The sequence below is a fragment of the Caballeronia sp. LZ024 genome, assembly GCF_031451455.1.
GTDB lineage: Bacteria > Pseudomonadota > Gammaproteobacteria > Burkholderiales > Burkholderiaceae > Caballeronia > Caballeronia telluris.
In genome coordinates, this window is record NZ_JARUXL010000004.1 from 1243132 (window position 1) to 1300126 (window position 56995).

A 56995-nucleotide genomic window follows, 5' to 3' on the forward strand; every position below is an offset into this window, starting at 1 on the left:
TGAACCGCGTCGGCATTCTGGTCGATCTCTCGCACGTCGGCGCCAAGACGTCTTCCGATGCGATCGCCTGCTCGAAGAAGACGGTCACGTATTCGCACTGCTGCCCGTCGGGCCTGAAGGAACATCCGCGCAACAAGAGCGATGAACAACTCAAGGAGATCGCCGACGCCAACGGCTTCGTCGGCGTGACGATGTTCGCGCCGTTCCTGAAGCGCGGCGCCGAAGCCAACGTCGACGATTATCTCGAAGCGATCGAATACGTGGTCGATCTGATCGGCGAAGACAAAGTGGGCATCGGCACGGATTTCACGCAAGGCTACTCCACCGAGTTCTTCGACTGGATCACGCACGACAAGGGCCGCTATCGCCGCCTGACGAACTTCGGCAAGGTCGTGAATCCCGAAGGCATTCGCACGATCGGCGAATTCCCAAACCTGACCGCCGCGATGGAACGCGCGGGCTGGAGCGAGTCGCGCATCAAGAAAGTCATGGGCGAGAACTGGATGCGTGTGTTCGGCGAAGTCTGGAACGTCTGATCGACGCTTATAAAAAGGAACCTCACGATGCAACCTCAACTGCCCATCGACGTCGATCCCAATACCGGCGTCTGGACCACCGACGCGCTGCCGATGCTCTACGTGCCGCGCCACTTCTTCACGAACAACCACACGGCGGTGGAAGAAGCGCTCGGCCGCGATGCCTACGCCGAGATCCTCTACAAGGCGGGGTACAAGTCCGCGTATCACTGGTGCGCCAAGGAAGCCGAGAAGCACGGCATCAGCGGCATGGCTGTATTCGAACACTATCTGAAGCGCCTGTCGCAACGCGGCTGGGGCCTCTTTACGATCACCGAATCCGATCCTTCGACATCGCGTGCGCGCATCGAGCTGCACAACTCGTCGTTCGTGCTCGCGCAGCCGGGCAAGGAAGGCAAGCTTTGCTACATGTTCGCAGGCTGGTTTGCGGGCGCGATGGACTGGGTGAACGACACGGCCGCGCCCGAAGCGAAGCAAGGTCCGCGCTCGCATTCCATCGAAACGCAATGCGCCGCCGAAGGACACGATCACTGCGTGTTCGAAGTGTCGCCGCTGGCCGCCTGAGCATCTACGCACAATCATTCCGAGGTCGATCGCGATGCGTTACCCGAACCTTTTCAAGCCTCTCACGCTGAACAAGCTGACCCTGCGCAATCGCATCGTCAGCACGGCTCACGCGGAGGTCTATGCGGAGCCGGGCGGTCTGCCGGGCGACCGCTATATCCGCTACTACGAAGAGAAGGCGAAGGGCGGCGTGGGTCTGGCCGTATGCGGCGGGTCGAGCCCGGTTTCGATCGACAGTCCGCAAGGCTGGTGGAAGTCGGTCAATCTCTCGACCGACAAGATCATCGATCCGCTTGCGCGTCTTGCCGAAGCGATGCATCGCCACGGCGCGAAGATCATGATCCAGGCGACGCACATGGGCCGCCGCTCGGCGTGGCATGGCGAGAGCTGGCCGCATCTGATGTCGCCCTCGGGCGTGCGTGAGCCGGTACATCGCGGCAACGCGAAGATCATCGAAGTGGAAGAGATTCGCCGCATCATCGCGGACTTCGCGGCTGCCGCGAAGCGCGTGAAGGATGCGGGCATGGATGGCATCGAGATTTCGGCGGCGCACCAGCATCTGATCGACCAGTTCTGGAGCCCGCGCACGAACTTTCGCACCGACGAATGGGGCGGCTCGCTCGAAAACCGCCTGCGCTTCGGCACGGAAGTATTGAAGGCGGTGCGCGAAGCGGTGGGCGCGGACTTCTGCGTCGGCCTGCGCATGTGCGGCGACGAATTCCACGAAGACGGCCTCGATCACGAACAGTTGAAGGAGATTGCGCAGGCGATGTCGGAGTCGGGCTTGATCGACTACGTCGGCGTGATTGGATCGGGCGCGGACACTCACAATACGCTCGCGAATTGCATGCCGCCGATGGCGCTGCCACCCGAGCCGTTCGTGCATCTCGCGGCCGGCATCAAGTCGGTCGTGAAGCTGCCGGTGATGCATGCGCAGAGCATCCGCGATGCGGGTCAGGCGGAGCGTCTGCTCGCGAGCGGCATGATCGATCTGGTCGGCATGACGCGCGCGCAGATCGCCGATCCGCACATGGTCATCAAGATTCGCGATGGCCGCGAAGATGAAATCAAGCAGTGTGTCGGCGCGAACTATTGCATCGACCGCCAGTACAACGGGCTCGACGTGCTGTGCGTGCAGAACGCCGCGACCTCGCGCGAAGCGACGATGCCGCATGTGATCGAAAAGACGCGCGGACCCAAGCGCAAGGTGGTCGTGGTCGGCGCGGGTCCGGCCGGACTGGAAGCGGCGCGCGTGGCGAAGTCGCGCGGACACGACGTCGTGCTGTTCGAGAAGAACGATTACGTCGGCGGCCAGATCATGATCGCCGCGAAGGCGCCGCAGCGCGAGCAGATGGCGGGCATCGTGCGCTGGTTCGACATGGAGACGAGGCGCCTCGGCGTCGATCGACGTCTGGGCGTCGCCGCCGACGACAAGACGATCATGGCCGAGAAGCCGGACATCGTCGTGCTGGCGACGGGCGGCTCGGCGTTCACGCAGCACGTTCCCGCGTGGGGCGTGGAGGAAGGGCTCGCCGTGAGTGCGTGGGACGTGCTCTCGGGCAAGGTCGAGCCGGGCAAGAACGTGCTCGTCTACGACGGCGTCAGCACGCATGCCGGCGCGGGCGTCGCGGACTACATGTCGAGCCGGGGATCGAATGTCGAGATCGTGACGCCGGACGTGAAGGTCGCGGACGACGTCGGCGGCACGACGTTCCCGATTTTCTATCGACGCCTCTATGCGCAAGGCGTGGTCCACACGCCGAACTACTGGCTCGACAAGGTGTACGAGGAAGACGGCAAGAAGATCGCCGTGCTTCGCAACGAGTACACGGAAGAGCAGGAGGAGCGCGCGGTCGATCAGGTGGTGATCGAGAACGGCAGCACGCCCAACGACGAACTCTACTGGAAGCTCAAGCCCGAGTCGGTCAATCGCGGACAAACCGACGTGCACAAGCTCTTCGCGTCCGAGCCGCAGCCCTCGCTGTCGGAAGAACTCGGCAATGGCCGCTTCCTGCTGTTTCGTGTCGGCGACTGCATCTCCATGCACAACATCCACGGCGCGATCTACGACGCGCTGCGTCTTTGCAAGGACTTTTGACGATGAGCCCCGTGTTTGTCATCACCGTCTTGCTGTGGGTTTCGGTGGCCGGTCTCGCGTTCGCCGTGATGAAGCGCGCGGCGTACTGGCGCGAAGGGCGCGCGACCGCTGCGGGCGCCTACGGCTGGGCCAACCTGCTGTCGATCCCGAAGCGCTATTTCGTCGACCTGCATCATGTGGTCGCGCGCGATCCGTATATCGCGAAGACGCATGTCGCGACTGCGGGCGGCGCGATCCTCGCGATGGCGCTCGTGTTCCTGAACTACGGACTCGCGATCTATTCGCCGTGGCTCGACAAGGCGATCTTCCTCGCTGCGTTGATCATGCTGGTGGGCGCCGTGTTCGTGTGGCGCAGGCGGCATGGCGCGAAAGCCGTGCCTGCGCGGCTGTCGCGCGGTCCGTGGGACAGCCTGCCGCTCTTACTCGGGTCGTTCGCGCTCGGTCTCGCGCTGTTCGTCGCGCTGCCGGCGGGCGCGATGTCGGGTGCGCTCGCGGTCATCGTCGCGTTGCTGATCGCGGCCGGCGCCTTCGCGATGACCTTCGGCGCGGCGCGCGGCGGTCCGATGAAGCACGCGATGGCGGGTCTCCTGCATCTCGCGTTCCATCCGCGTCAGGAGCGCTTCACGAACAAGGACCACGCAAACGACGTCGTGCCGCCGACCGCGCTCAAGATGCCCGTCCTCGATGCAAAGGAGTATGGCGTCGGCAAGCCAGTGGAGTTTCGCTGGAACCAGTTGCTGAGTTTCGACGCCTGCGTGCAATGCGGCAAGTGCGAAGCCGCGTGCCCCGCATTCGCATCGGGCCAGCCGCTGAATCCGAAGAAGCTGATTCAGGATCTCGTGACGGGCATGGTCGGCGGAACGGACGCCGCCTACGCAGGCAGCCCGACGCCCGGCATTCCGGTCGGCCGTCATGCGGGCGCGCCGGGCAAGCCGCTGATGTCGAGCCTGATCGAAGCGGACACGATCTGGTCCTGCACCACTTGCCGCGCGTGCGTGCAGGAGTGCCCGATGCTGATCGAGCACATCGATGCGATCGTCGACATGCGTCGCAACCAGACGCTCGTCGAAGGCATCGTGCCGGGCAAGGGACCGATCACGCTGGCGAACCTGAGAGAGACGGGCAGCGCGAACGGCTACGACATCGGCGCGCGCTATGACTGGGCCGTGGACTTGCAGGTGCAGGTCGCGCAGCCGGGACGTCACGTCGATGTGCTGCTGTTCGCGGGCGAAGGCGCGTTCGACATGCGCTATCAGCGCACGCTGCGCGCGCTCGTCAAGATATTGAACCAGGCGGGTATCGACTATGCGGTGCTCGGTGGCGTGGAGACCGACACGGGCGATACGGCCCGTCGTCTCGGCGACGAAGCGACCTTCCAGCAGCTCGCGAAGCAGTTGATCGGCACGCTCGCGCAGTACTCGTTCGGCAAGATCGTGACCGCCGATCCGCACGTGATGCACAGCCTGCGCAACGAGTATCGCGCGCTCGGCGGCTTTTACGACGTGCAGCATCACACGTCGCTGATCGCGGAGATCGTCGCGAGCGGCAAGCTCTCGCCGCGTGCCGCCGCCGCGCTCGCCGAAAAGAAGGTCACGTATCACGATCCGTGCTATCTCGGCCGCTACAACGGCGAGACGGAAGCGCCGCGCAAGTTGCTGAAGACCATCGGCATCAAGGTGGTCGAGATGGAGCGGCATGGCATGCGCGGTCGCTGCTGCGGCGGTGGCGGCGGCGCGCCGCTCACCGACATCCCCGGCAAGCAGCGCATTCCCGACATCCGTATCGCCGACGCGCGCGCCATCGACGCGGAGATCGTCGCGGTCGGCTGCCCGAACTGCACGGCGATGCTCGAAGGCGTCGTGGGTCCGCGTCCGGAAGTGCTCGACGTGGCGGAACTCGTTGCGGCCGCGCTGGAGTAAGCGATGAACGACACCATCAAACGAATCGACCCGCGCCGGCCGTTCACGATCACGGCCGATGGACTCAGGCGCATCACGCTCGGCGCGACCGGCGGCGGCATGATCGACATGGCGGCCATGCTTCACGGCGGTCATCGCGAGCAGGCGAAGCAGCGTCGCACGACGGCCGTTGCAGAGCGCGCGCTGCTGGTCGCGGCGCACACGGACCGCGGTGCGCTCGACGATCACGCCCGCCAGACGCTCGCCGCCGCCGCGTTGATCGCGGATGCGCACACAGAAGTCGTGCTGCTCGCATTCGGCGAGTTCAACGACGACGCGGCCGCGCTCGGCGCTGACAAACTCATCGCGTTGCCCGCGTTCGACCGGCGCGGCTTCGCGCCCGAAGACGAACTGAACGCGCTGGCCGCTTACGTCGCCGCGTTTTCTCCGGCGCACGTGTTCCTGCCGGACAACGCAACCGGCGACGGCGACCTCGGCCGCCGGTACGCGGCGCGCGCGAACGCGAGCGTCGCGACGCACGTCGTCGAAATCGATGCGAAGCATGTCGCGACGTATGCGCAAGGCGGCAAGGCGTTCGCGACGCGCGCGCTGCCCGAAGTGATCCTGCTTGGCGCCAACGCCGTCGATCCGAAGCTGCCGTTCGTCGGCGCGGGCGAGCGGGTCGAAAGCATCGGTGTGGCGGCGTCGAAGGGCGCGTATCGCGATCTCGGCATCGAAGAGATCGACGCCGCGCAGGTCGCGCTGGAAGAGGCGGATTTCATCGTGTCGGCGGGTAACGGCGTGTCGGACGTGCCCGCGTTCGAGCGCCTCGCCCGCACGCTGGGCGCCGCGATCGGCGCGAGCCGCGTTGCAGTCGACGACGGCAAGTTCACACGCGACAAGCAGATCGGTGCGACCGGCAAGACCGTCGATGCGAGCGTGTACATCGCGTTCGGCATTTCGGGCGCGGTTCAGCACTTGCAGGGCATCAAGGATTGCCGGCATGTGATCGCCGTGAACCTCGACGCCAGTTCGCCGATTGCCAAGCGCGCCAACCTGACGATCATCGCGGACACGCAGGAAACCATCGCGGCGCTGACCGAAGCGGCGTCGGCCGCGCGCCAATCGAAGGGTACGAGCGCGGCGTTGCTGAACACGAAGCCCGTCGCGGAAGGAGCACTGGCATGAAGATCGCCGTACTGGTTTCCATCGGACGACACCCGGTGAGCGGCACCGCGCGCTACAGCCGCAACGATGCCGCCGCGCTGACCATGGCGCTTTCCATCGCGAAGGCGCGCCGCGCGACGCTCGATGTGCTGCATGCAGGCGATCCGTCGAGTCCCGCGCTACGCGAATATCTGGCGCTGGGCGCGGCGCGCGTCGAAGTGCTCGACGTCGAAGGCGACGCCATCGCGGCGCTCGCCACACGCCTGAAAGGCTACGACCTCGTGATGACCGGCACGCGAGCCGAAGGCGCATTCGACAGCGGCATGCTGCCTTACCGTCTCGCCGATGCGCTTGGCGTGGCGCTCGTCGGCTCGGCGGTCGATGTGACGGTCAAGGACGCGGCGGTCGAAGCGCGGCAGTTCATGCCGAAGGGCTTGCGCCGCCGCGTCGAGGCCTCGCTGCCCGCGCTCGTCGCCGTGCATCCGATGGCGAACGCCGCGCCGCGCTACGCCTATGCGCGCCTGCGGGAAGGCACGGTCGCGCCCGTACTGATGCGCGCGCCGGCGGACGCCGAATCGGCGCACTGGACGCTGCGTCCCGCGACCGCGAAACCGGTCAGGCTCGCCGCCGCCGAGAAGCGCTCCGGCCACGCGCGCATGCTTTCCGCGACGACGACCGAGAGCCGCGGCGGCAGCGTCGTAATTGAAGGGAGTTCCGTCGAAAAAGCACAAGTGATCCTGGCGTATTTGCGCGAGCATCAACTCGTGGATTACTGATTTTTCGTTTCGCAGACAACCTGCCGGCACGAACGCTCGAGCGGGTCACCCAGGCACAACGGAGCACACGATGAAAGTTTCGGCAGACGTTCGCGCAATGATCGAACGCCGCAAAAAAGGCTACACGCTCGAAGCGCCGTTCTACACGAGCGAGGACATTCATGCGCTCGATCTCGACGCGATTTTCCGCAAGCACTGGATTCAGGTCGCGGTGGAACCGGACGTCCCCGAGCCGGGAGACTACATGACGGTCGAGATCGGCAACGATTCGGCGCTGATCGTGCGCGACGACGACATGCAGATCCGCGCATATCACAACGTCTGCCGGCATCGCGGCGCACGCCTGTGCAATTCGGAGAAAGGCTCGCTCGGCAACATCGTCTGCCCTTATCACAGCTGGACCTACAACCTCAATGGCGACCTGATGTTCGCCGAGCACATGGGCGACCAGTTCGACCGTTGCAAGCATAGTCTGAAGCGCGTTCACGTGGAGAATCTGGCGGGCCTCATCTTCATCTGCCTGGCCGACGAGCCTCCCGCCGACTTCAGCGTGATGCGCGCCGCGATGGAGCCGTACATGCTCCCGCACGGTCTCAAGGACACGAAGATCGCCGCATCGATCGATATCGTCGAAGAAGGCAACTGGAAGCTCACGATGGAGAACAACCGCGAGTGCTATCACTGCGTCGCGAACCATCCCGAGCTGACGGTTTCTCTCTACGAATACGGCTTCGGCTATCAGCGCACGCCAGCCAACGAAGAAGGCATGGCCGCGTTCGAAGAGACCGTCGCGCGACGCACCGCGCAGTGGGAAGCGATGAACCTGCCGTCGGCGGAAATCGAACGTCTTGCCGATCTCGTCACTGGCTTTCGCACGCAACGCCTGCCGCTCGACCGCGACGGCGAATCGCAGACGCTCGACGCGAAGGTCGCATCGAAGAAGCTGCTCGGCGGCTTCGAACAGGCGGACCTCGGCGGCCTGTCGTTCTGGACGCAGCCGAACTCGTGGCATCACTTCATGAGCGATCACATCGTGACGTTCTGCGTGATTCCGCTGTCGGCAGGAAGGACGCTCGTGCGCACGAAGTGGCTCGTGCACAAGGATGCGCGCGAGGGCATTGACTACGATGTGAACAACCTCACGGCCGTGTGGCGCGCGACGAACGACCAGGACCGCACGCTGGTCGAGTACTCGCAACGTGGCGCGACGAGCAGCGCTTATGAACCGGGCCCCTACTCGCCGTTCACGGAAGGTCTCGTCGAGAAGTTCTGCGAGTGGTACATCGCGCGTCTCGCCGACTACGCCGATGCGCCCGGCGCCGTGCCGGCATCGTATGTTGAAAAAGTCGTGTCCTTCATGCGCTAAAGGCGCCGCCTGAAACGAGAAGCAGGAGAAACACATGATGCGCGATCAGGCGATCTTCGAGGCGACGAGCCGCGTGACCCAGCCGCAATTCTGGGGCACGCTGCCCGCGCGGTGGGACAGCGACACCGACGACACGCTCGTCTGCTGTCACGTCCGGCAGGAAACGCACGACGTGAAGAGCTTTTTCTTCCGCGCGCCGGGCGAACGCGCGTTCGTCTTCGAGCCGGGGCAGTTCATCACGCTCGAACTCGACATCGACGGCGAGACGATTAACCGCTGCTACACGATTTCGTCACCGCCCACGCGTCCCCATACGATTTCGATCACGGTCAAGCGCGTGCCGGGCGGCAAGGTCTCGAACTGGCTGCACGACAATCTTCAGCCCGGAGCAAGCGTGCGCGTGCTCGGGCCATCCGGCGAATTCACTTGCGCGCGGCATCCGGCGCGCAAGTTCCTGTTCCTCTCGGCGGGGTCTGGCGTCACGCCGCTGATGTCGATGAGCCGCGCGCACCATGAACTCGGCGAGGACAGCGACATCGTGTTCGTGCACAGCGCGCGCACGCCCGACGACATCATCTTCGCGCGCGAACTGGACCTGATCGCGTCCAACCAGGCGAATTTCCGCACGGCGTTTGTCTGCGAGCGGATCGGCGCGCGCACGAACTGGCCGGGCATCACGGGCTTCCTGACGCTGCCGCTCCTCAAGCTGATCGCGCCGGATTTTCTCGAACGCGAGATCTTCACGTGCGGTCCCGCGCCGTACATGAAAGCGGTGCGCCATCTGCTCGACGAAGGCGGTTTCGACCGCAAGCACTATCACGAAGAGAGCTTCTCGTTCGAGACAGTTTCCGAAGTCGCCGCGCAACTCGCCACCGCTCATGTCGCCGATGCGTTGCAGGGCAACGGGCATTCGGCAGAGGAATCGGTCGGCTTCGCGCCTGCGCCCGCTGAAGTCGAAACGAAGTTCAAGGTCAGCTTCGCGAAGAGCAATCGCGAGATCGAATGCGGCAGCGGACAGCACGTGCTCGACGCCGCGAAGAAGGCGGGCGTGAGGCTCGCCGCTTCGTGCACGCAGGGCATTTGCGGCACGTGCAAGGTCAAGCTCGTGTCGGGCGCCGTCGACATGAAACACGCAGGTGGCATCCGTCAGCGCGAAATCGATCAGGGGATGGTGCTGCTGTGTTGCAGCAAGCCGTTATCCGATCTCGTCGTCGACAAATAGGACGCAGGGAAAACAGCCGACGTCGCATCAGGACAACTCGATGTCGGAAAACAGCGTTACAGCGCAATTCTGGCTGGCGATTCTGAATGCTCAACGGCTTGAACCGCGAACGGGAGAACGACGATGAGACTGATCAAAAAGCTGCTGGTACTAAGTACTTTAAGCGCGGCGCTGGCTGCAACGAGCGTAGGGGTTTCCGCCGATACGAAACCGACCATCAAGATCGGCTACGTGGAAGGCTGGGACGACAGCGTCGCGACGTCCAACGTGGCCGCGCGCATCATCGAGAAGCGCCTCGGCTATCAGGTGCAACTGGTTCCCGTCGCGGCCGGCGTGATGTGGCAGGGCGTGGCGCGCGGCGACCTCGACGCGACGCTCTCCGCCTGGCTGCCGGTCACGCACGGCGCGTACTGGAACAACTTCAAGGATAAGGTCGTCGATCTCGGCCCCAACTTCAACGATGCGAAGATCGGTCTGATCGTGCCTGAGAACCTCGATGTAAAGAGCCTCGACGACCTGCAGGCGAAGAAGGCGGAGTTCGGGTCGCGCATCGTCGGCATCGACGCGGGCGCGGGCGTGATGCAGAAGGCGAGCGAGGCGATCAAGGCCTACAAGCTCGACTATCAGTTGATGCCGAGTTCGGGCAGCGCGATGACGGCCGAACTGGCGCGCTCGGAAGCGGCCAGCAAGCCGATCATCGTGACCGGCTGGAAGCCGCACTGGATGTTCGCGAAGTACAAGCTCAAGTTCCTCGACGATCCGAAGAAGGTGTTCGGTGAAGCCGAGCACGTAGATAGCGTCGTGAATCCGGAGCTGGAAAAGAAGGCGCCGCCGGTCGTCGCATTCCTGAAGAAATTCCAGTGGAAGCCGGGCGAGATCGACAGCGTGATGCTCGCGACGCAGAACGGCGAAAAGCCGACCGCCGCCGCCGATGCATGGATCGGCGCGCATGGCGATCGGGTGGATAGCTGGGTGAAGTGATCGGTTGGTTGAATAGCTGCAAAACGCCGCTTGATACCCAAGCGGCGTTTTGCGTTATTGCAGCACGACCGTTCGGTCGCCGTTGATGAACACGCGCCGCTCGATGAACGCCTTCACCGCGCGCGCAAGCGTAATGCATTCCACGTCGCGTCCGGTCGCGAGCAGTCGCTCCGGGCTGTAAGAATGATCGACGCGCTCCACTTCCTGCTCGATGATCGGACCTTCGTCCAGATCGTCGGTGACGAAGTGCGCCGTCGCGCCGATCAGCTTCACGCCGCGCGCATGCGCCTGGTGATAAGGCTTCGCGCCCTTGAAGCCGGGCAGGAACGAATGGTGGATGTTGATCGCGCGGCCCGCGAGCTTGCGGCTCGTGTCGCCGGACAGAATCTGCATGTAGCGCGCGAGGATCATCAGTTCCGCGCCGCAGGTGTCGAACAAGTCGAGAATGCGCGCTTCCTGTTGCGGCTTGGTGTCCGCCGTGATCGGGAGATGATGGAACGGCAGGCCGTGCTGCACGGCGAGCGGCTCCAGGTCCCGGTGGTTCGACGCGATACCGACGATGTCCATTTTTAGCTCGCCCATGCGCCAGCGGAACAGGAGGTCGGCGAGGCAATGTTCCAGCTTCGACACCATGATCAGCACCTTCGGCCGCGCGGCGACGTCGTGCATCGCCCAGGTCATGTGAAAGCGCGCCGCGATCGCTTCGAATTCGCGCTTGAGCGCCTCGATCTGAAGCGTCTCGTCGCGCTCGACGCCATGAAACACGCAGCGCACGAAGAAGCGTTCGCTCAGGTCGTCGTCGAAGACGGTCAGTTCGTCGATATAGCATTGATGCCGGTCGAGAAAGCCGACGACGGCGGCAACCTGGCCCGCCGCGCTCGGGCAGGCGACGGTCAATACCAGTTGATGCGGACGGGAAACCGAATCGGCGGGCATGCGTTCTCCACTTCAATGTTTGGGCCAGGCCGCGGACGCGGCACTGCATGATCGAAGTAGAGCAAACCGGGGCCGCGTCCGGATAGAAGCTAAACGCCGTCGCACTGGAACGGAAGCGTCAGGCGCTCATTCGACGCCGCATTCGTCCAGCAGCCACTGGCGGAAAGCGTTGATGGTCGGCGTCGGCGTGCGCCCGCATGAGCCACGAACGCGTAGCTGTTAAACGTGATGCCGCGATGCCCGGACGGCGAATCCGGCATGAGACACTTCATGCAGCAGTTCGGCCCCGCGCACGTCGCGGCAAACGGGCGGCCGCAGCATCGGAATCGAAGACTGACGACGGAGGCGAGATGGCCGCTGCATTCACGATCTACCGCGATACGGTCCGGCCCGAATGGGTCGACTACAACGGCCATCTGCGCGATGCGTTCTACATGCTGATCTACAGTCTCGCGACGGATGCGTTCATGGACCGCATCGGGCTCGACGACGCCACGCGCCGCGCCCGCCATCGCACCATGTACACGCTGGAAGCGCACGTGAACTTCATGCGCGAGATGAAGGAGGGCGCGCCGCTTCGCATCGACGCGCAGGTGCTCGCGCGCGATGCGAAACGCGTTCATCTGTACATGGAGATGTTCGAAGGCGAGCAAAGCGAACCGGTGTCGGCAAGCGAGCAGATGCTGCTGCACATCGATTCGAGCAGCGAACCGAAGTCGGCCGCGTTCGATGAAGACATCGCCGGACGCATCGCCGCGCTGTGCAGCGACGCGCCCGCCGCACGTTACGCGGGACGCGTGATCGGGCTGCCCGCGCGGTCGTCGGCGGCGGCCGATCCCGCCTGAGCGTGCCACGTCCTCAACAGCAGCGCGTTGGTCACGACGCTCACGCTGGAGAACGCCATCGCGGCGCCCGCGAACATCGGATCGAGCAGCCCGAACGCCGCGAGCGGAATGCCGATCAGGTTATAGACGAACGCCCAGAAAAGGTTCTGCTGGATCTTCCGGTACGTGCGCCGCGAGATGTCGATGGCATCCGCGACGAGCGCCGGATCGCCGCGCATCAGCGTGATGCCGGCCGCTTCGATCGCGACGTCCGTGCCGCTCGCCATCGCGATGCCGATGTCGGCGGCGGCGAGCGCCGGGGCGTCGTTGATGCCGTCGCCCGCCATCGCGACGACGCCGTCCGTCGTCGTCTTGAGTTGCGCGATCACGCGCGCCTTGTCGTTCGGCAGCACCTGCGCGTGAACGTCCCCGGGCGCGATGCCAAGCGCCGCCGCGACGCTCGCCGCGCTGCCCGCGTTGTCGCCGGTGACGAGCACGCTTCTCACGCCCATCGATGCCAGCCGCTCGACCGCGGCGCGCGCGGTCGGCTTGATCGTATCGCCGAAAGCGATCAGGGCGAGCGCGCGCGGGCCGTCCATCGCGATCAGCCACGACACGGTGTTGCCCTGCGCTTCCAGTTCGCGCGCCCGCGCGGCGAGCGCCTGCGGCACGTCCGCGTTCAACTCGTCGAGCCAGCGTGAGCTGCCGATCGCCAGCGTGTTCGCGCCATCGGAGGCGACGCGCGCCTCGACGCCGCGTCCCGCGACCGCGCGCGCTTCGCTCGCTTCGAGACGCGGCGCGCGCGCTTCATCGGCCGCGGCGACGACCGCCCGCGCGAGCGGATGATCGCTCGTGCGCTGCACGGCGGCCGCGAACCCGAGCGCCTGTGTGCGATCGACGCCCGGCGCGGTTTCGAACGCCGTCACCGTGGGACGGCCGACCGTCAGCGTGCCCGTTTTGTCGAAGGCGACGACCTTGATCCGGTGCGCGAGTTCGAGCGCCTCGGCGTCCTTGATGAGCACGCCGTGACGCGCCGCGACGCCCGTGCCCGCCATGATCGCGGTCGGCGTCGCGAGGCCGAGCGCGCACGGGCACGCGATCACCAGCACGGCGACCGCGTTCAGGAGCGCAGTCTCGGCGTGCGCGCCGTGCACGAGCCAGCCAATCAACGTGACGAGCGCGATCGCGAGAATCGCCGGGACGAACACTGCCGACACGCGATCGACGAGCCGCTGGATCGGCGCCTTCTCCGCCTGCGCGGATTCGACGAGCCGGATGATGCGCGCGAGCGTCGTTTCCGCGCCGATCGCCGTCGTCTCGATCGCGATCACGCCTTCGCCGTTGATCGAACCGGCAGTCGCGCGCGCGCCCGGTTCCTTCGCGACGGGCAGGCTTTCGCCCGTAATCAGCGATTCGTCGATGTGCGTGCGGCCCTCGCGCACGATGCCGTCCACCGGCACGCGCTCGCCCGGCCGCACGATCGCGACGTCGCCGATGCGCACGTGGGCGAGCGCAATCTCGCGCTCGCCCGACGTGTCGCGCACGCGCGCGCGCTCGGGACGCAGCGCGTTGAGCGCGCGGATCGCGTCGGTGGTCTGGCGCTTGGCGCGCGCCTCCAGCCACTTGCCGAAGCGCACCAGCGTGATGACGACCGCCGACGCCTCGAAGTAGAGGTGCATCGCGTCGCCGGGATGCGCGAACATCTGATAGACGCTCAGTCCCCACGCCGCCGACGTGCCGAGCGCGACGAGCAAATCCATGTTGCCCGCCTTCGCGCGCACCGCGTGCCACGCGCCGACGTAAAAGCGCGCGCCGAGCACGAACTGCACGACGCTCGCGAGCGCGAGCTGAACCCACATAGTGAGTTCGAACGCGCTGCCGAACATCGGCAGGACGAGCGGCAGCGTGATGAGCGCCGAGACGATCACGGCGGCGAGTTCGCCGTTGCGCATCGGCGACGGCGCGGCGGGCGGCGCTTCGGGCTGGATCGGCGTGGCTTCGTAGCCGGCCTTGGTGATCGCGGCGACGAGCTGCTCGTCGCTCACGGACGCGCTCGCGTGGACGGTTGCCTTCTCGGTGGCGAGATTGACGGACACGCGCTCGACGCCCGGCACGCGCGTCAAAACCTTCTCGACGCGCGCCACGCACGACGCGCACGTCATTCCTCCGACGGCGAATTCCGCCGTTTTCGACGATGCTTCTGCACTGGACATGACAACTCACTCCGGTCTGACTGGGGCGATTCCTGTAACGACGAACCCCGACAGAAGCAGTATCGACCTTCCCATGCTTGGAAGGTCAAACGAGGTCATTTGATAGGCGGCGGGGCGGCGAGCATCGCGCCCGCGAGCGCGTCGGTTTGCGAGTCGTCGCGCGTGCGCAGGCCGTCGGCCGCGCCGCGCCGGTCGGCGTCGCTCTTGTTCTGCGAAAGCTTCGCCTTTCCGACGAACCGCGTCACCTCGATCTCGATCCCGACGATCGCTCCCAACATCTGGTCGATGAAATCGGCGGGCGCGTCGCCCATTTTCCAGGGCACGGGCTGGCCGGCTTCCATTTTGCGCGTGAGGCGCGCGACGAGGCCGCGCACGAACGCTTCGTCGTCGCGCACGGTGATCCGGCCGTGCGCGTGCACGACGAGATAGTTGTAAGTCGGCACCTGCCGGTGCGCCTCGTGCTTGCTCGGATACCAGTTCGGCGAAATATAGCCAGTCGGCCCCTGGAAAATCACCAGCACGTCCGACTGCGGCCCGACTTCGCGCCACACCGGATTCGCCCGCGCGACGTGGGCGCGCAGCGTGCCGGGCGCGCCCGGGTCCTTGCTCGCATCGAATTCGAACGGGACGTGATTCGCGTCGAGGCCATTCGGCCCGGACGTGACGAGCGCCCCGAGCGGATGCGCCGCGATCAGCGCGTGCAGCGCCTCCGGGCGCGTTTCTTCAAAGTGGGCGGGCAGGTACATCGTCGGCTCGAAAAGTGGGATGGACAGGCGTCGATGGTACGCGAGGCGGGCCGGCGCCGAAAGGCGGGCGCCGCCATTGTCGAGCCTTCGCACGCCGCCGGCGCGCGCGATGTTACGTGCTCCTTGCCTATCCTGAAAAGATAAGATAAAACCCGGATTCCGAGATGCGAAGATGCGTGGAAGAACCGCGCGGCGTCGAGGCGGGGCAAGGGCCACGGCGGACCGCGTCGCATGGACATACAGTAAAAAAACCGGATCGAACTCGAATGAAAACCAATCGACGCTGGGCATTCCCGTTGCATTCGGTTGCCTGCGCGGCTGCCGTTCTCGGCGCCGCGGCCCTCATGGCGGGGTGCGCCACGAAAACGCAGCAGGCCAAGGCGAGCGGCGGCTGGCTGAAGGATCAGGTCGCGGACGCCTACACGTTCGGCTTCCCGCTCGTCGCCACCGATCTCGCGCGCGAGCGCGCGGCGGGCGGCGACGCCAGCCGGCCCGGCCAGGCACCGCTCAACACGCTGCGTCACGCGACCGCGCTGCCGCCGGTCGGCGCGCGTGGTTTCCCGAGCGTCGACACGATCGATTCGAGCGCCTGGCTCGATGTCGCGAGCGGACCGGTGCTGGTGTCGCTGCCGGCTGCGCGCAGCCGCTACTACGACGCCCGCGCATTCGACGCCTGGACCAACACGCTCTATTCGAGCGCCGAGCGCATGCCGTTCCCGAAAGCGCAAACGATAGCGTTCGTCCCGGCCGGGTGGAAAGGCGTGTTGCCGGCGGGCGCGGCGCGCGTCGATTCGCCGACACGTTACGTCTGGCTGTCGATTCGCGTGCGGGTGAACGGTCCGCGCGACGTGCGCGAAGCGCGCAAGCTGCAGACGGCGATGCAGATCGAGACCGCGCCGGACACGGGCGGCGGCGTGAAGAGCGCGAAGAGCACGGCGAACGACGCGGCAGCGAACGCCGCGCTCGCCACGCCCGCGACGGCCGGCGCCTGGCCGACGGGCGCCGCGGAGCGCACGATGGCGTCTCCCGCGCAGATGTCGCCGGCCGAGCAGGCAGCGTCGCTCGACGCCAACGCGTTCTTCGCGCGGCTCGCGCGCGCGCTCGACGACAACCCGCCCGCCCCCGACGACGCTCACGAAATGAGCCAGCTCGGCGAGCTCGGTGTGGTGCCCGGCGAGCCGGTGCAGTTCCGCAAGAGCGACGCCGAGTTGCTCGCCACCGGCCTTGCCGACGCCCGCGAGCGCTTGGCGACGGTGCCGTCGAATGCGCTTTCGAAGAACGGCTGGACCTGGTTCGGCGACGGCGCCGGCAATTACGGCTCCGACTACACGCTGCGTGCGTTCCTCGCGCGCAACCAGCCGTGGACGCCGACGAAGGACAGCGAAGTGCGGCCGGTCGCGCGCGTCGACAGCGACGATCATCCGCTGAACGGCGCGAATACCTACGTGCTGCATATCGCGCCGAACCAGGTGCCGCCCGTGCGCGGTTTCTGGACGCTCACCGCGTACACGAAGGACGGCGCGCTCGCCGATTCGAAACTGCCGCGCCTGTCGATTTCGGATCGCGACAAGCTGAAGAAGAACCGCGACGGCTCGGTCGACGTGATCGTGTCGGAGCGTTCGCCGGGCAAGGCGCGCGCGTCGAACTGGCTGCCGGCGCCCGGCGCCGACTTCCAGCTCGTGATGCGCCTTTATGCGCCGAAGCCGCAGGCCAGTGACGGAAGCTGGGCGCCGCCCGTCATCGAGCGGCAGTGAGACGAGGCTGCGTCGCGAACGCGGCGCGCCGATCGACCTTTTAGTACAACGTTTGCGCTCTGCATCGTCGTATACTCGGGCATCACAATTCCCTGACCGCGCGGCGCGTGCTTCGCTGCACCGAGCCGCGCGCAACGCATCGCATGGCAAGCGTCACCAAGTCACCGCTGGCCTCGGCCGGACAAACCCTGCGCGGCGTCGCCGGCGCGCGCCGCACCCGGCGCATCTGCATCGGCCTGCTGATAGCGCTCGCCGTCATCGGGCTCCTCGGATTCTTCGCGGCGCCGCCGCTCATCCGGCACGTCGCCGAGCAGCAACTGAGCACGCAACTCGACCGTCCGGTGACAATCGGACGCATCGCGCTCAATCCCTACACGCTCGAATTCGAGGCGGACCGCGTGCACATCGGCGAGTCGGCGGCGAACCTGAAAGGCGCACCGGCCAACGCCGCGAACTTCATCGACGTGGAGCGGCTCATCGTGCGCACGTCGTGGTCGTCGGTGTTCCGGCTCGCGCCGATCGTCGACGAAGTGAAGATCGACTCGCCGCGCTTCGCCCTCGTGCGCTACGACGCCGAGCGTTTCAATTTCTCCGACCTGATCGCGAAATTCTCGAAGCCGTCGCCCGAACCGTCGAAAGGTCCGGCGCGCTTCTCGGTGTCGAACATCCGGCTGGAGAACGGCCGCATCGATTTCGACGACCGGCTGCTGAACGCGCGCCACGTAATCGACCGCTGGGCGCTCGGCATTCCGTTTATCGCCACGCTGCCGTCCGCCACCGACATTTTCGTGACGCCTTCGCTACAGGCGCATATTGACGGCTCGCCGCTTTCCATCAAGGGCCGCACCAAGCCGTTCGCGCAGTCGCGGGAGTCGGAAATCGCGGTGACGCTCGACGGGCTCGACGTGCCGAAGGTGGCCTCCTACGCGCCGGCCTCGCTGCCGGTGGCGGTGAAAAGCGGCCAGCTTTCGACCGATCTGAACGTGCGCTTTTCGATAGCCGACGGCGCGCCCGCGATCCACATCGACGGCACCGCCGACCTCGCCGATCTCGCCGTGACCGACAGGCAGAACGCGCCGCTCGTGGCGGCGCGCGCGCTGCACGTGAAGATCGCCAATGCCGAACCGCTGCGCAACCTGTACCGGATCGACGACCTGCGCATTTCGCAGCCGGACGTCGCGATCGAGCGCGACAAGTCGGGCGCGTTCAACTTCGCGAAGCTCGCGCCGCCCGCCAAGCCGGAAGCGCCGGCGCCGAAGGACGCGAAGACGCCGGAGCAGGCCGCGCCGCCGCTCGATCTCGCGGTGAAGCATCTTGGCATCGACGGCGGGCGGATCGCGCTGGACGACCGTCTGCTGGCAGAGCGCACGCAGGACACGCTGTCGAACCTGCAAGTCACCGTCGACGATTTCTCGACGCTCGCGAAGACGCCCGCGCGTTACACGCTCAAGACGGCGCTCGGCAAGGGCGGCACGCTCGATGCGTCGGGCAGCTTCACGCTCGCCGCGAAGACCGCCGACCTGAAACTCGCCGTCGATGCCATCGCGTTGCCGCCGTTCCAGCCGTACATCGACAACGCGCTGGCCGCGCGCGTCACCGACGGGTCGCTCGGCGCGACCCTGCCGCTTTCCGTCGACTGGTCGAAGCCGGAACCCGCCATCCAGATCGGCGCGGGCGACGTGACGCTCAAGTCGCTCAAACTCGTGCCGAAGTCGAATGCGGCGCCGGTCGCGCTGGCGTCGGCGGTCGCGAAGATCCAGAAAGTCGATGTCGGCGCGCGCACGGCCGCCATCGACAGCGTGCAGTTGAGCGGCCTTTCCGTCGACGCCACGCGCAGGAAGGACGGCACGATCGACCTCGCGGCGCTCGCCGGCCCGCACGAAGCGGCGCCCGAGCCGAGCGCCACGCGCAAGATCCAGAAAGCGCAGGCGGCGGGGCCGGCGTGGCGCTATCAGATCGGCCAGATCGCGCTCGCCGATTCGAGCGCGAACTTCACCGACGAAACCACGACGCAGCCCGTCAAGCTGCATGTCGCGCCGCTGAACGTGAACGTTAAGCAAATGAGCGAGGACCTCTCGAAGCCGCTCGCCGTCGACGGCAAGCTCACGTTGAACGGCAAGGGCGCGCTCGGCGTGGGCGGCACGGTGACGGTGAATCCGCTGAAAGTGGCGCTGCACGTCGACGGCAATCAGGTCGATGCCGCCGCGTTCGTGCCGTATTTCGGCGACAAGCTCAACGTCGCGATTGCGAGCGCGCTCGTGAACGCGAACGGCGACGTCGCGATGGCGGGCAGCGGGCGCGACCTGAAGGCGTCGTACAAGGGCGACGTGTCGCTCGCGAACGTGCGCATGATCGACAAGGCGAGCTCCGACCCGTTCGCCGGCTGGAAACTGCTCGGCCTCACGAACGTCAAGGCCGACTACAGCGAGCGCGGCACGGACGTCGAGGCGGCGCGCGTCGTGTTCGCGAACTTCTACGGGCGCGTGATTCTCAACGCGCAGGGCAAGCTGAACCTGCGCGACGTGGTCGCGAGCCAGAGCGGGCCCGCGCAATCCGTCACGCGCGAGAAGGACGCGCCCGCCGAAGCCTCGGCGCCGGTGCCAACCAGCGCGCCGCAGACCGTGACCGCCGCGAGCGGCCCCGAGAGTCCCGTGAACCTGCGCTTCGGACAGCTCGTGTTGCAGAACGGGCGCGTCACTTACACCGACAACTTCATCAAGCCGAATTACACCGCGAACCTGGTGGGCATCACCGGGACGATCGGCGCATTCGGCACGCACTCGACCACGCCCGCGCCGGTCGATGTCGCCGCGAAACTGGCCGCGAACGGTCCGGTGTCGATCAAGGGGCAGGTGAATCCGCTCATCAAGAAGCCGTCGCTCGACCTGACGGCGAGCGCGCACGACGTCGAGTTGACCAATCTCACGCCGTATTCGTCGAAATATGCGGGTTATCCGATCACGAAAGGCAAGCTGAACGTCGATCTGCACTACATGCTCGCGAACGATCAGCTCACCGCGAACAATCACCTGTTCATCGATCAACTCACGTTCGGCGATCACGTCGACAACCCGAGCGCCACCAAACTGCCGGTGCGCCTCGCGGTGTCGCTGCTGAAGAACTCGCGCGGCGAAATCGACGTGAACATTCCGATTTCCGGGTCGCTGTCGAACCCCGAGTTTTCGATCGGCGGGCTCGTCTGGCAGGCCATCGTCAATCTCGTGCAGAAGGCCGTGACCGCGCCGTTCACGCTGCTCGCGCACGCGTTCGGCGGCAATGGCGAGGAACTGGGTTACGTCGAATTCGACCCCGGCTCGGACGACCTGACCGACGCCGCGAAGAAAAAGCTCGACACGATCGCGAAGGCGCTCGCCGACAAGCCGTCGATCAGGCTCGATCTGTCGGCGCGGGTGGACCCGGCGGTCGATGGTCCGGCGCTGCGGGCCGCGTATGTCGAGCGGCAGGTGCGGATCGCGAAGCTGCGCGATCAGGCGGGCGGCGGCGCGAGCGTCGATCCGTCGACGATGAAAGTGTCCGGCGACGAATACAGCAAGTATCTGGCGAAGGCTTACAAGTCGGCGGACTTCAAGAAGCCGCGCAACATGATCGGGCTGACCAAGACGCTGCCGGACGAAGAAATGAAGAAGGCGCTCGCCGAAAATGCGCCGGTCGACGACGCCGCGCTCAGGGCGCTCGCGCAGAGCCGCGCGGCGGCGGTGCAGGAATACTTCGACGGCAAGATCGACAGCAAGCGGATCTTCGTCGTCGCGCCGAAGATGGACACCGACGGCATCAAGGACAAGGGCGCAGCCACGCGAGTGGACTTCGGGCTGAAATCGTAGGGTTGCGCCGTCGCCCGTATGCGCCTGTACGGGCGACGGCCGCTTTCAGTGCGCGCCGGCCGCCGCGCCGCCGCCGCCTTTGGCCCGCTTGGTGATCCAGATCAGCGGAATGATCGCGAGGAAGATCACCGCCGACATAAAGAAAATGTCGTTGAGCCCCATCATCGCCGCTTGCGTGCTGACGTTGAAGTTGAACACGCCGCGCGCTTGCGCGTCGTTCACGTTGAGCACCGTCTGCGATGTCCCGAGCGATTGCAGGAACGTCGGGTTATAGACATTCGCCTGCTCGGTGAGCCGTTCGTGGTGCAACGCGATCCGGTTGTCCCAGGCATTGCCGAACAGCGACGTGCCCACCGCGCCGCAAAACACGCGCGCGAAATTCGACAAACCGGCGGCTGCCGGAATCTTCGAGGGCGGCAAGCCCGACAGCACGATCGACGTGAGCGGCACGAAGAAGAGCGCCATCGGAATGCCTTGCAAGAGCGTCGGCAAGACGAGATGCCACGTGTCGATCTCGATCACGTACTTCGAACGCATATAGAACACGATCGCAAAGCCGACGAACGCCATCGTCGCGATCACGCGCGCGTCGCTGCGCGGCAGCACCTTGCCCATCACCGGCGCGAGGATCACGGCGAAGATGCCGAGCGGCGCGGTGACGAGGCCCGCATCCACCGAGCGGTAATTCAGATACTGCTGCATCCATTGCGGCAACAGCACGAGATTGCCGAAAAAGACGCCATACGCGACCGAAATCGCCACTGTTCCGCCAAAGAAGTTGCGGCCCGCAAAGAGCCGCAAATCGACGACCGGGTTTTCATCCGTCAATTCCCACACGACGAAAAACGCAAACGCGATCACCGCGACGATCGCGAGCACGACAATCACCGGCGATGAAAACCAGTCGAGGTCGCGGCCCTTGTCGAGCATGACCTGCAGCGACGCCACCCACGCGACGAGCAGCGCGAGCCCGACCGTGTCGATGGGCGCTTTCTTCGTCGGCGATTCTCGCTTGCGGTAGATGATCCACGTCACGGCCGCCGCGAAGAGGCCGACCGGGATGTTGATGTAGAAGATCCACGACCACGAATAGCTGTCGGTGATCCAGCCGCCGAGCGCCGGACCCGCGATCGGGCCGACCGTCGCGGTCATCGCCCAGAGCGAGAGCGCCATCGACGACTTCTCCTTCGGATACGAACCGAGCAGGATCGCCTGCGAGAGCGGAATCAGCGGCCCGGCGACCGCGCCTTGCAGCACGCGCGCGACGAGCAGCACCGGCAGGTTCGGCGCGAGCCCGCACAGCCACGACGAAATCACGAACAGGAGAATGGCGCCGACAAAGAGCTTGATCTGCCCGATGCGCTGCGTGAGCCAGCCGGTGAGCGGAATGGAGACGGCGTTGGACGCCGCGAACACGGTGATGACCCAGGTGCCTTCGTTGACCGAGACGCCGAGATTGCCGGAGATCGTCGGAATCGCGACGTTCGCAATCGACGAATCCAGCACGTTCATGAAGGTGGCAAGCGCCACGGCGAAGGTCGCGAGGACGAGCTGGCCGCCCGCGAGCGGGGGCGGCGCGGGCGTGCCGGAAGGCGCTCCGGGGGTGGTCGAGGGCGGCGTACTCATGGTCAGTCCGTTGAAATCGATCCGCCAGTGTGCCAGCGCCGATAAAACGCTGCACGAACGCCGCCTGCGCGAGCTTACTTCGCCGAAATATCGATGTCGCCGAGATACTTCTTCGCGTACTTGTCGATGGTGCCGTCCGCCTTGACCTTCTCGATGGCGGCGTTGAGCTTCGCCTTCAGCGCGTCGTCGCCCTTGCGCACGCCATACGCGATGCCGCTGCCGAGGATCTTGTCGTCGCGCACGGGCGCGCCGGCGAAGCTGTAGCCCTTGCCGTCCGGCTTCGAGAGGAAGCCGGTTTGTCCGGCGGGCGCGAGCACGAGCGTACCGTCCAGCCGGCCGGCGACGAGATCGGTATAGACCTGGTTCTGGTCCTGATACGCGACGACGTTCACGCCCGCGTTCGCCCAGTGCGCCTTGGCATACGTTTCCTGGATCGAACCCTGCAACACGCCGACGCTTTTGCCCTTCAGCGATTCGACGCTCGGTTGCAAGCCGCTGCCGGTCTTTGCGATGAGCTGCGTCGGCACGCGATACACGACGGTCGTGAAATCGATGGCCTGGCGGCGCGCGTCGGTGGCGTTCATCGCGGAGTTGATCGCGTCGAACTTGCGGCCTTGCAGCGCGGGAATCAGGCCGTCGAACGACGTCTCGACCCACTGGCAGGTCATCTTCGCCGCGACGCAGACGGCCTTTCCGACGTCGATGTCAAGCCCCTGCAACTCGCCCGTCGACGACTTCGATTCGAACGGCGGATATTGCGCTTCGAGGCCGAAGCGCAGCGTGTCGGCGGCGAGCGCCGCGGTGCAGCCGAACGAGCAGGCGAGCACGACGGCCGCCGCCAGCTTGTGATTCAGTCTGAGCATTCCTGAGTCTCCCGGTTTGGTATTAGATCGAATGAAGGCGGCGCGCGCCTTCGAGCAGCGTCTCGTCGTCCTTCGCGAACGAAAGGCGGATCACGCGATTGTCCGTGCCGTCGGCGTAGAACGCGGACAGCGGAATGGTCGCGACCCGCGCCTCGCGAATCAACCGCAGCACGAAGTCGCTGTCGCTTTCGTCGGAGAATGCGCCAAAGCGTGCAAGCATGAAGAAACTGCCCGCGCTCGGCAAGAGTTCAAAACGCGAGCCCGCGAGCGCGTTCGCGAGCAGGTCGCGCTTACGCTGATAGAACGGTCCGAGGCCGAGATAGCTCGATTCCTCCGCGAGCGCTTCGGCGAACGCGATCTGCATCGGCGTGTCGGCGGAGAACGTCATGAACTGGTGGACCTTGCGGATCTCGGCGGTGAGTTCGGCCGGCGCCAGACAGAACCCGACGCGCCAGCCCGTCACGTGATACGACTTGCCGAACGACGACACGATCACGCTGCGCTCGGCCAGCGCCGGATGACGCGCCATGCTCTGATGCAGCGCGCCGTCGAACACGACGTGCTCGTAGACTTCGTCGGAGAGCACGATGATCTGCGTGTCGCGCGTGAGCGCCGTCAGGCGTTCGATGTCGTGCGCGGTGAAGGCGCTGCCGCTCGGATTGTGCGGCGTATTGACGAGGATCATGCGCGTCTTCGGCGTGATCTTCGCGGCGACTTCGTCCCAGTCGATCTGAAACGTTGCCGCCGACAGCTTGATCGCAACCGGCGTCGCGCCTTGCAACTGGACGATCGGGCCGTAGCTGTCGAACGACGGCTCGAAGTAGATCACTTCGTCGCCGGGATGCACGAGCGCGCTGATCGACGCGTACAGACCCTCGCTCGCGCTCGCGACCACGGTGATTTCGCTGCCCGGATCGTATTTCGCGCCGTAGAGCTTTTCCGTCTTCGCGGCGAGCGCCTCGCGCAGCGCGACGACGCCCGACATCGGCGAATACTGGTTATGTCCTGCCCGCATGGCTCGCGTGACGGCTTCGACGAGTTTCGGATCGCAGGCGAAGTTCGGCGCGCCTTGCGAGAGGTTCAACGCCTGGTGCTCCTCGGCGAGCTGGCCGATCACGGTGAAAATGGTGGTGCCGACATTCGGCAGTTTCGATTGAGGCAGGCAGGCACTTTTCACGACGACGGCTCCAGAAGCGTTGGCGATGAGTCTTTTGTCGATTCAACCGCAGCAATAATGGGCGGACAATCGAAAGTTTGTCATACTAGCCATGCTTCGTGTTCATGCCTGGAACCTCGATGAAACCGCTTCCGTCACTCGACGTGCTCAAAACGTTTCTGGTCGTCGCGCAGAAGCTCAACTTCACGCGCGCCGCGGACGTTCTCAATCTCACGCAGGGCGCGGTGAGCCGGCAGATTTCCGGGCTCGAATCGCATTTGGGCTACGCGCTTTTCGTGCGCCAGGCGCGCGGGCTCGCGCTCACGCCGCACGGGGCGATGCTGCTCGCGCCGTTGCAGCAGGCGTTCGCGCAGATCGGCGAGGCGCTGGGAAAGAGCGGCGCGCAGTCCGGCACGCTGCGCGTGAAATGCCCGACCTGCGCGATGCGCTGGATCTTGCCGCGCGTCATACGGCTGCAGAACGAGCGGCCCGAGCTGGTGGTGGAGGTGACGGCGGCGGTGTCGCACGGCGTCGAATTCAACGCCGAGCAGTTCGATGCCGCGATCGTCTTCGGCAAGCCGGCGGTGAAGGGCGTGAGCACGCATCATCTGTTCGACGAAGTACTGACGCCGGTCTGCGCGCCGGATCTCTGGAAGGGCAGGAAAGGCCAGGCCGCGACGCCCGACGAGCTCGCCGATAAAACCCTTTTGCATCCCACGCGCGACCGCCGCGACTGGCTGCGCTGGCTGGAGGCATACGGCTACCGCGGATTGCCATCGGCGAAGGCGCAGCATTTCGATACGCTCGATCTGGCGATTTCGTCCGCGATGCAGGGACTTGGCGTCACGATCGGCGATCTTTCTCTGATCGAAGAAGATTTGCGCGCGAAGCGCATCATCACGCCGTTTTCGCTGTGCGTGCCGAGCGGCGCGGCGTATTACCTGATCTATCCGGAGCGGCCCGCGCCGTCGCCCGCGTTACAGCAGTTCGCCGCGTGGCTCGAGGACGAGGCGGCCGAAACGCGCGCCAGCCTGTCCGCCTATCTGCACGCGGCGTGATGCTTACATCCCGCTTTTCGTGACGATCGACACCCACGCGCCGTTCTTGACCTGATACAACGTCGACGATGCGTTCTTCAGCGCGCCGTTGTCGTCGAAGGCGATCGGGCCGGTGATGCCGTCGAACGAAATCTTCTTCAGCACCGGCCGATACACCTTCGGATCGGTCGAATTCGCCTTTTGCATCGCGTGGATCGCGGCCCACGCGGCGTCGTAGCCGAACGGCGCGTAGGAGAGAATCGCCACGCCGAAGCGCTTCTTGAACTTCTCGTCGAACGCCTTGCCGTGCGGCAGCTTGTCGAGCGGACTGCCATATTCCCACGCCTGTGCGCCCTCGGCCGGATCGCCCGCGAGCTTCAGGAAATCCGCGTCCATCACGCCGCCGCCGCCCACGAACTGCGCGTTCATGCCGAGCTGCTTCATCCGTTTGACGACCGCCGCCGCCTGCCGGTCAAGTCCGCCGAAGAAGATCAGATCCGCGTTCGTCGCCTTGATGCGCGTGAGCTGCGCGCTGAAATCGACCGTCTGGTTGTCGCTGAACTCGCGCGCAACGATCGTCCCGCCCTTCGATTTCACCGCCTTCTCGAACTCGTCGGCTTCGCCCTGACCGAAGGCCGTGCGGTCGTCGATGATCGCGATGCGCTTCGCCTTCGTCGTCGTCACCGCGTAGAGGCCGGCGTTGCCCGCGTTCTGCGCGTCGCTCGAAATGACGGTGAAGACGTTCGCGAATCCTTGCGTGGTGATGGTCGGATTGGTCGCCGCCGGGTCGATCACCGGGATGCCGGCGTTCTCGTACACGCGCGACGCGGGCAGCGTCGTGCCCGAGTTAAAGTGGCCGACGACGACCGCGACGCCATCGTCGACGAGCTTCTGCGCCGCCTGCACGCCGACGCGCGGGTCGGCCTGATCGTCTTCGGCGGCGATTTCGAATTTCGCCGTCTTGCCGCCGATCTTGATGTTCTTCGCGTTGGCCTCGTCGAGCGCCAGTTGCACGCCGTTCTGCAAGTCCTTGCCGTAGCCGGCGTTCGCGCCGGTGAGCGGCGCGGCAAAGCCGATCTTGACGGCGAGGTCTTCCGCCGATGCCGCGAGCGGCAGGACGGTGAGGGCGCCGGCACAGGCCAGCATCACGGCAAGCGGTTTCAAGCTCGGGCGAACACGCATGGTTTCCTCTCCTTTTAATTGGCAATCGACTGGAACACGGCCGGATTCGTCGGCGCAAGAAGGGCTTGCACCGATGCGGGGCGCGTCTTTGCGCGCGTGTCGAATCCGGCTCCCCGCTCAAGTTCACAATTTAGGAAACCAAAATCCGTGCGTCTTGGCTTTTCGTCGCGCCGCGACTGCGGATTTCGGCATAGGGGACACATCGGAACCGCGTCCGTGCGTAAGACGAACTGGCTTCGCTTGACAAAGTGCATATGCACAACTAAGCTGGAACCATGACTTCAAGTTCAACCTCTTCTGCCGCGCGCAAGTCGACCTACCTGGACTGCAATTGCTTTGCGATCCGGCAGGCGGCGCGCTACGTCTCGCAGTTGTACGAGCGCCATCTGAGCGGCGCGGGCCTCACCGGCGCGCAGTTCACGCTGGTGGCCGCGATCGGGCGCAGTCCCGGCATCCAGATGGCGGATCTCGCCGACTCGATGGTGATGGATCGCACGACGCTCGTGCGCGCGCTGAAACCGTTGCAGCGCGACGGTATCGTCGAGGCGGCGCCGCAGTCGTCGGGGACGCGCGCGGTCGGCTTGCGGCTCTCCGATGCGGGCAGAGAAGCGCTCGCGCGGGCGTCGCTGTGCTGGCAGGCGGCGCAGGCGGAATTCGAGGAGAAGTTCGGGGCGGACCGCGCGCGGCAGTTGCGTCAGTCGCTGTTCGAATTGACTGCGGCGGCTTGAACCGGGAAGCAACGCAAGACCCGCGACGGCGCGGGTCTTTTTTCGATTATTAAAGTGCATATGCACTTTGGAGAAACAGATGCAGATCAAAGGCAAAGTGGTACTCGTCACCGGCGCCAATCGCGGCCTTGGCAAGCAATTCGCGAAGTCGCTGGTCGAAGCCGGAGCGGCGAAGGTCTACGCCGCCGCGCGCGATCCGGCCAGCGTGAAGATCGAGGGCGTCGAAGCGATCCGGCTCGACGTCACGAATCCCGCTGACGTCGCGGCCGCCGCCGAGCGCTACACCGACGTGCAGGTGCTCATCAACAACGCGGGCGCGACGGTGCGTGGCGACCTGATCGATCCAGCGTCGACGCAAGGCGTGCGCGATCTCTTCGAAGTCAACGTGATCGGGCCGCTCACGCTCACGCAGGCGTTCGCGCCGGTTCTGAAGCGCAACGGCGGCGGCGCGGTGGTGAACGTGTTGTCGGTGCTGAGTTGGGTCGCGCTGCCGTCGGGCGGGGCGTACAGCGTGTCGAAATCGGCGGCGTGGGCCGTGACCAACGTGCAGCGCCAGGAATTGCGCGAGCAGGGCACGCTCGTGGTCGCGGTGCATCCCGGTTACATCGACACCGACATGACCGCCGGCGTCACCGCGCCGAAGACGACGCCCGAGCACGTCGTGAAGGAAGTGCTGCGGGCGATCGAGCAAGGCCAGGAAGAAGTGCTCGTCGACGATACGGGCCGCGCGGTGAAGGAATCGCTTTCGACGAAGACGCCGATTTACCTGACCGGCGTGCCGCGCTAACGAGCCAGACGCGCTGCGTTACTGCTTGCGTTGCTGCATCTCCGGAAAGCCGGCAGCCGCTTTTTGCACGTCCTGCGGGAAGTCGGCGAATTCCTGCACCTGCCGCACTTCGATCACTTCGTTGCCCGATCCCGGGCAACGCTTCGCCCACTCGATCGCTTCCTCGCGCGACTTCACCTGGATCATCCAGTATCCGCCGACGACTTCCTTCGCCTCCGCGAACGGTCCGTCGGTTACGCGCGGCTTGCCGCCTTCGAACGAAACGCGCGCGCCCATCGATGGCGGATGCAACCCGTCGAGCGCGAGCAGCACGCCGGCCTTTTGCAATTCCTCGTTGTAACGCATCATGGCGGCGACGGCGTCCGCGCTCGGCATCGTTCCGGGTTCCGCGGTTTCGTAGCCGTGGGGAATCATCAGCATCATGAATCGCATTTGAAAGCTCCTTGTCGTTGTGATCGAAGGCGTGAAGGCGAAACAGCGCGCTCTCGACCTTACGACGCCCGGTGCTTCACAGAATCGACATGACCTGTGCAACTGCGTCTTAAGCGTTTGTCCCTATCCGATTCGTCTTGCGAACGCAGCGCAGCACAACCAATAATGTAATCCATTACATTTCCATCTGCGCCGAGCCGCGATGACCGTGTCCGAGACCGCACGACCGATTGAGGAAGTGTCGATTGCCGATGTCGCCGAGAGAGCGGGCGTGTCGGTCGCGACGGTATCGCGCGTGCTCAACGGCCACACGAACGTGCGTCAGCCGACGCGCGAAAAAGTGCTCGCCGCCGTGGCCGAAAGCGGCTATCGCATCAACGAACTCGCGCGCAATCTGCGCACCGCGGAGAGCCGCCTGCTGCTCACGATGGTCCCCGATTTCGGCAATCCGTTCTACGCGGCGATCGTGCGCGGCATCGACAGCGTCGCGCGCCAGAACGGCTACTTCATGCTGCTCTGCGACACGGGCGCCGACCCGCTGCGCGAGCGCAGCTATTTCGACCTGCTGCGCGGCCGCCGTGCCGACGGCGCGATCTGCCTCGATCCGGCCGCCGTGCAGAAGGCGCTCGCCGAAGAGGCGTCGACGCTGCCGTGGGTCGCGTGCTGCGAGTTCGATCCGGCGGCGGCCGTGCCGTTCGTCGGCATCGACAACCACGCGGCCGCCGGCGACGTGGTGCGCTATCTGATCGGGCGCGGTCACCGCAAAATTGCGCTGATCAATTCGGGCCACGGCTATCTCTACGGACGACAGCGCCTCGCGGGCTATTGCGATGCGCTTCAGGCCGCGGGCATCGAACCGCTTCCGGCGTGGCAAATCGAACTCGACAGCCTCGACTACACGGCGGGCGAAGACGCCGCGCGGCAACTCGCCGCGCTTGGCGACGACCGCCCGAGCGCGGTGTTCGCCGTCTCCGACACGCTCGCCATCGGCGTGATCAACGGTTTGCGCGGCGTGGCGCTGCGCGTGCCGGAAGACGTCGCGGTGGTCGGCTTCGACGACATCGCCGTGGCCGCGCACATCGATCCGCCGCTCACCACGGTCGCGCAACCGATGCAGGAACTCGGCGAGACGGCCGCGCATCTGCTGCTGCGGCGCCTGCGCGAACCGAAGGTGCAGGTCGGCGGCGTGCTGCTGCCGCATCAGTTGATCCTGCGAAGGAGCGCGTGAGATGAGCCTTGCCGTGCGTTTCGATGCGATCGAAAAACAGTTCGGCCCGGTGCGCGTGCTGCATGGCGTCACCTTCGATCTCGCGCCCGGACGCATCTACGGGCTGCTCGGCGAGAACGGCGCGGGCAAGTCGACGCTGATGAAGATCCTCGCGGGCTACGAGCGCGCGAGCGGCGGCACGGTGTCGGTGCAAGGCGTGCCGGTCGCGTTCGACAGTTCGCGCGATGCCGAAGCCGCCGGTATCGTGCTGATCCATCAGGAACTGAATCTCGCGGATCACCTGAGCATCGTGCAGAACATGTTCCTCGGCCACGAGAAGCGGCGCCGCTTCCTGCTCGACGAAGCCGCGATGCGCGAAGCCGCCCGCGCGCGTCTCGCCGATGTCGGCCTGCACAAGCATCCGGATACGAAGGTGCGCGATTTGATCGTCGCGGAGAAGCAGCTGGTCGAGATCGCGAAGGCGATGCTGCGCGAGGCACGCCTGCTCATCATGGACGAGCCGACCGCGACGCTCACGCCCGCCGAAACGCAGCGTCTTTTCAAGCTGATGGCGCGGCTGAAGGAAGACGGCGTGACGATCGTCTATATCTCGCACAAGCTCGACGAAGTGGAGCGCGTGACCGACGAAGTGATCGTGATGCGCGACGGCCGTTTCGTGACGCGCGCGCCGACCGTCGATGTCACGCGTCAGCAGATGGCGAACCTGATGGTGGGCCGCGAGGTGTCGGACATGTTTCCGGACAAGCCCGCGCTCGCCGACGATGCGCCCGTCGCGTTGCAGGTGCAAGGTGTCTACGTGCCCGGCTGGGCGCGCAATGTGAGCTTTTCGGTGCGCGCGGGCGAAGTGTTCGGTTTCGCGGGACTGGTCGGCGCGGGGCGCACGGAACTGTTCGAATCGCTGATCGGTGTGCGCGTGCGTACCGCAGGACGCATCTCGCTCGACGGTCAAGCGCTCGCGGCGGCCCGTCCGCACGATCCGCGCGACGCGATGAAGCTCGGCCTCACGTATCTGAGCGAAGACCGCAAGGGGCGCGGGCTGCATGTCGACATGTCGCTCAAGGACAACCTCACGCTGATGACGCTCGAACGCTATGCGCATCCGTTCGTCGACGGCGCGGCGGAGCGGCAGGCGTTGAAGCAGGCTGTCGGCGATTTCGGCATCCGCACGGGCAATCTCGCGAGCCGCGCGCGCATGCTGTCGGGCGGCAACCAGCAGAAGCTCGCGCTCGCCAAGTTTCTGCATCCCGACCCGCGCGTGATCGTGCTCGACGAACCGACGCGCGGCGTCGACGTCGGGGCGAAGCGCGACATCTATTTCCTGATCCACCGGCTCGCCGCGGAAGGCCGCGCGGTGATCGTGATCTCGTCCGAACTGATCGAGCTGATCGGCTTGTGTCATCGCGTCGCGGTGATGCGCGCGGGCGAACTCGTCGCGACGCTCGACATCGAACATCTGACCGAAGAGAGGTTGATCGCGCATGCGACCGGCACACACTGAAGACGCCGAACGAACGAGCCGCGTCGGCGGCTTTGTGCGACGGCTGCACGGCATCGGGCCGCTCCTTGGGCTGATCGCGCTATGCGTCGGCGGCACGTTGCTCAACGGCGATTTCGCCACGCTCGACAACGCGATGAACGTGCTCACGCGCACGTCTTTCATCGGCATCATCGCGGTGGGCATGACCTTCGTGATCATCTCGGGCGGCATCGATCTCTCGGTCGGTTCGATGGCCGCGCTGATCGCGGGCACGATGATCTGGCTGATGAACGGCCTCAAGGAAGGCGTGGGCGGACACACGTTCGCGCCACTCACCATCGTGATGCTCGGCATCGTTTTAGCCCTTGTTCTAGGGGGTCTTTTCGGTCTCGCGCATGGTTTGCTCGTGACCAAGGGACGCATCGAGCCGTTCATCGTGACGCTCGGCACGCTCGGCATGTTCCGCGCGCTTCTGACGTGGCTTGCCGACGGCGGCGCGCTCACGCTCGACAATTCGCTCGCCGATCTCTACGGGCCTGTCTATTACGCGAGCCTCTTCGGCGTGCCGGTGCCGATCTGGGTCTTCCTGATCGTCGCGGCGGGCGGCACGCTGCTGCTCAACCGCACGGTGTTCGGGCGTCATGTGCAGGCGATCGGCTCGAATGAACAGGTCGCGCGTTACGCGGCGATTCGCGTCGACAGCGTGAAGATCGCCACTTACGTGCTGCTCGGGTTGTGCGTCGGCGTCGCGACGGTGCTGTACGTGCCGCGCCTCGGCTCGGCCACGCCGACCACGGGCCTGCTGTGGGAACTGGAGGCGATCGCGGCCGTGGTCGTCGGCGGGACGGCGCTCAAGGGCGGCGAAGGGCGCGTGATCGGCACGGTGATCGGCGCGATTTTGCTCTCGGTCATCAGCAACATCCTCAACCTCACGAGCATCATCAGCGTGTACCTGAACGCGGCGGTGCAGGGCGCCGTGATCATCTTCGTGGCTTTCCTGCAGCGTGGACGTCGTTGATCGCGTCGTTGATCGTTTTGGCAGTGAACCGAACTAATCGACAACCAACCGGGCGCGCGATGCGTGCTGAAAATCTGGAGACATCACCATGAAAAAAATGCTTCGCGCGCTCGGCGCCCTGACCCTCGCGACGAGCGCGCTCGCCGCCACATCGTCCGCATTCGCCGCCGACAAGGTCGTCCTCGGCGTCGCGATTCCCACTGCGACGCACGGCTTCACGGGCGGCATCGTCTGGTGGGCGAATGAAGCGAAGAAGGAACTGGAGAAGGCGCATCCCGACCTCAAAGTGATCGTGAAGACGGCGGGCGGCGCGCCCGAGCAGGCGAACCAGTTGCAGGACCTCGTCACGGTCAACAAGATCAATGCGCTCGTGATCTTCCCGTTCGAATCGGCGTCGCTCACGCAGCCTGTCGCGCAGGTGAAGAAGAAGGGCGTGTATGTGACAGTGGTCGATCGCGGGCTCACGGACACGAGCGCGCAGGATGCCTACGTCGCCGGCGACAACACGGCCTTCGGCAAGCTGCCGGCAGAATATCTCGCGAAGACGCTCAACGGCAAGGGCGACATCGTCGCCTTGCGCGGCATTCCGACGACGCTCGACAACCAGCGCTGGGCCGCGTTCGAATCCGTGATGAAACAGCATCCGGACATCAAGATTCTTGACGCGAAGTACGCAAACTGGAATCGCGACGACGCATTCAAGGTGATGCAGGATTACCTCACGCGCTTCAAGCACATCGACGCCGTCTGGGCCGCCGACGACGACATGATGATCGGCGTGCTGAAGGCGATCGATCAGGCGAAGCGCACGGACATCAAGGAAGTGTTCGGCGGCGCGGGGTCGAAGGAGGCGGTCAAGCGCATCATGGACGGCGATCCGCGCGTGAAGGCCGATGTCTCGTACTCGCCGAAGTTCATCTACGACGCGATCAAGCTGACGGCCGAAGCGCGCCTGAAGGGCGAGAAGCTGCCCGCGACGACGATCATTCCGTCGGTGCTGATCACGAAGGACAACGCGAAGCAGTTCTACTATCCGAACTCGCCGTTCTGAGTTTGCCTGTTTCGCGTCGCGCGCGTTCGATGGCGAACGCGCGAGCGTTCATGGAGCGAGCGACATGAAAACCATCAAAGGCCCGGCGATTTTTCTCGCGCAGTTTCTCGGCGACGAGTTGCCCTTCGACAACCTCGCGCACCTCGCGCAATGGGCGAAGGGGCTGGGTTACGAGGGCATCCAGGTGCCCGCCGATCCGCGCCTGATCGACCTGGAAAAAGCCGCGACGAGCGATGCCTATTGCGACGAGTTGCGCCAGACCGTGAGCGACGCGGGCGTGTGCATCACGGAATTGTCGACGCATCTGCAAGGGCAACTGGTCGCGGTGCATCCGGCCTACGACACGCTCTTCGACGGCTTCGCCGCGCCGCATGTGCGCGGCAATCCGGCGGCGCGCACCGAGTGGGCGATCGCGCAGATGAAGCACGCGGCGGCGGCTTCGCGGCGGCTCGGGTTGTCGGCGCATGTGTCGTTTTCGGGTGCGCTCGCGTGGCCGTATTTTTATCCGTGGCCGCAGCGCCCGGCGGGTCTCGTCGAAGCGGCGTTCGAGGAACTCGCCGCGCGCTGGCGTCCCATTCTCGATGCGTTCGACGAAGCGGGCGTCGATGTCTGCTACGAGCTGCATCCGGGCGAAGACCTGCACGACGGCGTGACGTTCGAGCGTTTTCTGGAAGCGGTCGGCAATCATCCGCGCGCGAATATCCTCTTCGATCCGAGTCATTACGTGTTGCAGCAACTCGACTATCTGCAATTCATCGACATCTATCACGAGCGCATCAAGGCGTTCCATGTGAAGGACGCGGAGTTTCGTCCCGATGGACGGCAGGGCGTCTACGGCGGTTATTCGGGCTGGGTCGAGCGCGCGGGCCGCTTCCGGTCGCTCGGCGACGGCCAGATCGACTTCAAGGCGATCTTCTCGAAGATGGCGCAATACGACTTTCCCGGCTGGGCCGTGCTCGAATGGGAATGCGCGCTGAAGCATCCCGAAGACGGCGCGCGCGAGGGCGCGGTCTTTATCCGCGATCACATCATTCGCGTGGCCGAGCGCGCCTTCGACGACTTCGCCGGCAGCGGCGCGAACCGCGAGCAGTTGCGCGGCGTGCTCGGCATCGGAGAACGGTCGTGACGCGGCGTCTGCGGCTGGGGATGGTCGGCGGCGGCGAGGGCGCGTTCATCGGCGCGGTGCACCGGATCGCGGCGCGCATCGACGACCGCTTCGAGCTCGTGGCGGGCGCGTTGTCGTCGGACCCGCAGCGCGCGGCGTCGAGCGCGGCGGCGATCGGCATCGCGCGCAGCTACGCCGATTTCCGCGAGATGGCGAGGACGGAAGCCGCGCGCGAAGACGGCATCGACGCCGTCGCGATCGTCACGCCGAATCATCTGCATGCGCGCATCGCGACGGCGTTTCTCGAAGCCGGCATTCATGTGATCTGCGACAAGCCGCTCGCCGTGTCGCTCGACGAGGGCGAGGCATTGGCGCGTCTCGCGCGCGAGAAGGGGCTGGTGTTCGCGGTCACCTACACGTACACGGGCTATCCGCTCGTGCGTCACGCGCGCGCGCTCGTGCAGGCGGGCGCGCTCGGCGACGTGCGGCTCGTGAACGTCGAGTATGCGCAGGACTGGCTCTCGCTGCCCGTCGAGCATCAGTCGAACCGGCAGGCGGCGTGGCGCACCGATCCCGCGCTCGCGGGCCCCGCCGGCTGTCTCGGCGACATCGGCACGCACGCGTATCAGCTTGCCGAGTACGTGACGGGGATGCGGCCGTCGGAGGTATCGGCGGAAGTGGCGACGTTCGTGCCGAACCGCCCAATCGACGATCACGTGCAGGCGATGCTGCGTTACGCGAACGGCGCGCGCGGCATGCTGTGGGCGAGCCAGGTCGCGGCGGGCGAGGAGAATGCGTTGCGACTGCGCGTCTACGGGACGAAGGCGGGTTTGAGCTTTGATCAGCAGAATCCGAACGAGTTGTGGATCACGCCGCTCGGCGGCGCGTCGGAACGGATCACGCGCGGCCGCGTGCAAAGCGCGGAAGCGCTGCACGCGACGCGCGTCCCGGCCGGGCATCCCGAAGGCTATCTGGAAGCGTTCGCGCAGCTTTATACCGACGCGGCGTCGTGCATCGAGCAAGGCGCGACGCAAGGCGATGGCTGGCTGACCACCGTCGACGATGGCGTCGCGGGACTGCGTTTCATCGACGCCGTGCTGACGAGCAGCCGGGCGAATGCGGCCTGGGTGACGATCGAATGAAAAAGGGCGGTCCCGCAACAGGACCGCCCTTTACTCAGTCAAGCGAATCACGACCAGTCGGCGTGGAAACTTCCCGCTTTGTCGACGCGCTCGAACGTATGCGCGCCGAAGAAATCACGCTGCGCCTGCACCAGATTCGCGGGCAGCCGCTCCGAGCGATACGCATCGAAATAAGCCACCGCCGACGAGAACGCCGGCACCGGCACGCCCGCCTTGATCGCGGCGGTCACCACGTCGCGCAGCGCGTCCTGGTACTTCGCGGCGATGTCCGCGAAATACGGATCGAGCAGCAGGTTCGCGATGGCTTCGTCCTTCGTGTAGGCGTCGGTGATCTTCTGCAAAAAGCGCGCGCGGATGATGCAGCCCGCGCGGAAGATCTTCGCGATCTCGCCGTAATGCAAATTCCACTTGTATTCGTCCGATGCCGCGCGCAACTGCGCGAACCCTTGTGCATACGAAACGATCTTGCTCAGATAAAGCGCGCGCCGCACCGATTCGATGAACGCGTCGCGGTCGCCGTCGAACTTCGGCGACGGTCCGCTCAACTGTTTGCTCGCCTTGACGCGCTGATCCTTCAGCGACGACAGCACGCGTGCAAACACCGCTTCGGTGATGAGCGGCAGCGGCGCGCCGAGGTCGAGCGCGTTTTGGCTCGTCCATTTGCCGGTGCCCTTTTGCGCCGCGCGATCGAGGATCACATCGACGAGATCCTTGCCCGTTTCCTCGTCCTTCTTCGCGAAGATCTTCGACGTGATCTTAATCAGGTAACTATCCAGTTCGCCTTCGTTCCACTCGGTGTAGACCTTGCCCAGTTCCTCGTTCGACAGCCCCGCGACGCGCTTCATGACGTCGTAGCTTTCGGCGATCAACTGCATGTCGCCGTATTCGATGCCGTTGTGGACCATCTTCACGAAGTGGCCCGCGCCGTCCGGTCCCATGTACGCGACGCACGGCTCGCCGTCCGGCGCCTTCGCGGCGATTTCGGTGAGGATCGGCGCGACCAGATCGTAGGCTTCGCGCTGGCCGCCCGGCATGATCGACGGGCCTTTCAGCGCGCCTTCCTCGCCGCCCGACACGCCCGTGCCGATGAAATGCAGCCCCGACTTCGCGAGGTCCTGGTTGCGGCGGATGGTGTCGGTGAAATGCGTGTTGCCGCCGTCGATCAGGATGTCGCCTTTTTGCAGCAGCGGGCGCAGCGCGTCGATGGTGGCGTCGGTGCCGGCGCCTGCTTTCACCATCAGCAGAATGCGGCGCGGCGTTTCCAGCGACTCGACGAATTCTTCCAGCGTGTAGGCCGGCACGAGCTTCTTGTCGGGATGCTCGGCGATCAGTTCGTCGGTTTTCTCGCGGCTGCGGTTGTACACCGAGACCGCGTGCCCGCGGCTTTCGATGTTCAGCGCCAGGTTGCGTCCCATGACGGCGAGACCCACTACGCCGATTGCTTGCTTGCTCATGCTTTCTCTCCGGATGACCGGCGCGCTGGCTGCTCGTGACGGACAGCGCGCGGGATGATGTTGTCGGGTTGTGTCGATTGGGCGGCGCTCGCGGCTTTCTCACGCATCGCATCCTGCGTTGCTTTCGGCGGGCGGCGGAGCGCGCCGGGCGTTGCGGTGCGATGCTCGGGCGCGTCACGGTGCCGCGCGAGCGCAGACGGACCCGAGATTACCACTTCGGCACGCGTCTGGCTGGGACGCCGCGCCGTCCGGACGGCCGTGCGCGCCGATCCGGCGTGCGCCGCGCGGCCGGTCTAGAATGAACGCCCGTTGCCCGTGCCCTTGAACCGCGCATGACGCTTGCCCGAAAGCCGCGCCGCCATCATTACTTCGTCTACGTGATCGAATTGTCCGATTCCGTCTGGAACGAAGCGCGCTTTCGCCGGGCGAATCCGGACTACCGGCTGGGCAAGCCGTTCGTCTACGTCGGCATGACGGGCATCGACCCGGACGTGCGCTTCGACAAGCACAAGGCCGGCATCCAGTCGAATCGCTACGTGCGGGATTTCGGGCTGCGGCTCCTGCCGCATCTGTACGACGTCTACAACCCGATGCCTTACGACGGCGCGCGCGAGATGGAAGTCGAACTGGCGATCGGTCTGCGGGAAGCCGGGTACGGCGTCTGGCAGGCGTAAACACATAGAACACAGGAGCGGGACATGCGGATTCTGGTGGTGGGCGCGGGGGCGATCGGCGGCTATTTCGGCGGGCGGCTGCTCGACGCGGGCAGGGACGTGACCTTCCTCGTGCGCGAGCGACGCGCCGAGCGGCTCAGGCAGTGCGGCCTCAAGCTGAGGAGCCCGCACGGCGATCTGGCGCTGGAATGCCCGCCGACGATCCTCGCGAAGGACGTCGCCGAGCCTTTCGATCTCGTGCTGCTGAGTTGCAAGGCCTACGACCTGGACGGCGCGATCGAGTCGTTCGCGGGCGCGGTCGGCCCGGACACGGTCGTGTTGCCGCTTCTGAACGGCATGCGCCATCTCGACGTGCTCGAAACGCGCTTCGGCGCGGATCGCGTGGTGGGCGGCCAGTGCGTGATCGCCGCGACGCTCGACGCCGAGGGCGAAATCGTCCATCTGAACCAGCTGCATTCGATGACGATCGGCGAGCGCGCGGGCGGACGTTCCGAGCGCATCGAACGGATCGCCGCCGAGTTCGGCGGCGCCGGCTTCGACCTGCAAGTGAGCGACGACATCCTCCAGTCGATGTGGGAAAAGTGGGTGTTCCTCGCGACGCTCGCGGCGGGCACGTGCCTGATGCGCGCGCCGATCGGCGATATTCTCGCGGCGCCAGGCGGCGAGGCGCTGCTGCTCGGTCTCTTCGACGAATGTAGCGCGGTCGCGGCCGATCAAAACCACCGTCCGGGCGAGCAAACCGCTGCGCGCGCACGCGCGATGTTCACGGAGCGCGGCTCGCTCCTGACGGCGTCCATGCTGCGCGACCTCGAGAACAACGCGGCGATCGAGGCGGATCATATCGTCGGCGACCTGCTGGCGCGGCGCACGACGAAGCACGACGGGGCGTCGGTGCTGGCGGTCGCCTACGCGCATCTGAAGGCGTATGAAGCGCGGCGCGCGCGCGCCGGCTGAAACCGCGGGTTGCGGCGCGCCGTCTGGAAAGTGCAAGGGTTACGCGTTACGCTGGCGGCTTTTCCCCAGACCGTCTGCCCATGCCGCCCGATCCGACGCCGCACGCGCCCGTTCCCACCGTCGCACAGATCTTCACCGGCTTCCTCACGCTCGGCCTGACCGCGTTCGGCGGCGCCTTGCCGCTCGCGCGCCGCGAGATCGTCGAGCGCCGCAAGTGGCTCGCGCCCGACGAGTTCACCGAACTCCTCGGCCTCTGCCAGTTCCTGCCGGGCGGCAACGTGATCAACCTGTCGGTTGCGATCGGCATGCGCTTTCGCGGCGTGCCGGGCGCGCTCGCGGGGCTGCTCGGGCTGATCGTCGGACCGTCGCTGATCGTGATCGCGCTCGGCGTCGTGTATCAGCGCACGCATGAGGACCCGCGCGTTGCGCATCTCTTTGCCGGACTGGCCGCCGCGGCCGCCGGACTGCTGGTCGCGATGGCGGTGAAGATCGCGTGGCCGTTGCGCAAGAAGCCCGAGATGGCGCTGATCGCCGCGCTGGCGTTCGTCGCCATCGCGCTGCTGCGCTTCCCGCTCCTGCCGACGATGCTTGTCCTCACGCCGGTTTCCGTCCTCGTCGCGCGGAAGGTGCGCCGATGAACCACGTTCTCGTTTCGCTCGCCGCGATCTTCAGCCAGCTTTCGCTGCTCGCGTTCGGCGGCGGCAATTCGATCCTGCCGGAGATGCAGCGACAGGTCGTCGACGTGCATCAGTGGATGTCGAAGGCCGATTTTTCGGCACTCTTCGCGCTCGCGCAGGCGGCGCCCGGGCCGAACATGATGGTCGTCACGCTGATCGGCTGGCACGTTGCGGGCTGGCCGGGCGTGATCGTGACGTCGATCGCGAAGTTCGGGCCGTCGTCGCTCGTGACGATCGCCGCGATGCACGCGTGGGAGCGCTTCAAGGACCGGCCGTGGCGGCGCTACATCCAGTCCGGGCTCGTGCCGATGACGGCGGGGCTCGTCGCGGCGAGCGCGGCGCTGATCGCGGAGGCGTCCGATACGACGTGGATGCTCGGCGCGATCACGGCGGCCGTCGCGGTGCTGTCTTACCGGACGAAGATCCATCCGCTGTGGCTGCTGGCGGCGGGAAGTCTCGTCGGATTGACGGGGTTCGGGCAGTGAACGCTTTGCGGATAAGACTAGTCTGATTTTGGGGCGGCGCGCGGGCAACGTCGCCTCCGTCCTGCCTTCAGGGCCCGCGCGGACGGCGATCCGCCTCGACTCGCGAAGGGGCGTGTCGACAGATTGTTAAGCTATCCCAAAAAAAGCTGTGCGAGTATGGCGCCCCAGTTTCCGGAGGCCCAGCATGAGAATCGTCCATGCCGCACTACTGAGCGTCGCGCTACTGCCCGCTCTTGCACACGCCACGCTCGGACAGGCGCCGAGCCTGCCCACCGCGCCGCGCCTGGCGACCCGCTCGCTCGATGCGTCCAGCACCCCCACCAGCAGCTACACCGTCCGCGAATCGACGACGACTTACGGACTGACCGTTCGCGAGTACGTCCTGCCGTCGAATGTCGTCTTCGCCGTGACGTGGAGCGGTCCGGTGCGGCCCGACATGCGCGAGTTGCTGGGCAGCTATTTTTCGAATTTCGCGACGCGATCGGACGCAGGGCATTCGCTCGGCACGGCGTCGCGCTTCGAGCGAAGCGGCGCGCTGGTGTTGCAGTCGTCGGGGCACGCCGGCGATGTTTCCGGAAGGGCCTATGTGCCGCGGCTCGTCCCGGCCAGCGTCGACGCGGGAGCGCTGCAATGAACAACGATTTGAAGATCGGAGCGCGGGCGTTCGGCGGCCTGCGTTCGCGGAGCGCGTGGCTGGCTGCGGCGGTGATGTGCAGCAGCCTGGTGTTGTCGGCGTGCGGCGGGGGCGGAGGCGGAAGCGATGCGGACACGGCGGCGAAGCCCGACGCGGCTGCATCGAGCGCCGGTGCAAACGGCGACGCGGCCACCAAGCCCAACGGTGCCACCACGAGCGGACTGGCAAATGGAACTTCCAGCGGGACATCGACGGGGAACTCGTCAGGCGGCGCGAACCCGAACGGCGCTACGTCGACGGTGACTAATGGCGCCGCGAACGGCAGCGGCAGCGCATTGGCCGGCGTCGTCCCAACGGGCGGCACGGGCACGTCGAGTGGCACGGGCACGCCAACTGGCACGGGTACGCCGAGTGGGACGGGCACGTCGAGCGGCACGGGCACGTCGAGCGGCACGGGTATGCCGAGTGGCACGGGCACGTCGAGCGGCACGGGTACGCCGAGTGGCACGGGCACGTCGAGCGGCACGGGCACGTCGAATGGCACGGGCACGTCGAGCGGCACGGGCACGCCGAGTGTCACGGGCACGCCGAATGGCACGGGCACGCCGAGTGGTACGGGCACGTCGAGTGGCACGGGCACGTCGAGTGGTACGGGCACGTCGAGTGGTACGGGCACGTCGAGTGGTACGGGCACGCCGAGCGGCACCGGCACGTCGAGCGTCACGGGCACGTCGAGTGGCACGGGCACGATCGGCGGCACAACCACACCCACCCTCACCCCCACCGATTCGAACACCGTTCCCGTCGTCGTAAAGAATTCCGCCGGCGAGTACCCGAACTTCCCGCAGGTCAGCGTGACGCTGTGCCCGCCGGGCGCGACGGGCTCGTCCCAGTGCGTGACGATCGACAAGATGCTGCTCGACACCGGCTCCTACGGCGTGCGCGTCGTGGCCTCCGCGCTCGGTTCGGCGCTCACGCAGAGTCTGCCCGCGCAAACGGGCGCAGTCGGCGATTCGACCTCGACCGCGCCCATCGCCGAATGCACGCTCTTCGCATCGGGCTACACGTGGGGCGCGATCAAGCTCGCCGACGTGAAGATCGGCGACAAGAAGGCCGCGAACCTGCCGATCCAGGTCATTGGCGACGGCGGGTTTGCCACGCCGTCGGACTGCTCGTCGCGAGGCGGCCAGGACCTGAATTCGGTGGCGAACCTTGGGGCGAACGGCATCCTCGGCGTGGGGCCGTTGCCGCAGGACTACCCTTCCGCCGCCACGCAGGTGTTGCCGGCAACCTATTACATGTGTCCGACGTCGTCGGGATGCGTGAGTGCCAGCGTGCCGCTCGGCAAGCAGGTGACGAACCCGGTGTCCGTATTCGCCACCGACAACAACGGCATCGTCGTCCAGTTGCCAGCGGTCGACGCTGGCGGCGCACCGACCGTGACGGGCCAGCTCATCTTCGGCGTCGGCACGCGAACAAACAATACGCTCGCGTCCGGAGCGAACATTGCGCCGCTTTCTGCCAATGCCCGGCTGACGACGACTTACGGCACGACGCGCTATACGAACAGCTTTATCGACACCGGTTCGAACGGCATTTTCTTCCCTGATTCAACGATCGCCCAGTCCAACTCGTGGTACGCGCCCGGGGCACCTTTGGCACTCAGCGCGGGGATTTCGTCGACGGGCAGCACGACGATTCCCGTGTCGTTCTCTGTCGGCAATGCGCTTACGTTGTTGTCGAGCGGCAATGCGGCGTTAGGCAATATCGCTGCCTATTCGTCTGGCGTCTTCGCCTGGGGCTTGCCATTCTTCTACGGCCGCAGCGTGTTCATGGTGATGAAAGGCTCGACCGCCAATGCGCAGCCGGGCCCGTTCATCGCCTTTTAGCACGCCTTGACGCCCGTTCGCCGGCCCAGCCGGTGAGCGGGCAGGATTTCTGCTGTAATGGCCGGCAATACCCGATCGAAGGATATTCGACATGGCTATGACCACTCACTACGCAGCCGCCGAACCGCCGCGCGCCGACATCGACGACCTCGCTGGCCCGACCGTCGTCGAATTCGGCACCGGCTGGTGCGGTTTCTGCCGCGCGGCGCAACCGCTGATCGCGCAGGCGTTCCACGATCATCCCGACGTGCGCCATCTCAAAATCGAGGACGGCAGCGGCCGCCCGCTCGGCCGCTCGTTCCGGGTCAAACTCTGGCCGACACTCGTCTTCATGCTCGACGGTAAGGAAGTCGCGCGCCTCGTGCGTCCGGGCGATGCGTCCGAAATCCGCGACGCGCTCGCGCTCATCGACGAACCGCTCTCCCACTGACCGACACCACGCTACGTCGAAAGGCGTAAGGGTTATCTCGGATACGCCGCCGAAGACTCAAACTTGTATGATGACCCGATCACCTAACAAACGGCGCGCATCGCATGTTCGAGAAAATCCCGGCGCGGGCGCTGAGCGACACGGTCGCGCAGCAACTGCAAAAGCAGATCGAAAAAGGCAGTTTTGCCAAAAGCGGCAAGCTGCCGACCGAAGCCGTGCTCGCGCAGGAGTTCGGCGTGAGCCGAACCGTGATCCGCGAGGCTATTTCGCGCCTGAAGAACGAAGGCATGGTCGAGCCGCGCCAGGGCAGCGGCGTGTTCGTCGTGGAGCGCGTCGGCATCCGGCCGCTGCGCATCGACTACGCGCAGGCCGTCGAGCCGGGCTCCGTCGTGCAGATTCTGGCGCTGCGGCGTGCCATCGAGGCGGAAGTGGCGTCGGAAGCCGCGATGCGCCGCACCGACGCGCAAATGGCCGCCATCGACGCCGCGCTCGCGAAGATCGAAGCGGCCGTCGCGGACGGCGAGGACGGCGTCGCGGAAGACGTCGCGTTTCATCGCGCGATCGCCAACGCCACGGGCAACCCGTACTTCCTGAAAACGCTCACCTTCCTGAACCAGTACCTGGAAGCCGGCACGATCGTCACGCGCAAGAACGAAGCGCTGCGCGAGGATTTCTCGCGGCAGGTCAAGGAAGAGCACGCGGCCATCGCCGCCGCGATCCGCGCAGGCGATCCGATGGCGGCGCGCAATGCCGCCCAGACGCATCTCTACAACGCCGCTCGCCGCCTGGCCGAGGCCGGCATCCGCTAACGCTCGATCCACAAGAGAAACGACATGTCCAGAAATGTAGGAGTCATCGGCCTGGGCGCAATGGGCCTGGGCGTCGCGCGCTCGCTGTTGCGCGCCGGCTTCGCGGTCCACGCGTGCGACGTCCGCGCGCAGGTGCTCGAAGCGTTCGCGGCCGAAGGCGGCATCGCGTGCGCGACGCCCGCCGAACTCGGCGGCAAGTGCGACGTGGTCGTGACCGTCGTCGTCAACGCGGCGCAGACGGAGACCGTGCTGTTCGGCGACTCGGGCGCGGTGTCGTCGATGAAACCGGGCGGCGTGATTCTCGCCTGCGCGACGGTGTCGCCGGCTTTCGCGATCGACCTCGGCAAACGCGTCGAAGCCGCCGGCCTGCACCTGCTCGACGCGCCGCTGTCCGGCGGCGCGGCGCGCGCGGCGTCGGGCGAGATGACGATGATGACGTCCGGCCCGGCCGCCGCCTACGCCGCGTGCGAGGACGTGCTCGACGCCATCGCGGGCAAGGTCTACCGCCTCGGCGACGCGCACGGCGCGGGCTCGAAGGTGAAGATCATCAACCAGCTGCTCGCGGGCGTGCACATCGCGGCCGCCGCCGAAGCGATGGCGCTCGGCCTGCGCGAAGGCGTCGATCCGGACGCGCTCTACGACGTCATCACGCACAGCGCGGGCAACTCGTGGATGTTCGAGAACCGCGTGCCGCACATCCTCGCGGGCGACTACACGCCGCTTTCCGCCGTCGATATCTTCGTGAAGGACCTGGGTCTCGTGCTCGATACCGCGCGCACGTCGAAATTCCCGCTGCCGCTGTCGGCGGCGGCGCACCAGATGTTCATGATGGCGTCGACGGCCGGCCACGGCGGCGAGGACGATTCCGCCGTCATCAAGATTTTCCCGGGCATCGTCGTTCCGACGGGAGACAAACAATGACGAAGGCGCTCTTGGGCTGTATCGCCGACGATTTCACCGGCGCCACCGATCTCGCCAACATGCTCGTGCGCGGCGGGATGCGCACGGTGCAGACGATCGGCGTGCCTTCTGGCGCGGCGGCCACCGGAATCGAAGCCGACGCGCTCGTCGTCGCGTTGAAATCGCGCACGACTGCCGCGGATGAAGCGGTCGCGCAATCGCTCGAAGCGCTCGAATGGCTGCGCGCGCAGGGCTGCACGCAGTTTCTCTTCAAATACTGCTCGACCTTCGATTCTACCGAGAAGGGCAACATCGGCCCGGTCGCGGACGCGCTGCTCGACGCGCTGAACGACGATTTCACGATCGCCTGTCCGGCGTTCCCGGAAAACGGCCGCACGATTTTTCGCGGCAACCTGTTCGTCGGCGACGTGCTGCTGAACGAGTCGGGCATGGAAAACCATCCGCTCACGCCGATGACCGATCCGAACCTCGTGCGCGTCTTGCAGCGTCAGACGAAGTCGAAAGTCGGGCTGATCCGCTACGACACGATCGCCAAGGGCGCCGGCGCGGTGCGGGAAAAGATCGCGGCGCTGCGCGCGGAAGGCGTGCGACTCGCCATCGCGGACGCCGTGTCCGACGCCGATCTCTACGTGCTCGGCGAAGCGTGCTCGGACCTGAAGCTCATCACCGGCGGTTCGGGCATCGCGCTCGGCTTGCCGAAGAACTTCGGCCAGCTCGCCGACGCCGCGCACGCGAGCGACCTGCCGAAGATCGAAGGCAAGTCGGTCGTGCTGGCGGGCAGCGCATCGAAGGCGACCAACGCGCAGGTCGCGGAGTGGCTCGCGTCGAAGCCGGGTTTTCGCGTCGAGCCGATGGCGCTTTCGCGCGGCGAGCCCGTCGTCGATCAGGCAATTGCTTTTGCGAAGCAGCATGGCGACGAGCCCGTGCTGATCTACGCGACCTCTTCGCCCGACGAAGTGAAGGCGGTGCAAAAGGAACTGGGCGTCGAAAAGGCGGGGCATCTGGTCGAAGCGGCGCTCGCGTCGATTGCGCGCGGTTTGCGCGAAGCGGGCTACGCCAAGTTCGTCGTCGCGGGCGGCGAGACGTCGGGCGCGGTCGTGCAGGCGCTCGATGTCCGCTCGCTGCGCATCGGACCGCAAATCGACCCGGGCGTGCCGGCGACGCAATCCATCGGCGCAAGCAAGCAGGAAGCGCCGCTCGCGCTGGCGCTGAAGTCGGGCAATTTCGGCACCGTCGACTTTTTCGCGAAGGCGCTGAAGGCGCTCGACGGAGGCGCGTGACGATGTCGATGAACGAAAACCGCATCCGCGAGGAAATCTGCGTGACCGGCGCGAGCCTGTATCAGCGCGGCTATACGGTCGGCAGCGCGGGCAACATCAGCGCGCGCCTCGACGACGGCTGGCTCATCACCCCGACCGACGTCTGCCTCGGCCGCCTCGATCCCGCCGAGATCGCCAAGGTCGATCAGGCGGGCAATCACGTGTCGGGCGCGCGGCCGTCGAAGACGCTGGCGCTGCATCGGCGTATCTACGAGAACAACGGGGAGGCGCGCGGCGTCGTCCATACGCATTCGACGCATCTCGTCGCGCTGACGCTCGCGGGCGTCTGGCGCGACAGCGACGTACTGCCGCCGATCACGCCGTATTACGTGATGAAGGTCGGCCACGTGCCGCTCATCCGCTACCGCAAGCCGGGCGATCCGGCCGTCGCGGAAGAAGTGGCGGCGCTCGCATCGAAGGTGCGCGGCGTCTTGCTGGAACGGCTCGGGCCGGTTGTCTGGGAGCGATCGGTGTCGCAAGCGTCCTACGCGCTCGAAGAGCTGGAAGAAACCGCGCGGCTGTGGCTCACGTCCACGCCGCGCCCCGAGCCGCTCGAAGAAGCGGCCATCGAAGATCTGCGCGCCACTTTCAACGCGCGCTGGTAAGTCACGCGTCACGATTTTCTTTCCTGGAGACACACCCGATGAGCCTTGACCAAGCGCTGCCGCGAGGCACGCGCGCGACCGACGTTGCGCTGCCCGACGCCGAAGAAACCAAACGCACTTACTCGAAAGTGTTCTGGCGCATCGTGCCGTTCCTGATGCTGTGCTACGTGGTCGCCTATCTGGATCGCGTGAACGTCGGCTTTGCGAAGCTGCAGATGTCGCAGGATCTCGCGTTCAGCGAAACGGTGTTCGGTCTCGGCGCCGGCATCTTCTTCCTCGGCTATTTCCTGTTCGAATTGCCGAGCAACATGCTGATGCACAAGATCGGCGCGCGTATCTGGATCGCGCGGATCATGATCACGTGGGGCCTGCTCTCGGCCGCGTTCGTGTTCGTCCAGACGCCGACGCAGTTCTACGTGCTGCGCTTTCTGCTCGGGCTTGCCGAAGCGGGCTTTTATCCGGGCGTGATTCTCTATCTCACGTACTGGTTTCCGTCGCATCGGCGCGCGAAGATCGTCGCGGTGTTCATGTCGGCGATTCCGGTGTCGGGCATTTTCGGCAATCCGCTCTCGGGCTGGATCATGCAGTCGTTCGCGGGCCACAAGGGTTTCGCCGGCTGGCAGTGGATGTTCCTGATCGAAGCGGTTCCGGCCGTGCTCGTCGGCATCGCGACGATCCTCTATCTCGATAACAACATCCGCAGCGCGAAATGGCTGACGGAGCGCGAAAAGCGCCTGCTCGAAGACGAAATCGCCGCGCAGCCGCAACACGCCGACGAAGGCAAGAAGCACTCGCTCGCCGCCGTTTTCGCCGACAAGCGCATGTGGTGGATGTCGCTGATCTATTTTGCGTTCGTGACCGGCCAGTACGGCCTGACCTTCTGGATGCCGACCTTCATCAAGTCGACGGGCGTCTCGGGCGCATTCAACATCGGCTTGCTCTCCGCGATTCCGTTTCTCGTCGCGATCGTGGTGATGAACGTGCTCGGCCACAGCGCCGACAAGCATCGCGAGCGCCGCTGGCATCTGATCGTGCCGGCGCTGGCGGCGGCGGTCGGCTTTTCGATCGCGGCTTCGTTCGCGGGCAACACGGTGGTGTCGATCGTCGCGCTGTCGCTGGCGGCGGCGGGCGTGCTGACTTGCGCGCCGCTCTTCTGGTCGCTGCCGACGGCGTTCATGTCGGGCGCGGCCGCCGCCGCCGGCATCGCGATCATCAACTCGATCGGCAATCTGGCCGGTTTCGCGAGCCCGTACATGATCGGCTACCTGAAGGACCTGACGCACAGCACCGCTACCGGCATGTACGTGCTCGCGGGTATGCTGGTGATCGGCGCGATCGCCGTTTTCCTGACGCCCGCGAAGCTGGTGAATCGCTGAGCGCAGCCCAACCCAACCAGGAGATGCAATGCCCCGCTTCGCCGCCAATCTCACGATGATGTACAACGAGCACGCGTTCCTCGACCGTTTCGCCGCCGCGGCGAAAGACGGCTTCAAGGGCGTCGAGTTCCTGTTTCCCTACGAATTCCCCGCCGCCGACATCAAGGCGCGTCTCGACGAACACGGCCTCACGCAGGCGCTGTTCAACGCCCCGCCCGGCGACTGGGCGGCGGGCGAGCGCGGGATCGCGTCGCTGCCGGGCCGCGAGGACGAGTTCCGCGCGAGCGTCGAAAAGGGACTCGAATACGCCGCCGTGCTCGGCAACCAGAAGCTGCACGTCATGGCCGGCCTCATCGCGCCGGAGCAATCGCGCGAACAGCATCGCGCGGTCTATCTGCAGAATCTGGAATTCGCCGCGAAGGCGGCACAGTCGGCGGGAATCGGCGTCGTGATCGAGCCGATCAACACGCGCGACATTCCGGGCTTTTTCCTGAATCGCCAGGACGACGCGCAGTCGATCTGCGACGAAGTCGGCGCGCCGAATCTGCAGGTGCAGTTCGACCTGTATCACTGCCAGATCGTCGAGGGCGATCTCGCGGTGAAGCTGAAGCGCGACATGAAGCGGCCGAACGCGGGCATCGGCCATATCCAGGTGGCGGGCGTGCCGGAGCGGCACGAGCCGGACATCGGCGAGGTGAACTACCCGTACCTGTTCGACCTGATCGACTCGCTCGGCTACGACGGCTGGATCGGCTGCGAATACCGTCCGCGCGCCGGCACCTCCGAAGGCCTCGGCTGGGCCAAACCGTATCTCCAAAATACCTGACACGATCATGAAAATCCTGATTACCGGCGGCGCCGGCTTCCTCGGACAGCGTCTTGCGCGCCGTCTTCTCGAACGCGGCGAACTGAACGGCACGCCGATCACGGAACTCGTGCTGCTCGACGTGGTGCGTCCCGCCGATTTCGGCGACAAGCGCGTGCGCGCCGAAACCGGCGACATCGCGGATCGCGCCGTGCTCGAACGCGCCATCGACACCGATACGCAAGCCATCTTCCACCTCGCCGCGATCGTGAGCGGCCAGGCGGAAGCCGATTTCGAACTCGGTATGCGCATCAATCTGGACGCGTCGCGGCTGCTGCTGGAAGTGTGCCGCGCGCGCGGCCACGCGCCGCGCGTGCTCTTCACGAGCTCGGTCGCGGTCTACGGCGGCACGCTGCCCGAGGTCGTTCAAGACGACACCGCGCTCAATCCGCAATCGTCGTATGGAACGCAAAAGGCGATCGCTGAACTGCTGTTGTCGGACTACTCGCGGCGCGGGTTCGTCGATGGCCGCGTGCTGCGCCTGCCGACGATCAGCGTGCGGCCGGGCAAGCCGAACGCGGCGGCGTCGTCGTTTGCAAGCGGGATCATCCGCGAGCCGCTGAACGGCGAGCGCGCCGTCTGCCCGGTCGACGGCAAGACGCGTCTGTGGCTCTTGTCGCCGAAAAGCGCGATCGAAATACTGATCGCGGGCCTCGAAATCGATCGCGCGGCGCTCGGCAACCGGCCGGTCGTGAATATGCCGGGGCTGTCGGTGAGCGTCGACGAGATGGTCGCCGCGCTGCACGAAGTCGCGGGCGACGAAGCGGTCGCGCGCATCGACTGGCAGCCGGAGGAGCGCATCGAGAAGATCGTCGGAAGCTGGCCGGGCGCGTGGGACACCGCGCGCGCGACGCAACTCGGCCTGCAAGGCGACAAGAATTTCGCGGACGTGATCCGCGCTTATATCGCCGACGAACGTCCTCAGTAAGCTCTCACTCCACACGGCGCCGCGGCCCGCGCGGCGCCTATCCCCCCATCCGGGCGGGCGACCGTTTTATTAATCCGCGCTACACTCATCTCTTTAATGTGACGAAGCTGGCTCGGAGCCAGTCTGCATCGGCGCGTGAGGTCGATTCGCGCTTTCGCACATATCCCAAATAGTTCCTTTCGTCATCCTTGGCAGACGCCATTTCGCGTGCGGGAGACTTCCATGCTGCTGCATGACCTCGTCGATCGGTTCGGCCCGGCGATCGTCTTCGTCAACGTAATGGGCGCGGCGCTCGGGCTGCCCGTGCCCGCGATGCCGACGCTGATCGTCGTCGGCGCGTCCGTCGAGGTGATGTCGCTGCGTGGCGGCGGCGTGATGCTGCCGTTGCTCGGCATGCTGGCGCTCGCGGTGGCGGGCGGCGTGCTCGGCGATCTCGTCTGGTTCCAGGGCGGCCGGCGCTACGGCGACCGCACGCTCAAGACGATCTGCAAGCTTTCGCTGTCGCGCGATACCTGCGTCAAGAAGACCGAGCGCTTCTTCGGCCGTTGGGGCGTGCGCGTGCTGCTCGTCGCGAAGTTCATTCCGGGGCTCTCGCTCGTCTCCGTGCCGCTCGCGGGCGCGATGGGCGTGCGTCTGCGCAGTTTCATCGCGCACGACGGCGCCGGCATCGCGCTCTGGGCGGCGGTCGGGCTCGCACTCGGCGTCGCGTTCGCGGCGGAACTCGAAATGCTGTTCGCGCTGATCGCGCGGCTCGGCCGGCAGGCGATCATGGTCGTCGCGATTGCGCTCGCGGCTTATATCGCGTACCGCTGGTGGCGTCGGCGCGCGCTGATGGCGACGCTGGAGGCGGCGCGCCTGTCCGTCGACGAGCTCTATGCGCTGATGAACGACCGGCCGCTGCCGACCATTTTCGATATCCGTTCGCGCGAAAAGCGCATGCTCGATCCGTTCGTGATCCCCGGCTCGGTTTTCGCCGACGAGCGCGAATTGCAGAAGATCATCGCCGAATACGATCCGGCGCAGAAGATCGTCATCTATTGCTCGTGCCCGAACGAAGTCTCGGCGGCGTGGATGGCAAAGACGCTGCGCAACGCGGGTTTCCGCGACGTCGTGCCGCTCACCGGCGGACTCGACGCCTGGCGCCTCGCCGGCTTCGAAGTCTCGCGGCTGACCGAATTCGGCGAAGACCCGGTGATGACCGACGAAGTCGGCGAAATGGCCGCGATGTGCCCGTGGCCCGTGAAGTCGGCGGGCGGTTCCGCGTCCTTGCAAGAAGCTGGTTTTCCACATGGAGATCACGCATGAGTACAGGTATGGGCGAGCCGTCGACACCGTTTCAACCCGGCGTAATGGCGTGGAGCCCGCGCGCCACGACGCAGGAAGATCCGAACGTGATGCCGACTGGCGTCGGCTCCGCGCCCGCCGCGAGCGGGGGCGAAGACGCGCCGTTCTCGCCGCTGCAGACGCGCGCGCACCAGATGTTTCCGATGCTCACCGACGTCGAAGTGGAGCGCATGCGCCGCTTCGGTAAGGTCGAGCGCTGGCGGGCCGGCGACACGATGTTCCGCATGGGCGACGTCGGGCGCGGCATGGTGGTCGTGCTGTCGGGGCGCGTGCGAATCAACCGGCGCGATGCGCTCGGCAACGTGCACCTCATCATCGACCAGACGCCGGGCCATTTTCTCGCGGAGATCGCGCAACTGTCGGGCAAGCCGTGTCTCGTCGACGGCTACGCGCTCGAAGACGTCGAAGGCATCGTGATTCCGCCGGAGCGGCTGCGGGCGCTGATCGTCGCGGAAGCGGAACTCGGCGAGCGCATCATGCGCGCGCTGATCCTGCGGCGCGTCGGGCTGATCGAAAAGGGCAGCGGGCCGGTGCTGCTCGGCAAGTCCGACGATGGCAAGCTCGTCGCGCTGCAAGGATTCCTGCGCCGCAACGGCTATCCGCATACGGTGATCGACGCCTGCGCCGATCCCGACGCGATTGCGCTGCTCGAACGCATTTCGGCGTCGAAGGCGGATTTTCCGCTGGTGATCTGCCCCGACGGCACGGTGTTGCGTTCGCCCGACGAAAACCAGGTCGCGACGCAACTCGGCTGGTTGCCCGAATTCGACGAGGCGCATATCTACGATGTCGCGGTCGTCGGCGCGGGGCCGGCGGGACTGGCGACGGCGGTGTACGCGGCGTCGGAAGGGCTCTCGGTCGCGGTATTCGACTGCCGCGCGCCGGGCGGACAGGCGGGCGCCAGTTCACGCATCGAAAATTATCTCGGCTTTCCGACCGGCATCTCCGGACAGGCGCTCGCGGGGCGCGCATTCGTGCAGGCGCAGAAGTTCGGCGCGCACATCGCGATTCCGTGCGAAATCAAGGCGCTGCATTGCGACCGCTCGCCGATGCAGGTCGAGCTCGCAAGCGGGACGGTCGTCTCGACGCGCACGGTGGTGATCGCGAGCGGCGCGGCGTACCGGCGGCCCGCCATCGACGGGCTCGAACGCTTCGAAGGGCGCGGCACGTATTACTGGGCGTCGCCCGTGGAGGCGAAGCTCTGCAAGGACGCGGAAGTGGTGCTCGTCGGCGGCGGCAATTCGGCGGGGCAGGCGGCGGTGTATCTCGCGTCGCATTGCGTGCACGTGCACATCCTGATTCGCAACCGGGGACTGGCGGCGAGCATGTCGCGCTATCTCGTCGACCGCATTGCGTCGCTGCCGAACGTGACGGTGCATACGCGCACGGAAATCTCGTCGCTCGACGGCGACGAACGCGGACTCACGACGGTCAATTGCAAGAGCGCCGAGGGGCCGGTCACGTTTGCGGCGCGGCATCTCTTTCTCTTCACCGGCGCCGATCCGAATACCTCGTGGCTCGGCGGCTGTAATGTGAGCGTCGACGACAAGGGTTTCGTGCTGACCGGGCCGGAAGCGCACGAAGGGCAGGCGCCGGGCGCGCCGGGACTGGAGACGAGCGTGCCGGGCGTCTTCGCCATCGGCGACGTGCGATCGGCATCGACGAAACGCGTCGCGGCCGCGGTCGGTGAAGGCGCGGCGGTGGTCGCGCAGATTCACGGGTTGCTGGCGGTTCAGCAGGAGCTTGCGGTCGAAGCGGGGTGCAGCGCGCGGCGCGGTTAGTTATGTGCGCGCGTGGCAGACGGCTTCCAAGCGATTGCCCGCCGGGTCGATCAGAAAGGCGGCGTAGTAGTGCGGATGGTAGGCGGCGCGCAGACCGGGCGCGCCGTCGGAGCTGCCGCCGTGAGCGAGGCCGGCTTGATGAAACGCGTCGACCTGCGCGCGCGATGCCGCCTTGAAGCACCAATGCCGCCGGTTTTCGCCGATGGCGGCGGAGTCTTGATACACGGCCAGATAAGTTGAAGCGGGATTGTCTGAGTCGCAGCGTTCACCATAGCCCAGCGCGCTTTCGCGGTCGTACACCTTCGCCGCGCCGAGCGCGTGCATGATCGCATCGTAGAACGGGCGCGCGGTATCGAGATCGGTTACGCCGATTGAAACGTGGTCGAGAAGATGCATGGTCTTGGCTGCGTCGTCGTAGCTGCCGATTATCGCGCTTCAATGGTGATAGCGATATTCCTGCGTATAGCCGCCGTAGCCATACGATGCGGCTTTGACGTCCTGCACGTAGATGTAGCTCTCCTCATGCAGATTGCCCAGGATGCGCTCGAAGCCTTCAAACGCTTCCTTGATATAGCGTGCCTTTTCGTCCTTGGTATTCGTTTCGTCGGTGATCTTGATGTCGAAGTAGAAGCTGTTCTTGTTCTGCTCGCTCAACAGCTTTCCGCCGACGACCCAACTGTCGCGATCCAGGAAGTCGATCGCGATGGCCGTGACTTCGCGCCTCTTCCCGAGTATGCGCGTGGTGAGATCGAGTAGCAGATCCGAGATTTCGCGCGTCAGTTCGGGTGTTTTCTTCGCGCTGACTTTCACATTGAGAATAGGCATGACATGCTCCTTGGCAATGTAGTTAGCTATGCAACTATATGAGTAAAAAAATCAGTCGATCAGCGAGCGGATATTTTTCAACTTCGACACCGAGTCCTCGAAATGGGACGCGCCAAGCTTTTTTCTCAGGCGTTTGGTGACTTCGGCGCTTGCCGCATTCAGGCCATCCTTCATCGATTCGCCGAGCGCTGTGGGATGAATGGCGGATTCGCGGCCGTCACGATCCGTCGACCAGCGTTCGATCAACGCGAGCTTCTGCAAGCCATCGAGCGAGCGCGTCGCGGTCGGGCGCGAAATGGCGAGCCCCGCCGCGAGTTCGCTTTGCAGCAATCCCGGTTTATCCAGAATCGCGCGCAGCATGAAGCCTTGCGACGGCGTCAAGCCGAACGGCTTGAACGCCTTCGTCCACTCGCGTTCAAGGACGCGAGCCAGCGCGGTGGTGTTGAAGTACAGGCATTGATCGAACATGAAGTCAGCTTAGTGCAAAGTGATTTGCTATGCAACTAGTTTCGATCGGCTCTTCGCGAACCTCTTTCCCCCATGTGCCCGAAGAACCGCACGGCGCGTGCGTCGCCGGTATGCGCCGAATTGATCCGCACCCACGCGCACGTCTCGCCGTTCGGACGATAGTAGTTGCCCGGCGCAAGCGTCACGCCGAACTTCAGCGCCTCGTCGACGAGCACTGTCGAATCTTCGATTCCCGGCACCTTCGCCCAAACGAAATTGCCGCCACTCGGTTCGTCGAACACGTCCCAGCCGCACGCCTCCAGTTGCTGCACGGCGCCGGATAGCGCGTCGCGCACGCGCCGGCGCAGGCGTTCGAGATACTTGCGATACGTCCCGCGCTCCAGCAGATGCGCCGCCACCGCTTCGCTGAAGCGCGTGCCGCCGAGGCTCGTCAGCACTTTCACGTCGACGAGATTCTTGACCAGCTCCGCGCTCGCCGCGAGATAGCCGATCCGAAGCGACGACGACAGCGTCTTCGACAATCCGCCGATGTAAATCACGCGATCCAGCTGATCGAGCGATGCGAGGCGCTGTGTGGGCACGGACTGGAAGTCGGCGTAGATGTCGTCCTCGACGATCGAAAAGCCGTATTGCTGCGCGAGTTGTAGCAGCTTGAACGCGACTTGCGGCGCGACATTCGTCGCGGTCGGGTTCTGGAAGACTGTGTTGATGAAGAAGAGCTTCGGCTGATGGAACTTGAGCAGTTCCTCGGCCGCATCGACGTCGGGCCCGGTCGCGAGCCGCGGCACGCCGACGAGCCGCACGCCTTGCAGCTTCAGCAGGCCGAACAGGTTGTAATAGCCCGGGTCCTCGACGAACACGGTATCGCCCGCCTTCAGCATGTAGCGCACGACGAGATCGAGCGCCTGGCTCGCGCCGCTCGTGATCATGACGTTCTTCAGATCGGCGTCGATGCCGAGCAGATGCAGCCGCATCTGCACCTGATGTCGCAGATTCGCGTCGCCGTAGGGCATCGCGTAGTCGATCACGCTCGTCACGTCCATGCGCGACGCGTGGCGCACCGCCTGCGTAATGCCGTCGACGTCGCGCCAGGACTCGGGAATGAAGCCGCTGGAAAGCTTCAGCGTCTCGCCGGGATAGTTGAACTGCTGCAGGATCTGATTCGATTCCTCTTCGGCGAGTCGCGGATCGCAGCGGCCGTTTCCGCGCTCCGCTTCCTCGACATGCCCCGCGACGTAAAACCCGGAGCCGTGTTTCGGCTGGATCAGTCCGCGCGACGCGAGCCGGTCATACGCTTCGATCACCGGAAAGCGGCTGATCTTCTGGTCGGCGGCGAGCTGGCGAATCGACGGCAGCTTCGCGCCCGCGAGCATGCGGCGCGAGCGGATTTGCGTTTCGATCTGGTTCACGAGCTGATCGGTCAGCGGAACGCCCGTCTGCGCGTCGATTTCAAATTTCATCATGATTGCCGCCCGCAAGTGTTCGCTTCGATCGACTGAACAGTTCGGCCAAACTGTTCGGTACTGTGCATTCCCTCGATTCGAACGCATCTCAATAATGTCGTCAAGCGTTCCGTTTCGCGACGCGCTTTTCAGGAGCAGCAAAATGCGTGAAATCCGGATATACGAACTCGACCGGCGCGACGTGCCGACTGGCTGGTTCATCGACCGTCCTCAAACGCTGAAGGTGACGCACGGCCAACTGTGGGTCACGGTCGAAGGCGAAGCCGACGACCTCTGGCTGCATGCAGGCGAATCGATCGAATTGCAGCCGTACTCGACGATCTGGGTCAGCGCGTCGGAAGAGGGCGGCCGCTTTTCGATGGCGTCGGTGTCCGCGCCGCGCCGGGCCTGGCTCGAACGCGCGATCGCGTGGTTGGCGCGCCGGCCGCAGTCGGGCGCACGCGTGATGGCGTCCTGAGGCAAAGCAGGCGAAAAAAAACCCGGCGCGAGGCCGGGTCCAATGTTCCCGCGCTCATCGAGCGCGGTCACCTGCAAAGCTCAGTCGATCACGCTGCCAGCAGCGAGCGCAGCACGAACGGCAGAATCCCGCCGTGCTTGTAGTAATCGACTTCGATCGGCGTATCGATACGCAGCAGCACGGCCACGCGCTGCTCGCTGCCGTCCTTGCGGCGGATCACGAGCGTCACTTCCTGCTGCGGCTTGATGTCGTCCGTCAGACCTTCGATGTCGAAGGTTTCGTCGCCGGTGATATTGAGCGTCTGCACGCTGTCCGTGCCCTTGAACTGCAGCGGCAACACGCCCATGCCGACGAGGTTCGAGCGGTGAATCCGCTCGAAGCTGCGCGCGACGACGGCCTTCACGCCGAGCAGTTGCGTGCCCTTCGCGGCCCAGTCGCGCGACGATCCCGTGCCGTATTCCTCGCCCGCGAACACGACGGTCGGCGTGCCTTCGTCGATGTATTTCATCGCGGCATCGTAGATCGACAGTTGTTCGCCGCTCGGCTGATGGATCGTCAGGCCGCCTTCGACGCGCGTGCCGTCGGCTTTCGGCGGAATCATCAGGTTCTTGATGCGCACGTTCGCGAACGTGCCGCGCATCATCACGTCGTGATTGCCGCGACGCGAGCCGTAGCTGTTGAAGTCCGCCTTCTGCACGCCATTCGCCTTCAGCCACACGCCTGCCGGCGAGCTTTCCTTGATCGAACCGGCCGGGCTGATGTGGTCGGTCGTGACCGAGTCGCCGAAGATGCCGAGCGGACGCGCGTTCTTCACGGCCGGGATGCTGTCGGCCGGCGTCATCGAGAAGTCCTTGCCGAAGAACGGGGGCTCTGCGATGTACG

The 56995-nt window shown here is 65.6% G+C and carries 52 protein-coding genes (2 of these 52 running past the window's edge); 38 read left to right on the forward strand and 14 right to left on the reverse strand.

What is annotated here, in order from left to right; translation table 11 throughout:
* From QCE48_RS27970 to QCE48_RS28010, 9 genes are all read left to right on the forward strand, one after another.
* A protein-coding gene (locus QCE48_RS27970) for a dipeptidase (RefSeq protein WP_309781759.1) crosses the window boundary here: on the forward strand, positions 1-536 show its 3' portion. It extends 436 nt beyond the left edge of the window; 536 of the gene's 972 nt are visible here — the last part of the coding sequence; its start codon lies beyond the left edge, outside the window; the stop codon is at positions 534-536.
* A 27-nt stretch (positions 537-563) separates the two neighbouring features.
* A complete protein-coding gene (locus QCE48_RS27975; protein ID WP_309781760.1) occupies positions 564-1100 on the forward strand; it encodes a DUF5943 domain-containing protein in 537 nt (178 codons plus the stop codon).
* 34 nt (positions 1101-1134) lie between these two features.
* A complete protein-coding gene (locus QCE48_RS27980) occupies positions 1135-3198 on the forward strand; it encodes an NADH:flavin oxidoreductase (RefSeq protein WP_309781761.1) in 2064 nt (687 codons plus the stop codon).
* Positions 3199-3200: 2 nt separating this feature from the next.
* Positions 3201-5117, forward strand: coding sequence for a (Fe-S)-binding protein (locus QCE48_RS27985; RefSeq protein ID WP_309781762.1), 1917 nt, complete (start codon positions 3201-3203; stop codon positions 5115-5117).
* Between the two features lie 3 nt (positions 5118-5120).
* Positions 5121-6284 carry an electron transfer flavoprotein subunit alpha/FixB family protein gene (locus QCE48_RS27990; protein WP_309781763.1) on the forward strand — a complete coding sequence of 388 codons (1164 nt, stop codon included), beginning with the start codon at positions 5121-5123 and terminating at the stop codon, positions 6282-6284.
* Entirely contained in the window at positions 6281-7039 is a 759-nt protein-coding gene (locus QCE48_RS27995) for an electron transfer flavoprotein subunit beta/FixA family protein (protein ID WP_309781764.1), read from the forward strand. Before QCE48_RS27990 ends, QCE48_RS27995 begins: the two co-directional genes overlap by 4 nt.
* 70 nt (positions 7040-7109) lie before the next feature.
* Positions 7110-8405 (forward strand): aromatic ring-hydroxylating dioxygenase subunit alpha, encoded by a 1296-nt coding sequence (locus QCE48_RS28000; protein WP_309781765.1) that lies wholly within the window; start codon positions 7110-7112, stop codon positions 8403-8405.
* Positions 8406-8439: 34 nt separating this feature from the next.
* Positions 8440-9627 (forward strand): FAD-binding oxidoreductase, encoded by a 1188-nt coding sequence (locus QCE48_RS28005; RefSeq protein ID WP_404981873.1) that lies wholly within the window; start codon positions 8440-8442, stop codon positions 9625-9627.
* Between the two features lie 123 nt (positions 9628-9750).
* Positions 9751-10608 carry a glycine betaine ABC transporter substrate-binding protein gene (locus QCE48_RS28010; RefSeq protein WP_309781767.1) on the forward strand — a complete coding sequence of 286 codons (858 nt, stop codon included), beginning with the start codon at positions 9751-9753 and terminating at the stop codon, positions 10606-10608.
* 54 nt (positions 10609-10662) lie between these two features.
* Here the strand turns inward: QCE48_RS28010 and purU are convergent, their stop codons facing one another.
* Positions 10663-11544, reverse strand: a complete 882-nt coding sequence (gene purU, locus QCE48_RS28015; protein ID WP_309781768.1) for a formyltetrahydrofolate deformylase — start codon at positions 11542-11544, stop codon at positions 10663-10665.
* A gap of 350 nt (positions 11545-11894) precedes the next feature.
* On the opposite strand from purU, the gene QCE48_RS28020 reads away from it, so the two are divergent.
* A complete protein-coding gene (locus QCE48_RS28020) occupies positions 11895-12389 on the forward strand; it encodes a thioesterase family protein (protein ID WP_309781769.1) in 495 nt (164 codons plus the stop codon).
* Here QCE48_RS28020 and QCE48_RS28025 read toward each other — a convergent pair.
* Positions 12329-14581 (reverse strand): heavy metal translocating P-type ATPase, encoded by a 2253-nt coding sequence (locus QCE48_RS28025; RefSeq protein WP_309781771.1) that lies wholly within the window; start codon positions 14579-14581, stop codon positions 12329-12331. The two genes, QCE48_RS28020 and QCE48_RS28025, sit on opposite strands and share 61 nt — an antisense overlap.
* Before the next feature lie 95 nt (positions 14582-14676).
* Positions 14677-15327 carry an FMN-binding negative transcriptional regulator gene (locus QCE48_RS28030; protein WP_309781772.1) on the reverse strand — a complete coding sequence of 217 codons (651 nt, stop codon included), beginning with the start codon at positions 15325-15327 and terminating at the stop codon, positions 14677-14679.
* A gap of 266 nt (positions 15328-15593) precedes the next feature.
* Here QCE48_RS28030 and QCE48_RS28035 point away from each other — a divergent pair, with 266 nt between their 5' ends.
* The gene (locus QCE48_RS28035) at positions 15594-17081 is read left to right on the forward strand and encodes a DUF1214 domain-containing protein (protein WP_309781773.1); all 1488 of its coding nucleotides are present in this window, start codon (positions 15594-15596) and stop codon (positions 17079-17081) included.
* Positions 17082-17224: 143 nt separating this feature from the next.
* Positions 17225-20923 (forward strand): DUF748 domain-containing protein, encoded by a 3699-nt coding sequence (locus QCE48_RS28040; RefSeq protein ID WP_309781774.1) that lies wholly within the window; start codon positions 17225-17227, stop codon positions 20921-20923.
* A gap of 45 nt (positions 20924-20968) precedes the next feature.
* Here QCE48_RS28040 and QCE48_RS28045 read toward each other — a convergent pair whose 3' ends face one another.
* From QCE48_RS28045 to QCE48_RS28055, 3 genes are all read right to left on the reverse strand, one after another.
* Positions 20969-22549, reverse strand: coding sequence for a DHA2 family efflux MFS transporter permease subunit (locus QCE48_RS28045; protein WP_309781775.1), 1581 nt, complete (start codon positions 22547-22549; stop codon positions 20969-20971).
* Positions 22550-22623: 74 nt separating this feature from the next.
* Positions 22624-23412, reverse strand: a complete 789-nt coding sequence (locus QCE48_RS28050; protein WP_116563413.1) for an ABC transporter substrate-binding protein — start codon at positions 23410-23412, stop codon at positions 22624-22626.
* 22 nt (positions 23413-23434) lie between these two features.
* Entirely contained in the window at positions 23435-24589 is a 1155-nt protein-coding gene (locus tag QCE48_RS28055) for a methionine aminotransferase (protein ID WP_309781776.1), read from the reverse strand.
* Positions 24590-24708: 119 nt separating this feature from the next.
* Here QCE48_RS28055 and QCE48_RS28060 point away from each other — a divergent pair, with 119 nt between their 5' ends.
* Positions 24709-25626, forward strand: a complete 918-nt coding sequence (locus QCE48_RS28060) for a LysR substrate-binding domain-containing protein (RefSeq protein ID WP_309781777.1) — start codon at positions 24709-24711, stop codon at positions 25624-25626.
* 3 nt (positions 25627-25629) lie between these two features.
* On the opposite strand, the gene QCE48_RS28065 is transcribed toward QCE48_RS28060, so the two are convergent.
* A complete protein-coding gene (locus tag QCE48_RS28065; protein WP_116563410.1) occupies positions 25630-26787 on the reverse strand; it encodes a branched-chain amino acid ABC transporter substrate-binding protein in 1158 nt (385 codons plus the stop codon).
* 275 nt (positions 26788-27062) lie between these two features.
* On the opposite strand from QCE48_RS28065, the gene QCE48_RS28070 reads away from it, so the two are divergent.
* Positions 27063-27515 (forward strand): MarR family winged helix-turn-helix transcriptional regulator, encoded by a 453-nt coding sequence (locus tag QCE48_RS28070; RefSeq protein ID WP_309781778.1) that lies wholly within the window; start codon positions 27063-27065, stop codon positions 27513-27515.
* A 79-nt stretch (positions 27516-27594) separates the two neighbouring features.
* Positions 27595-28302, forward strand: a complete 708-nt coding sequence (locus QCE48_RS28075) for an SDR family oxidoreductase (RefSeq protein WP_309781779.1) — start codon at positions 27595-27597, stop codon at positions 28300-28302.
* A gap of 18 nt (positions 28303-28320) precedes the next feature.
* Here QCE48_RS28075 and QCE48_RS28080 read toward each other — a convergent pair whose 3' ends face one another.
* Positions 28321-28734, reverse strand: coding sequence for a YciI family protein (locus tag QCE48_RS28080; protein WP_309781780.1), 414 nt, complete (start codon positions 28732-28734; stop codon positions 28321-28323).
* Between the two features lie 202 nt (positions 28735-28936).
* Here QCE48_RS28080 and QCE48_RS28085 point away from each other — a divergent pair, with 202 nt between their 5' ends.
* The 6 genes from QCE48_RS28085 (at position 28937) to QCE48_RS28110 (ending at position 35755) form a co-directional block, all read left to right on the forward strand.
* Positions 28937-29962, forward strand: coding sequence for a LacI family DNA-binding transcriptional regulator (locus tag QCE48_RS28085; protein ID WP_309781781.1), 1026 nt, complete (start codon positions 28937-28939; stop codon positions 29960-29962).
* A 1-nt stretch (position 29963) separates the two neighbouring features.
* Positions 29964-31460, forward strand: a complete 1497-nt coding sequence (locus QCE48_RS28090) for a sugar ABC transporter ATP-binding protein (RefSeq protein WP_309781783.1) — start codon at positions 29964-29966, stop codon at positions 31458-31460.
* The gene (locus tag QCE48_RS28095; protein ID WP_309781784.1) at positions 31441-32457 is read left to right on the forward strand and encodes an ABC transporter permease; all 1017 of its coding nucleotides are present in this window, start codon (positions 31441-31443) and stop codon (positions 32455-32457) included. The genes QCE48_RS28090 and QCE48_RS28095 overlap by 20 nt, the downstream gene beginning before the upstream one ends.
* Before the next feature lie 88 nt (positions 32458-32545).
* Positions 32546-33508: a substrate-binding domain-containing protein gene (locus QCE48_RS28100; RefSeq protein WP_309781785.1), complete on the forward strand. Its 963-nt coding sequence runs from the start codon at positions 32546-32548 to the stop codon at positions 33506-33508.
* A gap of 64 nt (positions 33509-33572) precedes the next feature.
* On the forward strand, positions 33573-34634 hold the full coding sequence (locus QCE48_RS28105; RefSeq protein WP_087633253.1) for a sugar phosphate isomerase/epimerase: 1062 nt from the start codon (positions 33573-33575) through the stop codon (positions 34632-34634).
* A gap of 20 nt (positions 34635-34654) precedes the next feature.
* On the forward strand, positions 34655-35755 hold the full coding sequence (locus QCE48_RS28110) for a Gfo/Idh/MocA family oxidoreductase (protein ID WP_309783734.1): 1101 nt from the start codon (positions 34655-34657) through the stop codon (positions 35753-35755).
* Positions 35756-35802: 47 nt separating this feature from the next.
* Here the strand turns inward: QCE48_RS28110 and gndA are convergent, their stop codons facing one another.
* The gene (gene gndA, locus QCE48_RS28115) at positions 35803-37209 is read right to left on the reverse strand and encodes an NADP-dependent phosphogluconate dehydrogenase (RefSeq protein ID WP_309781788.1); all 1407 of its coding nucleotides are present in this window, start codon (positions 37207-37209) and stop codon (positions 35803-35805) included.
* A gap of 332 nt (positions 37210-37541) precedes the next feature.
* Here gndA and QCE48_RS28120 point away from each other — a divergent pair, with 332 nt between their 5' ends.
* From QCE48_RS28120 to QCE48_RS28195, 16 genes are all read left to right on the forward strand, one after another.
* Positions 37542-37883: a hypothetical protein gene (locus QCE48_RS28120; RefSeq protein WP_087633255.1), complete on the forward strand. Its 342-nt coding sequence runs from the start codon at positions 37542-37544 to the stop codon at positions 37881-37883.
* A gap of 24 nt (positions 37884-37907) precedes the next feature.
* Complete coding sequence (gene panE / locus QCE48_RS28125; RefSeq protein WP_309781791.1) at positions 37908-38837, forward strand: 2-dehydropantoate 2-reductase; 930 nt, start codon at positions 37908-37910, stop codon at positions 38835-38837.
* An 80-nt stretch (positions 38838-38917) separates the two neighbouring features.
* Positions 38918-39475, forward strand: a complete 558-nt coding sequence (locus tag QCE48_RS28130) for a chromate transporter (protein ID WP_309781793.1) — start codon at positions 38918-38920, stop codon at positions 39473-39475.
* Complete coding sequence (locus QCE48_RS28135) at positions 39472-39999, forward strand: chromate transporter (protein WP_309781797.1); 528 nt, start codon at positions 39472-39474, stop codon at positions 39997-39999. The genes QCE48_RS28130 and QCE48_RS28135 overlap by 4 nt, the downstream gene beginning before the upstream one ends.
* Positions 40000-40183: 184 nt before the next feature.
* The gene (locus QCE48_RS28140) at positions 40184-40633 is read left to right on the forward strand and encodes a DUF2844 domain-containing protein (RefSeq protein ID WP_309781798.1); all 450 of its coding nucleotides are present in this window, start codon (positions 40184-40186) and stop codon (positions 40631-40633) included.
* On the forward strand, positions 40630-42522 hold the full coding sequence (locus tag QCE48_RS28145) for a DUF3443 family protein (RefSeq protein ID WP_309781800.1): 1893 nt from the start codon (positions 40630-40632) through the stop codon (positions 42520-42522). The genes QCE48_RS28140 and QCE48_RS28145 overlap by 4 nt, the downstream gene beginning before the upstream one ends.
* Positions 42523-42619: 97 nt before the next feature.
* Positions 42620-42952, forward strand: a complete 333-nt coding sequence (locus QCE48_RS28150; RefSeq protein WP_309783735.1) for a thioredoxin family protein — start codon at positions 42620-42622, stop codon at positions 42950-42952.
* Positions 42953-43056: 104 nt separating this feature from the next.
* Positions 43057-43761, forward strand: coding sequence for a FadR/GntR family transcriptional regulator (locus QCE48_RS28155; protein ID WP_309781802.1), 705 nt, complete (start codon positions 43057-43059; stop codon positions 43759-43761).
* Positions 43762-43785: 24 nt separating this feature from the next.
* Positions 43786-44682, forward strand: a complete 897-nt coding sequence (gene ltnD, locus QCE48_RS28160; RefSeq protein WP_309781804.1) for an L-threonate dehydrogenase — start codon at positions 43786-43788, stop codon at positions 44680-44682.
* The gene (gene otnK, locus QCE48_RS28165; RefSeq protein ID WP_309781806.1) at positions 44679-45962 is read left to right on the forward strand and encodes a 3-oxo-tetronate kinase; all 1284 of its coding nucleotides are present in this window, start codon (positions 44679-44681) and stop codon (positions 45960-45962) included. The genes ltnD and otnK overlap by 4 nt, the downstream gene beginning before the upstream one ends.
* Positions 45963-45964: 2 nt before the next feature.
* The gene (locus QCE48_RS28170; protein ID WP_309781807.1) at positions 45965-46606 is read left to right on the forward strand and encodes an aldolase; all 642 of its coding nucleotides are present in this window, start codon (positions 45965-45967) and stop codon (positions 46604-46606) included.
* A gap of 38 nt (positions 46607-46644) precedes the next feature.
* Positions 46645-47982, forward strand: a complete 1338-nt coding sequence (locus tag QCE48_RS28175) for an MFS transporter (RefSeq protein WP_309781809.1) — start codon at positions 46645-46647, stop codon at positions 47980-47982.
* A gap of 28 nt (positions 47983-48010) precedes the next feature.
* Positions 48011-48808, forward strand: a complete 798-nt coding sequence (gene otnI / locus QCE48_RS28180) for a 2-oxo-tetronate isomerase (protein WP_309781810.1) — start codon at positions 48011-48013, stop codon at positions 48806-48808.
* A gap of 7 nt (positions 48809-48815) precedes the next feature.
* Positions 48816-49775, forward strand: a complete 960-nt coding sequence (gene denD, locus QCE48_RS28185) for a D-erythronate dehydrogenase (RefSeq protein ID WP_309781811.1) — start codon at positions 48816-48818, stop codon at positions 49773-49775.
* A gap of 225 nt (positions 49776-50000) precedes the next feature.
* Positions 50001-51080, forward strand: a complete 1080-nt coding sequence (locus QCE48_RS28190) for a DedA family protein/thiosulfate sulfurtransferase GlpE (protein ID WP_309783737.1) — start codon at positions 50001-50003, stop codon at positions 51078-51080.
* Between the two features lie 89 nt (positions 51081-51169).
* On the forward strand, positions 51170-52900 hold the full coding sequence (locus tag QCE48_RS28195) for an FAD-dependent oxidoreductase (RefSeq protein ID WP_309783738.1): 1731 nt from the start codon (positions 51170-51172) through the stop codon (positions 52898-52900).
* On the opposite strand, the gene QCE48_RS28200 is transcribed toward QCE48_RS28195, so the two are convergent.
* From QCE48_RS28200 to QCE48_RS28215, 4 genes are read right to left on the reverse strand one after another with little or no spacing between them, the layout of a single operon-like run.
* On the reverse strand, positions 52901-53296 hold the full coding sequence (locus QCE48_RS28200) for a VOC family protein (protein WP_309781813.1): 396 nt from the start codon (positions 53294-53296) through the stop codon (positions 52901-52903).
* Positions 53297-53335: 39 nt separating this feature from the next.
* Positions 53336-53725 carry a 4-oxalocrotonate tautomerase family protein gene (locus QCE48_RS28205; protein WP_309781814.1) on the reverse strand — a complete coding sequence of 130 codons (390 nt, stop codon included), beginning with the start codon at positions 53723-53725 and terminating at the stop codon, positions 53336-53338.
* A 51-nt stretch (positions 53726-53776) separates the two neighbouring features.
* Complete coding sequence (locus QCE48_RS28210) at positions 53777-54193, reverse strand: MarR family transcriptional regulator (protein ID WP_309781815.1); 417 nt, start codon at positions 54191-54193, stop codon at positions 53777-53779.
* A gap of 35 nt (positions 54194-54228) precedes the next feature.
* Positions 54229-55653, reverse strand: coding sequence for a PLP-dependent aminotransferase family protein (locus tag QCE48_RS28215; protein WP_309783740.1), 1425 nt, complete (start codon positions 55651-55653; stop codon positions 54229-54231).
* A 145-nt stretch (positions 55654-55798) separates the two neighbouring features.
* Between QCE48_RS28215 and QCE48_RS28220 the strand changes: the two genes are divergently transcribed.
* The gene (locus tag QCE48_RS28220) at positions 55799-56113 is read left to right on the forward strand and encodes a DUF2917 domain-containing protein (protein ID WP_309781816.1); all 315 of its coding nucleotides are present in this window, start codon (positions 55799-55801) and stop codon (positions 56111-56113) included.
* Positions 56114-56201: 88 nt separating this feature from the next.
* Here the strand turns inward: QCE48_RS28220 and acnA are convergent, their stop codons facing one another.
* Positions 56202-56995 carry the 3' portion of an aconitate hydratase AcnA gene (acnA, locus tag QCE48_RS28225; RefSeq protein ID WP_309781817.1) on the reverse strand. Its footprint extends 1924 nt past the window's final position, so the window shows 794 of its 2718 coding nt (coding positions 1925-2718); its start codon lies off the right edge, out of view — the gene reads right to left on this strand; the stop codon is at positions 56202-56204.

Excerpts from the sequence above, each read along its gene's own strand:
- QCE48_RS27975 (WP_309781760.1), top strand. The coding sequence starts at position 564 with ATGCAACCTCAACTGCCCATCGACGTCGATCCCAATACCGGCGTCTGG.
- QCE48_RS27980 (WP_309781761.1), top strand. The coding sequence starts at position 1,135 with ATGCGTTACCCGAACCTTTTCAAGCCTCTCACGCTGAACAAGCTGACC.
- QCE48_RS27985 (WP_309781762.1), top strand. The coding sequence starts at position 3,201 with ATGAGCCCCGTGTTTGTCATCACCGTCTTGCTGTGGGTTTCGGTGGCC.
- QCE48_RS27990 (WP_309781763.1), top strand. The coding sequence starts at position 5,121 with ATGAACGACACCATCAAACGAATCGACCCGCGCCGGCCGTTCACGATC.
- QCE48_RS27995 (WP_309781764.1), top strand. The coding sequence starts at position 6,281 with ATGAAGATCGCCGTACTGGTTTCCATCGGACGACACCCGGTGAGCGGC.
- QCE48_RS28000 (WP_309781765.1), top strand. The coding sequence starts at position 7,110 with ATGAAAGTTTCGGCAGACGTTCGCGCAATGATCGAACGCCGCAAAAAA.
- QCE48_RS28005 (WP_404981873.1), top strand. The coding sequence starts at position 8,440 with ATGATGCGCGATCAGGCGATCTTCGAGGCGACGAGCCGCGTGACCCAG.
- QCE48_RS28010 (WP_309781767.1), top strand. The coding sequence starts at position 9,751 with ATGAGACTGATCAAAAAGCTGCTGGTACTAAGTACTTTAAGCGCGGCG.
- purU (WP_309781768.1), bottom strand. The coding sequence starts at position 11,544 with ATGCCCGCCGATTCGGTTTCCCGTCCGCATCAACTGGTATTGACCGTC.
- QCE48_RS28020 (WP_309781769.1), top strand. The coding sequence starts at position 11,895 with ATGGCCGCTGCATTCACGATCTACCGCGATACGGTCCGGCCCGAATGG.
- QCE48_RS28025 (WP_309781771.1), bottom strand. The coding sequence starts at position 14,581 with ATGTCCAGTGCAGAAGCATCGTCGAAAACGGCGGAATTCGCCGTCGGA.
- QCE48_RS28030 (WP_309781772.1), bottom strand. The coding sequence starts at position 15,327 with ATGTACCTGCCCGCCCACTTTGAAGAAACGCGCCCGGAGGCGCTGCAC.
- QCE48_RS28035 (WP_309781773.1), top strand. The coding sequence starts at position 15,594 with ATGAAAACCAATCGACGCTGGGCATTCCCGTTGCATTCGGTTGCCTGC.
- QCE48_RS28040 (WP_309781774.1), top strand. The coding sequence starts at position 17,225 with ATGGCAAGCGTCACCAAGTCACCGCTGGCCTCGGCCGGACAAACCCTG.
- QCE48_RS28045 (WP_309781775.1), bottom strand. The coding sequence starts at position 22,549 with ATGAGTACGCCGCCCTCGACCACCCCCGGAGCGCCTTCCGGCACGCCC.
- QCE48_RS28050 (WP_116563413.1), bottom strand. The coding sequence starts at position 23,412 with ATGCTCAGACTGAATCACAAGCTGGCGGCGGCCGTCGTGCTCGCCTGC.
- QCE48_RS28060 (WP_309781777.1), top strand. The coding sequence starts at position 24,709 with ATGAAACCGCTTCCGTCACTCGACGTGCTCAAAACGTTTCTGGTCGTC.
- QCE48_RS28065 (WP_116563410.1), bottom strand. The coding sequence starts at position 26,787 with ATGCGTGTTCGCCCGAGCTTGAAACCGCTTGCCGTGATGCTGGCCTGT.
- QCE48_RS28070 (WP_309781778.1), top strand. The coding sequence starts at position 27,063 with ATGACTTCAAGTTCAACCTCTTCTGCCGCGCGCAAGTCGACCTACCTG.
- QCE48_RS28075 (WP_309781779.1), top strand. The coding sequence starts at position 27,595 with ATGCAGATCAAAGGCAAAGTGGTACTCGTCACCGGCGCCAATCGCGGC.
- QCE48_RS28080 (WP_309781780.1), bottom strand. The coding sequence starts at position 28,734 with ATGCGATTCATGATGCTGATGATTCCCCACGGCTACGAAACCGCGGAA.
- QCE48_RS28085 (WP_309781781.1), top strand. The coding sequence starts at position 28,937 with ATGACCGTGTCCGAGACCGCACGACCGATTGAGGAAGTGTCGATTGCC.
- QCE48_RS28090 (WP_309781783.1), top strand. The coding sequence starts at position 29,964 with ATGAGCCTTGCCGTGCGTTTCGATGCGATCGAAAAACAGTTCGGCCCG.
- QCE48_RS28095 (WP_309781784.1), top strand. The coding sequence starts at position 31,441 with ATGCGACCGGCACACACTGAAGACGCCGAACGAACGAGCCGCGTCGGC.
- QCE48_RS28100 (WP_309781785.1), top strand. The coding sequence starts at position 32,546 with ATGAAAAAAATGCTTCGCGCGCTCGGCGCCCTGACCCTCGCGACGAGC.
- QCE48_RS28105 (WP_087633253.1), top strand. The coding sequence starts at position 33,573 with ATGAAAACCATCAAAGGCCCGGCGATTTTTCTCGCGCAGTTTCTCGGC.
- QCE48_RS28110 (WP_309783734.1), top strand. The coding sequence starts at position 34,655 with ATGGTCGGCGGCGGCGAGGGCGCGTTCATCGGCGCGGTGCACCGGATC.
- gndA (WP_309781788.1), bottom strand. The coding sequence starts at position 37,209 with ATGAGCAAGCAAGCAATCGGCGTAGTGGGTCTCGCCGTCATGGGACGC.
- QCE48_RS28120 (WP_087633255.1), top strand. The coding sequence starts at position 37,542 with ATGACGCTTGCCCGAAAGCCGCGCCGCCATCATTACTTCGTCTACGTG.
- panE (WP_309781791.1), top strand. The coding sequence starts at position 37,908 with ATGCGGATTCTGGTGGTGGGCGCGGGGGCGATCGGCGGCTATTTCGGC.
- QCE48_RS28130 (WP_309781793.1), top strand. The coding sequence starts at position 38,918 with ATGCCGCCCGATCCGACGCCGCACGCGCCCGTTCCCACCGTCGCACAG.
- QCE48_RS28135 (WP_309781797.1), top strand. The coding sequence starts at position 39,472 with ATGAACCACGTTCTCGTTTCGCTCGCCGCGATCTTCAGCCAGCTTTCG.
- QCE48_RS28140 (WP_309781798.1), top strand. The coding sequence starts at position 40,184 with ATGAGAATCGTCCATGCCGCACTACTGAGCGTCGCGCTACTGCCCGCT.
- QCE48_RS28145 (WP_309781800.1), top strand. The coding sequence starts at position 40,630 with ATGAACAACGATTTGAAGATCGGAGCGCGGGCGTTCGGCGGCCTGCGT.
- QCE48_RS28150 (WP_309783735.1), top strand. The coding sequence starts at position 42,620 with ATGACCACTCACTACGCAGCCGCCGAACCGCCGCGCGCCGACATCGAC.
- QCE48_RS28155 (WP_309781802.1), top strand. The coding sequence starts at position 43,057 with ATGTTCGAGAAAATCCCGGCGCGGGCGCTGAGCGACACGGTCGCGCAG.
- ltnD (WP_309781804.1), top strand. The coding sequence starts at position 43,786 with ATGTCCAGAAATGTAGGAGTCATCGGCCTGGGCGCAATGGGCCTGGGC.
- otnK (WP_309781806.1), top strand. The coding sequence starts at position 44,679 with ATGACGAAGGCGCTCTTGGGCTGTATCGCCGACGATTTCACCGGCGCC.
- QCE48_RS28170 (WP_309781807.1), top strand. The coding sequence starts at position 45,965 with ATGTCGATGAACGAAAACCGCATCCGCGAGGAAATCTGCGTGACCGGC.
- QCE48_RS28175 (WP_309781809.1), top strand. The coding sequence starts at position 46,645 with ATGAGCCTTGACCAAGCGCTGCCGCGAGGCACGCGCGCGACCGACGTT.
- otnI (WP_309781810.1), top strand. The coding sequence starts at position 48,011 with ATGCCCCGCTTCGCCGCCAATCTCACGATGATGTACAACGAGCACGCG.
- denD (WP_309781811.1), top strand. The coding sequence starts at position 48,816 with ATGAAAATCCTGATTACCGGCGGCGCCGGCTTCCTCGGACAGCGTCTT.
- QCE48_RS28195 (WP_309783738.1), top strand. The coding sequence starts at position 51,170 with ATGCCGACTGGCGTCGGCTCCGCGCCCGCCGCGAGCGGGGGCGAAGAC.
- QCE48_RS28200 (WP_309781813.1), bottom strand. The coding sequence starts at position 53,296 with ATGCATCTTCTCGACCACGTTTCAATCGGCGTAACCGATCTCGATACC.
- QCE48_RS28205 (WP_309781814.1), bottom strand. The coding sequence starts at position 53,725 with ATGCCTATTCTCAATGTGAAAGTCAGCGCGAAGAAAACACCCGAACTG.
- QCE48_RS28210 (WP_309781815.1), bottom strand. The coding sequence starts at position 54,193 with ATGTTCGATCAATGCCTGTACTTCAACACCACCGCGCTGGCTCGCGTC.
- QCE48_RS28215 (WP_309783740.1), bottom strand. The coding sequence starts at position 55,653 with ATGAAATTTGAAATCGACGCGCAGACGGGCGTTCCGCTGACCGATCAG.
- QCE48_RS28220 (WP_309781816.1), top strand. The coding sequence starts at position 55,799 with ATGCGTGAAATCCGGATATACGAACTCGACCGGCGCGACGTGCCGACT.